The 49295-nt window shown below is 39.9% G+C and carries 46 protein-coding genes and 2 pseudogenes; 35 read left to right on the top strand and 13 right to left on the bottom strand.

The genetic code is table 11. From position 1 onward, the window contains the following. Window positions 1-214 precede the first annotated feature (214 nt). From IM456_RS01225 to IM456_RS01210, 4 genes are all read left to right on the top strand, one after another. Window positions 215-745, top strand: coding sequence for a chemotaxis protein CheW (locus IM456_RS01225; RefSeq protein ID WP_149985994.1), 531 nt, complete (start codon window positions 215-217; stop codon window positions 743-745). A gap of 93 nt (window positions 746-838) precedes the next feature. Beyond that, window positions 839-3517 (top strand): methyl-accepting chemotaxis protein, encoded by a 2679-nt coding sequence (locus IM456_RS01220; protein WP_287691334.1) that lies wholly within the window; start codon window positions 839-841, stop codon window positions 3515-3517. 73 nt (window positions 3518-3590) lie between these two features. Further along, on the top strand, window positions 3591-4802 hold the full coding sequence (locus tag IM456_RS01215) for a glycosyltransferase (RefSeq protein WP_287691333.1): 1212 nt from the start codon (window positions 3591-3593) through the stop codon (window positions 4800-4802). A 429-nt stretch (window positions 4803-5231) separates the two neighbouring features. After that, window positions 5232-6569, top strand: a complete 1338-nt coding sequence (locus IM456_RS01210; RefSeq protein ID WP_287691332.1) for an AAA-like domain-containing protein — start codon at window positions 5232-5234, stop codon at window positions 6567-6569. Window positions 6570-6590: 21 nt separating this feature from the next. On the opposite strand, the gene IM456_RS01205 is transcribed toward IM456_RS01210, so the two are convergent. The 4 genes from IM456_RS01205 to IM456_RS01190 form a co-directional block, all read right to left on the bottom strand. Next, on the bottom strand, window positions 6591-12374 hold the full coding sequence (locus tag IM456_RS01205; protein WP_149985998.1) for an AAA family ATPase: 5784 nt from the start codon (window positions 12372-12374) through the stop codon (window positions 6591-6593). 72 nt (window positions 12375-12446) lie between these two features. After that, a complete protein-coding gene (locus tag IM456_RS01200) occupies window positions 12447-13826 on the bottom strand; it encodes a radical SAM/SPASM domain-containing protein (protein WP_045357891.1) in 1380 nt (459 codons plus the stop codon). Window positions 13827-13910: 84 nt separating this feature from the next. After that, entirely contained in the window at window positions 13911-14567 is a 657-nt protein-coding gene (locus IM456_RS01195; protein ID WP_287691329.1) for a hypothetical protein, read from the bottom strand. A 23-nt stretch (window positions 14568-14590) separates the two neighbouring features. Further along, the gene (locus IM456_RS01190) at window positions 14591-15676 is read right to left on the bottom strand and encodes an amidohydrolase family protein (protein WP_287691327.1); all 1086 of its coding nucleotides are present in this window, start codon (window positions 15674-15676) and stop codon (window positions 14591-14593) included. A 294-nt stretch (window positions 15677-15970) separates the two neighbouring features. On the opposite strand from IM456_RS01190, the gene IM456_RS01185 reads away from it, so the two are divergent. Then, window positions 15971-16243, top strand: a complete 273-nt coding sequence (locus IM456_RS01185; RefSeq protein ID WP_287691338.1) for a BrnT family toxin — start codon at window positions 15971-15973, stop codon at window positions 16241-16243. Beyond that, window positions 16227-16481 (top strand): BrnA antitoxin family protein, encoded by a 255-nt coding sequence (locus IM456_RS01180; protein ID WP_002795030.1) that lies wholly within the window; start codon window positions 16227-16229, stop codon window positions 16479-16481. The genes IM456_RS01185 and IM456_RS01180 overlap by 17 nt, the downstream gene beginning before the upstream one ends. Before the next feature lie 284 nt (window positions 16482-16765). Here the strand turns inward: IM456_RS01180 and IM456_RS01175 are convergent, their stop codons facing one another. Next, window positions 16766-16981, bottom strand: coding sequence for a hypothetical protein (locus IM456_RS01175; RefSeq protein ID WP_002757627.1), 216 nt, complete (start codon window positions 16979-16981; stop codon window positions 16766-16768). Further along, on the bottom strand, window positions 16978-17247 hold the full coding sequence (locus tag IM456_RS01170; protein ID WP_287691337.1) for a DUF4258 domain-containing protein: 270 nt from the start codon (window positions 17245-17247) through the stop codon (window positions 16978-16980). The genes IM456_RS01175 and IM456_RS01170 overlap by 4 nt, the downstream gene beginning before the upstream one ends. 112 nt (window positions 17248-17359) lie before the next feature. Here IM456_RS01170 and IM456_RS01165 point away from each other — a divergent pair, with 112 nt between their 5' ends. The 9 genes from IM456_RS01165 (at window position 17360) to IM456_RS01125 (ending at window position 21613) form a co-directional block, all read left to right on the top strand. Beyond that, on the top strand, window positions 17360-17512 hold the full coding sequence (locus IM456_RS01165) for a hypothetical protein (RefSeq protein ID WP_172970487.1): 153 nt from the start codon (window positions 17360-17362) through the stop codon (window positions 17510-17512). Window positions 17513-17813: 301 nt separating this feature from the next. Then, window positions 17814-18662, top strand: a complete 849-nt coding sequence (locus IM456_RS01160; RefSeq protein ID WP_002778807.1) for a hypothetical protein — start codon at window positions 17814-17816, stop codon at window positions 18660-18662. Between the two features lie 269 nt (window positions 18663-18931). Further along, window positions 18932-19222 carry a BrnT family toxin gene (locus IM456_RS01155; RefSeq protein ID WP_287691336.1) on the top strand — a complete coding sequence of 97 codons (291 nt, stop codon included), beginning with the start codon at window positions 18932-18934 and terminating at the stop codon, window positions 19220-19222. Then, the gene (locus IM456_RS01150) at window positions 19200-19472 is read left to right on the top strand and encodes a hypothetical protein (protein WP_012266237.1); all 273 of its coding nucleotides are present in this window, start codon (window positions 19200-19202) and stop codon (window positions 19470-19472) included. Before IM456_RS01155 ends, IM456_RS01150 begins: the two co-directional genes overlap by 23 nt. A 336-nt stretch (window positions 19473-19808) precedes the next feature. Continuing rightward, window positions 19809-20030 carry a type II toxin-antitoxin system Phd/YefM family antitoxin gene (locus IM456_RS01145; protein WP_002757634.1) on the top strand — a complete coding sequence of 74 codons (222 nt, stop codon included), beginning with the start codon at window positions 19809-19811 and terminating at the stop codon, window positions 20028-20030. A 16-nt stretch (window positions 20031-20046) separates the two neighbouring features. Next, complete coding sequence (locus tag IM456_RS01140; RefSeq protein ID WP_002738737.1) at window positions 20047-20265, top strand: type II toxin-antitoxin system Phd/YefM family antitoxin; 219 nt, start codon at window positions 20047-20049, stop codon at window positions 20263-20265. Continuing rightward, a complete protein-coding gene (locus IM456_RS01135; RefSeq protein ID WP_002757635.1) occupies window positions 20262-20645 on the top strand; it encodes a type II toxin-antitoxin system VapC family toxin in 384 nt (127 codons plus the stop codon). The genes IM456_RS01140 and IM456_RS01135 overlap by 4 nt, the downstream gene beginning before the upstream one ends. Window positions 20646-20966: 321 nt before the next feature. Further along, window positions 20967-21218: a type II toxin-antitoxin system RelE/ParE family toxin gene (locus IM456_RS01130; RefSeq protein WP_228008423.1), complete on the top strand. Its 252-nt coding sequence runs from the start codon at window positions 20967-20969 to the stop codon at window positions 21216-21218. Between the two features lie 95 nt (window positions 21219-21313). Then, window positions 21314-21613 carry a helix-turn-helix domain-containing protein gene (locus IM456_RS01125; protein WP_287691323.1) on the top strand — a complete coding sequence of 100 codons (300 nt, stop codon included), beginning with the start codon at window positions 21314-21316 and terminating at the stop codon, window positions 21611-21613. A 34-nt stretch (window positions 21614-21647) separates the two neighbouring features. On the opposite strand, the gene IM456_RS01120 is transcribed toward IM456_RS01125, so the two are convergent. Next, entirely contained in the window at window positions 21648-23945 is a 2298-nt protein-coding gene (locus IM456_RS01120; protein WP_287691321.1) for a TOMM precursor leader peptide-binding protein, read from the bottom strand. Between the two features lie 596 nt (window positions 23946-24541). Between IM456_RS01120 and IM456_RS01115 the strand changes: the two genes are divergently transcribed. The 6 genes from IM456_RS01115 (at window position 24542) to IM456_RS01090 (ending at window position 26764) form a co-directional block, all read left to right on the top strand. Continuing rightward, window positions 24542-24889, top strand: coding sequence for a rubredoxin (locus IM456_RS01115; RefSeq protein WP_002736293.1), 348 nt, complete (start codon window positions 24542-24544; stop codon window positions 24887-24889). 106 nt (window positions 24890-24995) lie between these two features. Next, window positions 24996-25988, top strand: coding sequence for a photosynthesis system II assembly factor Ycf48 (locus IM456_RS01110; protein WP_287691335.1), 993 nt, complete (start codon window positions 24996-24998; stop codon window positions 25986-25988). Between the two features lie 78 nt (window positions 25989-26066). Continuing rightward, on the top strand, window positions 26067-26312 hold the full coding sequence (gene psbE, locus IM456_RS01105; RefSeq protein ID WP_002749269.1) for a cytochrome b559 subunit alpha: 246 nt from the start codon (window positions 26067-26069) through the stop codon (window positions 26310-26312). 25 nt (window positions 26313-26337) lie between these two features. Next, complete coding sequence (gene psbF, locus IM456_RS01100; RefSeq protein ID WP_002736175.1) at window positions 26338-26472, top strand: cytochrome b559 subunit beta; 135 nt, start codon at window positions 26338-26340, stop codon at window positions 26470-26472. A gap of 10 nt (window positions 26473-26482) precedes the next feature. Then, window positions 26483-26602 (top strand): photosystem II reaction center protein PsbL, encoded by a 120-nt coding sequence (gene psbL, locus IM456_RS01095; RefSeq protein WP_002735805.1) that lies wholly within the window; start codon window positions 26483-26485, stop codon window positions 26600-26602. A gap of 42 nt (window positions 26603-26644) precedes the next feature. Beyond that, window positions 26645-26764 carry a photosystem II reaction center protein J gene (locus IM456_RS01090; protein WP_002736108.1) on the top strand — a complete coding sequence of 40 codons (120 nt, stop codon included), beginning with the start codon at window positions 26645-26647 and terminating at the stop codon, window positions 26762-26764. A 707-nt stretch (window positions 26765-27471) separates the two neighbouring features. Here IM456_RS01090 and psbB read toward each other — a convergent pair. The 3 genes from psbB to tatC all read right to left on the bottom strand — a co-directional run bounded on the left by psbB (window position 27472) and on the right by tatC (window position 30535). Then, window positions 27472-28998, bottom strand: a complete 1527-nt coding sequence (gene psbB / locus IM456_RS01085) for a photosystem II chlorophyll-binding protein CP47 (protein WP_149986009.1) — start codon at window positions 28996-28998, stop codon at window positions 27472-27474. Between the two features lie 385 nt (window positions 28999-29383). Further along, window positions 29384-29695, bottom strand: a complete 312-nt coding sequence (locus tag IM456_RS01080) for a hypothetical protein (RefSeq protein ID WP_002798470.1) — start codon at window positions 29693-29695, stop codon at window positions 29384-29386. 78 nt (window positions 29696-29773) lie between these two features. Then, on the bottom strand, window positions 29774-30535 hold the full coding sequence (tatC, locus tag IM456_RS01075) for a twin-arginine translocase subunit TatC (protein ID WP_002756761.1): 762 nt from the start codon (window positions 30533-30535) through the stop codon (window positions 29774-29776). 225 nt (window positions 30536-30760) lie between these two features. On the opposite strand from tatC, the gene nadA reads away from it, so the two are divergent. Beyond that, window positions 30761-31720 carry a quinolinate synthase NadA gene (gene nadA / locus IM456_RS01070; RefSeq protein ID WP_149986010.1) on the top strand — a complete coding sequence of 320 codons (960 nt, stop codon included), beginning with the start codon at window positions 30761-30763 and terminating at the stop codon, window positions 31718-31720. Between the two features lie 368 nt (window positions 31721-32088). Here the strand turns inward: nadA and IM456_RS01065 are convergent, their stop codons facing one another. Together IM456_RS01065 and IM456_RS01060 are read right to left on the bottom strand one after the other, a co-directional pair. Continuing rightward, window positions 32089-33546, bottom strand: coding sequence for a DASH family cryptochrome (locus IM456_RS01065; protein ID WP_149986011.1), 1458 nt, complete (start codon window positions 33544-33546; stop codon window positions 32089-32091). A 144-nt stretch (window positions 33547-33690) separates the two neighbouring features. After that, window positions 33691-36024, bottom strand: a complete 2334-nt coding sequence (locus tag IM456_RS01060; protein WP_149986012.1) for a GumC family protein — start codon at window positions 36022-36024, stop codon at window positions 33691-33693. 274 nt (window positions 36025-36298) lie between these two features. Here IM456_RS01060 and IM456_RS01055 point away from each other — a divergent pair, with 274 nt between their 5' ends. The 7 genes from IM456_RS01055 to IM456_RS01025 all read left to right on the top strand — a co-directional run bounded on the left by IM456_RS01055 (window position 36299) and on the right by IM456_RS01025 (window position 42810). Continuing rightward, window positions 36299-37048, top strand: coding sequence for a Uma2 family endonuclease (locus tag IM456_RS01055; RefSeq protein WP_149986013.1), 750 nt, complete (start codon window positions 36299-36301; stop codon window positions 37046-37048). 134 nt (window positions 37049-37182) lie between these two features. Then, a complete protein-coding gene (locus tag IM456_RS01050; protein ID WP_149986014.1) occupies window positions 37183-38526 on the top strand; it encodes a flippase in 1344 nt (447 codons plus the stop codon). Between the two features lie 34 nt (window positions 38527-38560). Further along, window positions 38561-39349 (top strand): FkbM family methyltransferase, encoded by a 789-nt coding sequence (locus tag IM456_RS01045; RefSeq protein WP_149986015.1) that lies wholly within the window; start codon window positions 38561-38563, stop codon window positions 39347-39349. Between the two features lie 50 nt (window positions 39350-39399). Further along, window positions 39400-40242 (top strand): DUF268 domain-containing protein, encoded by an 843-nt coding sequence (locus IM456_RS01040; RefSeq protein WP_149986016.1) that lies wholly within the window; start codon window positions 39400-39402, stop codon window positions 40240-40242. A gap of 123 nt (window positions 40243-40365) precedes the next feature. After that, on the top strand, window positions 40366-41157 hold the full coding sequence (locus tag IM456_RS01035) for an FkbM family methyltransferase (protein WP_287691317.1): 792 nt from the start codon (window positions 40366-40368) through the stop codon (window positions 41155-41157). Between the two features lie 16 nt (window positions 41158-41173). Further along, window positions 41174-42193 carry an alpha-1,2-fucosyltransferase gene (locus IM456_RS01030; protein ID WP_287691316.1) on the top strand — a complete coding sequence of 340 codons (1020 nt, stop codon included), beginning with the start codon at window positions 41174-41176 and terminating at the stop codon, window positions 42191-42193. A 149-nt stretch (window positions 42194-42342) separates the two neighbouring features. Continuing rightward, window positions 42343-42810: a hypothetical protein gene (locus tag IM456_RS01025; RefSeq protein ID WP_287705279.1), complete on the top strand. Its 468-nt coding sequence runs from the start codon at window positions 42343-42345 to the stop codon at window positions 42808-42810. 17 nt (window positions 42811-42827) lie between these two features. On the opposite strand, the pseudogene IM456_RS01020 reads toward IM456_RS01025, so the two are convergent. Continuing rightward, window positions 42828-42953: pseudogene (locus tag IM456_RS01020) on the bottom strand (ISKra4 family transposase); the annotation flags it as partial. A gap of 496 nt (window positions 42954-43449) precedes the next feature. Here IM456_RS01020 and IM456_RS01015 point away from each other — a divergent pair. From IM456_RS01015 to IM456_RS00990, 6 genes and pseudogenes are all read left to right on the top strand, one after another. After that, a pseudogene (locus IM456_RS01015) lies at window positions 43450-43812 on the top strand (hypothetical protein). Window positions 43813-43896: 84 nt separating this feature from the next. Beyond that, window positions 43897-44238, top strand: coding sequence for a hypothetical protein (locus tag IM456_RS01010; RefSeq protein ID WP_149986694.1), 342 nt, complete (start codon window positions 43897-43899; stop codon window positions 44236-44238). A 236-nt stretch (window positions 44239-44474) separates the two neighbouring features. Continuing rightward, entirely contained in the window at window positions 44475-45095 is a 621-nt protein-coding gene (locus tag IM456_RS01005) for an FkbM family methyltransferase (RefSeq protein WP_287691314.1), read from the top strand. Window positions 45096-45126: 31 nt separating this feature from the next. Then, window positions 45127-46692 (top strand): oligosaccharide flippase family protein, encoded by a 1566-nt coding sequence (locus IM456_RS01000; RefSeq protein WP_287691313.1) that lies wholly within the window; start codon window positions 45127-45129, stop codon window positions 46690-46692. A gap of 28 nt (window positions 46693-46720) precedes the next feature. Beyond that, window positions 46721-47623 carry an FkbM family methyltransferase gene (locus IM456_RS00995; protein WP_149986696.1) on the top strand — a complete coding sequence of 301 codons (903 nt, stop codon included), beginning with the start codon at window positions 46721-46723 and terminating at the stop codon, window positions 47621-47623. 5 nt (window positions 47624-47628) lie between these two features. Then, window positions 47629-48828: a glycosyltransferase family protein gene (locus IM456_RS00990; protein ID WP_149986697.1), complete on the top strand. Its 1200-nt coding sequence runs from the start codon at window positions 47629-47631 to the stop codon at window positions 48826-48828. Window positions 48829-49295: the final 467 nt, after the last annotated feature.

Genomic DNA, 49295 nt, shown 5'->3' with positions numbered 1-49295 from the left:
TTCCGAAAGTCCTTGACTTGTTTTAGTTTTTCTATTAAGCTCAACATATCTTTCAAAAGTTCGCGTTCACTTCTCATTTTACCTGACAGTGATCGCTTTTACTTTTGATATTCTGATGGGAGAATGAAACAGCCCTAGGGACAGTCTAGCTATGGCATAGGTCAAGACAGCTAAAAACGCCGCCCGAATTATTAGTTGCAAGAGAACTAAACTCATGCTTAACAACGCCGATTTTTTTACTGGTAAAGCTCAAAATATCGCCCCCGACAATCAGGAATTAGAAACTCCCGTCGGTGAACTGTACTTGCGATTTTATCTACCCTCTCAGGACGAGTTTGCCCTTAGTGCCGTGGGCATTTGCGAGGTAATACAGCAACCACTCGATCGCATTACCCCCATTCCCAATGCTTCACCCTTGCTCCTCGGCACGATCAATCTCCGGGGTCAAGTGATCTGGGTGGCGGATCTTGGTGAATTTTTGGGGGATAGCAGCCGCTTAAACACCGAACGAGCCGAAATTCCCATAATTGCGCTCGAAGAAGAGGAAACGATCCTCGGTTTAGCGGTGGAACGTTTGGGAGATATGGAATGGCTCGACCCAGATAAACTAGGTAGTGCCGCCAGGATTCCCGATCAGATCGCCCCCTATGTGGAGGGAGAGTGGATTCTGGGCCAAGAATCAAAAAAAACCTTAAGACTACTCGATCATCTGGCCATACTCCGTTCTGCCCGTTGGGCGGCTTAAAATCTGAAAAAAATAGCAGAATAGGATTTATAGCAATTCTTTCTTGAAACTACTAACTACTTCACCACTTTAACTTTACTAGGGGAGGGGCAAATGCCGTCAGGGACAGAATACGCGAAACTCTATGGAAAGGCTAAGACCGCCTATTGCCAGGGCAACCTTGAGGATGCCGCCGTCATTGTCAAAGAGATGATCGGCAAGTATCCCGAGGATGCCAATGTCATGCTTTTACAGGGCCACATTCATCTAGGACTACAACAATACAGCTTGGCCAAGGAACGTTACGAAAGGGTGATGCAATTGGCTAAAAATTCTCCCAATCGCTCCGATCTAGTCGATTATGCCCAGCGTGGTCTCGATCAGATTCGGCAATTGCGTTTTGAAGCCGAGGAGGGAGATTTTACGATCGCTGCTACGGAAAGCATTGCCTACAGCGAGGCAGCTTTCGATCCAGGTCAAAGTTTTAACCATTCTCGCTCCTGGAAGTCGCAAGGGGCTGACCCCGATGGACAAAATAAAGGGCTGGATTGGAATAGTAGTCTTTTCAATGAGGAGGATCCCAGCGAGCCTACGGTAAGTAAAGTCCATTCCTATGACGATGATTTTGAGGAATCGGAGGAAACCGCCTTTAGTTCCCTTACCCTGCCGGTCCCTGGCTCTCAGGATTCCCAACGGTCTGGCGATTCTCCGGAGGGGGAACCCCCTTTCCCCTTTTTAGAAGCGGCGGAGATTGACTCGCTGCAGGAAGGGTGGGACGATGAGTTAGGGTCAACGGGAGAAGCCACTTTTATGGTTTCCTCTGACCTGGGGGGAAATCCCCTCACCGGTAGAGATCAGGAGTTATCCTATACCGATACCCTAGAAGAAAGCACTTTTGCCATCGACCCGGAATCGACCCACCCACAAGGGGCAAAAACTGGCCTTAATCAGGGCAGAGTCACTCAAAAAAGAGACGAGGAGGAAGACACTGGAGATTTTAGGGAACCAGAACTCAATGATGAGGATTTAGACGGTTTTTCGCCACTGGGTCTGACGGATACGACCCAATTACTGGGGGACTGGGAGCTATTTACCCGTTCGGGGGGGGAAGCTTTAAGTGGTGGTTTTCTCCCCGAACCCAGTGCGCGCCTTAATGCCAGTTCTGGTGTGGGAGAGCCTAGTTTTAATCATTCTCGTCTAAAAATCGCCAATGACAAAAGAGATAGTCATCTTGCCCATGCTTCCGAGCGCTTGCTCAAGCCAGTGGTGGAAGTCAATCCGGGCAAATTAGCCTTTTTTGTCAATGCTTCTTTAGGCAAAAAACAACTAATCCTAGCGGCTTTAGCGGGTATTACCCCTGTAATCATAATTTTTGCCGTTAGTACCACCTCTTGGCTTTCTACGCTCTTGGCTGCCAAACCAGCCCCGAATAGCCAGGCAAAAACCGAAAAAGTTGCCCCCAAACCGGCCCCGAAACCGCCCGTCTCAGCAAGTCTTTCCCCTTTTAGTCAACCGGTACTAACTATGATGTTATTAACCGGACTGGGAACCCTGGCCCTGACTTGGCTAGGTTTACAGTTGCTAATTAGTCAGATTAAGCGCAGTCTCAACGATCTGCAAAGCCAATTCGATCATCTCTCGGAAGGTAATTTTAACGCTAAAGCGACGATCTACTCGGAAGATGAATTCGGTCAACTGGCCAATCGTTTCAATCAGATGGCTCGGGTGGTGGTAACTACCACCACGGAAGCCCAACGCCGCGCCGCCGAAACGGAACGGGAACGGGAAGACTTACAACGGCAAGTGATTCGACTTCTCGATGATGTGGAAGGAGCGGCTCGGGGAGATCTGACCGTGGAAGCGGAGGTAAGCGCCGATGTTTTAGGGGCGGTGGCCGATGCTTTTAATTTGACTATCCAAAACCTGCGCGAAATTGTCCGACAGGTGAAAAAAGCGGCCAAACAGGTGAATCAAGGCAGTACCAATAGTGAATCTTTCGCCCGCAATCAGTCTAGCGATGCCCTGCGGATGGCGGAGGAATTGGCCGTCACCCTTAATTCGGTACAGATGATGACCGACTCAATTCAACGGGTGGCAGAAAACGCCAGAGAAGCCGAAGAAGTCGCTCGCACTTCCTCGATTACCGCCCTGAAGGGGGGCGATTCCGTGGAAAGAACCGTGGCGGGAATTCTACAAATCCGCGAGACCGTATCAGAAACGGCGCGAAAAGTCAAGCGTTTGGCGGAAGCTTCCCAGGAAATCTCGAAAATTGTCGCGGTAGTCTCTCAGATTGCCTCGCGGACCAATTTATTGGCTCTTAATGCCTCGATTCAAGCGGCGCGAGCAGGAGAGGCGGGCCGCGGTTTTGCGGTTGTGGCCGATGAGGTGCGTCAGTTGGCCGATAGAGCCGCTAAATCTCTTAAGGAAATTGAACAGATCGTTTTACAGATTCAATCGGAAACGGGTTCGGTAATGACGGCGATGGAGGAAGGGATTCAACAGGTTATCGATGTCACCGAGCGCTCGGAACAGGCGAAGAAGTCCCTAGAAGATATTATCCAAGTTTCTAACCGCATCGATACGCTGGTGCGATCGATTACCGCCGATACGGTCAAACAACGGGAAAATTCCCTCAATGTCGCCCAAGTTATGCAGTCGGTGGAGTTAACCGCTCAGGAAACTTCCCAAGAATCCCAACGGGTGGCGGGTTCTCTGCAAAAATTGGTGAGTATCTCCCGGGAGCTGCTTTCTTCGGTAGAACGGTTTAAGGTAGACTCAGAGGATGATCGATAATCGGTGAGCGCTAATCAGTGGGTTATTGATTGGCCGCTATCCCTCAAGATTGACCGCTAGAGTGAGTAAAGTTATGCCTAAACTTAGTCTCTGCATGATTGTCAAAAATGAAGCCGAAAATCTCCGGCGCTGTTTGGATAGCGTTAAAGGGGTGGTGGATGAGATGATCGTTATGGATACGGGTTCGACCGATGATACGATTGCTATTGCTCAAAGTTACGGTGCCATAGTTCCTAGCTACGATTGGCGGGGTAATTTTTCCGATGCCAGAAATGAGGCTTTAAAATATGTTACTGGCGATTGGATTTTAGTCCTTGATGCTGATGAGGAATTAAATGCCGCTATCGTACCGAAAATGCGTCGGGCAATGGAAAAAGAGGAAAATTTAGTGATTAATTTAATCCGCCATGAAATCGGAGCCGTACAATCACCTTATTCTCTAATTTCGCGGCTATTTCGCCGACATCCTCAGGTCACTTTTACCCGACCCTATCACTCAATTATTGATGATAATGTGGCTATTTTATTAAAAAAAGAGCCTAGCTGGAAAATAGTTGAACTGCCAGAAATTGCTATCTTTCACTACGGTTACACCGTCGATAAAATAGCCAGCTTAGATAAGTTTGAACGGGCAAGAAAAGCGATGGAGGGTTTTTATCAGCAACATCCCCACGATCCCTATGTGTGTAGTAAATTGGGAGGGTTATATCTGAAGATTGGCAGGGATAAAGAGGGTTTTAAGCTGCTCAAACACGGTTTAAAATGCCATGGCTCTAATCCACATATTTTATACGAGTTGTATTATCATCTCGCTAATTATTATTATTCAGTAGAGGAATTTAAGCAATCAGCCGATAATTTTATTAAAGCGATTAAGCAGCCAATTTTAGATAAATTAAAACTGGGGGCCTATAATAATTTAGGTGGGTTATTATACGAAGCAGAAAAATACGAAACGGCCTTATCTATCTTTGAGAAAACCGTAGAAATTGATCCTAGCTATGCCGATGGTTACTATAATTTAGGACTGGTTCTCAAACAACTGCATCGGCTACCAGAATCGATTAAAGCTTATAAAAAAGCTCTCAAGTTAAACCAGGATAATCCCACTATTTACCAAAATCTAGGGGTTGCTTATATAGTTTTCGGTAGTTATAATGAGGCGATCGAGATTTGGCAAAAAGGCCTACAATTATTGAAAGATCAGGGTAATGTCTCTCGCGCTGAAATGCTGCAAGAAACCCTAGAAGCTCTGGGAGCAAGTGTATTGAGGGATGAACAGTAACTGTTCACCGTTGTTGGCAAGATTGGGAGCAGCCACTGTACTAAAATTCTCAATAGGCAGTTTAAATGCAGTACATCTGATTGCTCAAACCCTGTCTAGTCAACTCCTGTGAGGATTTTTCCGAATTAATTCTTAATAGGATTATCGAGGGGTTAGACGCTGAAGACTTAGGGGTTTTGATAGAAATGATCAAGAGATAATTGCTGCCGTGTAATTGACCTTGACAAGAAATGCTATAATTTCCTAGCAAGGGGGGAAACTAATCCCTCTCAGGGTTGCCATCGCACAATTTTGTCGGTTACTGGTTCTCGTCAGCTTGTTTGTCAAATATACCAATTCTATTTTGAATCGGTGCTGTTATGTCAAGATTCAGGGTTTCTGGCTGCAACGGAACTGAAAAATCAAATAATCTATCCTTAGACAAAAATAATGAAATTCGAGGAAATCCAAGAGATTCTTAATCGGCAACTGCTCAAGCTTGAGAATCGCTGTCTCAATGACACAGAACAATTATTATTGCGAGGACTTTGGCAGAAAAAGAACTATCAAGAAATTGCCCAAGAAAACGGTTATAGTAGCAGCTATCTTGCCAATGTAGTTGCCCCAGGACTCTATGATAGAGTCTCGCAACTGATCGGAGAACCGATCAATAAGAAAAATTTTTTATCTAGACTACAATCTCATTTTACCAACTCCACATCGCTTCAGTATTGCGGTCAGGAATATCTCCAAAATGAGCGTCCAGAATACCCAGATGCTCCTGTTCCCTATAATTCTTATTATTATCTAAAACGAACAAAACTTGAAGCAAAAATTATCGAGGAAATCGGACAATCTGGGGCGTTAGTACGCATTAAAGCTCCCAAAAAATGGGGGAAAACATCTTTATTATTAACAATTTTAGAGGCTTGTCAACAGCAATTCGGTTATCAAATTGTTAGTTTAGATTTACAAAAAGCAGACCAAGACATCATAGCAAATTTTAACAAGTTCTTACGCTGGATCTGCCGTAATTGCGCTCGGCAGTTGAATTTAGAAGCCAAATTAGATGATTATTGGGATGAAAATATAGGAATTAAAATGAGTTGGACAATTTATTTTGAAGAGTATATTTTACGAGAGATAAAACAGCCACTGGTATTGGCTTTAGACGAAGTGCATCGAGTCTTTGAACATCCGAAAGTAGCAGAAGATTTTTTACCTTTAATCAGAGCTTGTTATGAAGAATCTAAGCGATCTCCCCTGTGGCAGAAATTACGTTTAATTATTGTTCAATCCACAGAATCTTATGTTTCTCTGCGATTAGAACAGTCTCCTTTTAATGTGGGATTACCCATAGAGTTACAGGGTTTTGGTCAAGAACAAGTGGCAGAATTGGCAAAAAAATATCAATTAAATGAATTAGCAACCAACGAAATTCAACAGTTGATCGACTTAGTGGGGGGACATCCTGCCTTGATTCATTTAGCGATTTATCATCTTAGCCAAGAGCAAATCACGATGCCAGATTTAATCAAATCAGCAACTACATCAACGGGAATTTATTCCTCTCATTTACAGCTGCACTGGGTCACTTTACAAAAACAACCCGAACTTGCCGCTGTTTTTCAACAGATTTGTCAAGGTAATCAACCAATGATAGTCGATCCAATTATTGCTTATAAACTTAATAGTATGGGTTTAATTAAACTCAGAGAAAATCAAGCAATTGTCAGTTGTCAGTTGTATCAAAAGTACTTTATAAGTCAATATACTGGTTCAGTATAAATAAATTTTTGAACCATGGTATTAAGACAGTGATCGCTCAAGCCAATCATTATTAAATATCGTCTGATAAATCCGATTATGAACGTCCATTTTCCCGTGACGCTTTACCACTAATCCAGATAAAAATAACTCAGGTAAATAGGGATTGTTATCAATCTGTATTGCTTCTTGATGTAGGATTTGTCGATACAAGGTTAATAACTGGGGTCGGTTTGGACTTTGAAGAAGGCGATCTTGAATGGTTTTTAAATGTTCGGGTTGATCCTGCATCTCCCAATCTTGAATAATTTTTTCTGCTACTAAGTTGGCCAACCATTGTTCTTCTTGATTAGAGGGGATTGGTTGCTCACTATCCCGCATCAGTTGACAGAGTTTTTGAGTTAAGAAAGGTTGCCCTCCCGTCCAGCTTAAGACTTGTTTGAGCATGGTCTGAAGATTACTGACTTTTTCTGTTAACCCATATAATAAAGGTTGAGCTTCGTGTTCTTTAAAACTTGCTAATTCAATAGCGTTACCAATATTAAAAGGTGTTTTCTGGGGGTCAGTAATTAAAGCTGAAGGTGTGGTAGCACCAAAAAAGGCAAAAGTTAGCTCTTGAAATTGAGGTTGAATCGCTCTCTGGTTATAAAAAGAACGAATTAAAGCAAAAAAGTCAGAGACATCAAATTTTAACCCTAAAATGCTATCAATTTCATCAATAAATATAACAGTCGATTTTCCAGATTGCCGCTGATCAAAATCGTCATTAACTAGAAGAAAATTTTCTATAAATTGTCCTAATCGTTGTACAGGAGGCAGGTCTAATTGTTCACTCCACCAAGCTTTAAAAGTTTTCAATTCTTTGATTAATCCAAAACTGCGGAGCAGATCAACGGCTAATCCTTTATACCATTGTTCGGGGGTAATATTGTCTGTTCCTAGCCGAGTTAAGTCAATTACTGCACATCTAATTCCCTCCTTTTGTAATTGGCTCATCATCCGCACCATTAAGCTAGATTTTCCCATTTGACGTGCATTTAAAACATAGCAAAATAGACCTTGTTTGAGAGCTTTATAAAGATTGCGATCGGCTTGTCGAACCACATAATTCGGTGCATCCATCGGTAAACTGCCCCCCACTTGATAGACAAATTTGGGAGGTTGTTCAGCACTTTTAAGTAGGTCATTTTCAAAGATAAGTTCTGCTTGGGTTGCTTTCAGTACCTCTAAAGTGTTTGTGAGTTCTTTTGTCCGTTCTTCTACTCTTTGTTCTAAGGTTTGATAGAGTCTTGAGTTATCAATAGAGATAGCAGCTTGAGCTGCTAGAATATTTAATAGTTCAACTCTTTCTGAGGTAAATGCGCCTGTTGTTAAATTATTTTCTAAATAAACAATTCCTTTTAATTGACCTTGATTGAGTAAAGGAGTACAAAGAATGGATTTAGTTTTTTTAGCAATAATGTAAGAATCGTTGGTAAATTGACCTGATGAAGTGGCATCATTTAAAACGATAGTTTCTTTTGTCCGAGCGACATAGTAAATAATACTGGTGGGTAAGATAGGAATTGAGTTATCATGGTCGATAGATTCTATGGGAATCGGCTGTAAGATATTAAGCGTTTCTTGATCAATTGTTCCTTGAGCTTCAATGACCCAATTTCCTTCCTGTTCTAAAATCAGACAACCTTTCTGAGCTCCTGCATTTTCAATGACAATTTTCATTAAATTTGTTAGGAGATTTTCCAGTTTAATTTCTCCAGAAATTGCTTGCGAGGCTTTGAGAATAGTGGTTAAATCAAGAACTGCTCCATCATTACCAGTAGTTGAAATGGTGGTACTCAGTCCTTTAGATTTGTTTTGATTGCTGATGTCTAATAAATATTGAGGGTATTCTTCTTCTAATTGTTTAACTTTGGCCTTTGCACCCCAACGAATGTAACAATGATAAGCATTTCTGAGATATAGTTTACCGATTTCTTCTCTACCTAAAGTAAAATAAAATTCAGAGGCACGTTCATAGGCTAAAGCCTCTTCATGGATAAATTCATATTTTTTTGCTCCTTGAATGGCTTTTTCATAAAATTCTTGAGCTTCCCAGTTTTGACCTAAGACTCTCGCTTTTTCTGCTTCAACTAGATCATATTTATGTTGAAAATTTGCTGGACAATGACTAGACCATATTGCCATCTTCTGCTGATTGTTATCTACTTGTTGTAGTAATTTTCTTTGATCATTTTGCTCTGTGTCATGATAATAAGCTATAAAACTCAACGATGAATAGAAATTATGTTGAGGAGAAATCAAAAATGAGTTTATAGTTGGGTTTGAAATATATTGAAGTCCTCTTTCTCCATAAGTAACTGCCGACTTGTAAATCTTAAGAAGATAAAATAATAATAGTTTAGCAAAGTAAATCAGAAAAAGTAACCATTCATTGTTAGTCTGATTTAATTGGTCTAAAACTGCATTTTCTTCTTCAGTGGATTTACCGACAAATAAAGCAATTTCTTTTTTTAAGCTTTTTTGTAAATTATTGACTATATTATAAGAAATTTCTTGGTAAAAAGAGGAAAAAGTTTGCTTGAGTTTTTTAATAACTCGATTATACTTGATATATTCCTGTTCAACTTCTTCCAAATGATAACCTCCCAACAGTCTATAAATACAATAGTCTATAGCTACATAAGAGGCAAACTGGTTATCCCCTACATCTAAACCGATTTGAAAACTCTTTAGTAACTCGTTATCGATCTCTTTATTTCTCAGATACTCTTTCCAGTGATATATACATCCATAATGTGTCTGTATAATAAGAGCTTGTACTTGACGAATATTATATTTATCGAGCAATTTAAGGGCTAATTTACCAAATTCATATCCTAAATTATAATTATTGATAGAGCCACATAATATCATTCCATAGTAGCTATATGTTGCTGCTGATTCAGGAGAATTTCCATGGTTGATAAATAAATCAATCTGTTTGAGGATTATTTTTATATGTAATAGGGGATCAGTAGTTGCCGTCGAAGACATTATTTGTTGTAAGATTTGAATGGCTTTAAGCTTATAGGGATCAGTCATAACAGGAAGGCTTTCTAAATCGTCAATTTTCCTTTTTTGTAGAATTAAATTTAAGGACTTATTAATGCTTTGATTAATATTACTTTTGCCATTTCTTCTATAAATTAAAATTCCCAGTTCTTTCAAAGTTTTTAAAGCGGTATCAATCGCCTGATCAGGTTGAAAATTTGCATAGTAAAATTCAATCTTTATCTGATATGTTTTGACTTTATCTAAGATCGATTTAGCTTGGTTAATAATGATATTTGAATAAAATAAAATTTGCTGAAATTCTGTATTAAGAAAGAGAGAATGTAATTTTTCTTCATGAAGTTCTAAAGTCAATTGATACTGCTCACTCCAACTATTAGTTGTTAATAAACTGAGACCAGAATCTAAATACTTTAATGCTGTTTCATAAGCAGTTGATGCTTTAGCTTTTTTAGCAGCTTTAAGATTTAATTCTGCCAAGTTATCTTTTTCTTGTTGCTCAGTAATTAGCTCAGAACCTTCATTAAGTTGATTAACAATTTCAAAAATATTGTTTAATAATTCATCGTCTGTAATGTTTTTTAGCAGTAGGCGACCAATTTGTAGATGAGTCCTTTTCTTTTCTTCCTCTGGAATTAAAGAATAAACTGCTTGCTGCACTCTGTCGTGTAAAAATTTATAGGAAACACAGTTAGAATACCCACCCAAAGTTTCAGTTTCTAAGAGTTGCCTCGATAATTCTTTTGAATCCCAGAGTAGAGCTAGTTTATAGTTATTATCTAATGGTATTACTAACCCTTTATCAAGGGCTAATTGTAGTTGTTGAGCCGTAATATGTTGAGATGTATTATTTACAATAGAAAGAGCTTCTAGACTAAATTGATTACCAATACAAGCGGCTAATTTTAGAATATTTTGAGTTTTTTGAGCTATTTTTTTTATTTTATGGGTCATTAAATCAACGACATTATCGGTAATTGATAGACTTTTAATTTCGGTAAGATCCCATTGCCAATAACTTTGCTTATTATTTTCCAATTTAGTAGAGGAAGGATTAAATATTATGAAACCATCTTGGTATAAAGAATAGAGAAACTGAGCGATAAAAAAGGGGTTTCCACCTGTTTTCTGTGTCACCAAATCTGCCAAAGGCATAGTAACTTCTATCGAACAACTTAAGGTATCAGCAATTAATTGATTAATGTGCTTCATCTGCAAAGGAGCAAGAGTAATTTTCGATACAGAAACTTGTGATTGCTGAATTTTCTCTAAAGTATTCATTAAAGGATGAATCGAACTAACTTCATTATCTCGATAGGCTCCAATTATCAGAAAATATTTAATGTCAGAATCTGATATTAATTGTTCAATTAAGTTTAAAGAGGGTAAATCTGCCCATTGTAAATCATCGATAAATATCACTAATGGATTTTCTTTTTGAGAAAAAACATTGACAAATCGTTTAAAAAATAAATGAAATCTATTTTGACTTTCACTTCCTCCTAATAGTTCAACAGGTTGCTGTTTGCCAATAATTTTTTCAACTTCGGGAATAACATCGATAATAATTTGACTGTTCTTACCCAATGCTTCCAAAATTTTCTCTTTCCAAGCTTGCAGGATATTTTCTGGCTCACCTAGAAGTTGACGGATTAAGATTTGAAAGGCTTGAGAAATAGCTGAATAAGGAGTATCTCTTTGTAATTGATCAAATTTTCCTCTAATTAATCGCCCTTGTTTATATGTAACTTGTTGGTAAATTTCATGAACTAAAGCTGATTTCCCAATCCCTGAATAGCCAGAAATGAGGATCATTTCAGTGGTTCCTTGGCTAACCCGATCAAAAGCCTTCAAAAGTTGAGTAACTTCCCGTTTTCGACCATATATTTTTTGAGAAATCTGAAATTTCTCAGTCAGATCCTGACCACCTAAAGAAAACTGAGCAATCTGTCCTAACGTCCTTAATTGGTGAAGACAGATTTCTAAGTCAGCTTTAATACCCAAGGCAGTTTGATATCTTTTTTCTGGGGTTTTTGCGAGCAGTTTGTTAATGATATTAGAGAGAGTTAAGGGAATCTCTGGAATGAGTTGATGAACAGGTAAAGGTTGTTGGGCAATATGACAATGAACTAACTCCATAGGATCGGTGGTTTCAAAGGGCAATTGATTGGTTAAAAGTTCATATAAAGTAACTCCAAGGGAATAAAAATCACTACGGTAATCTAGACCTCGGTTCATTCTCCCTGTTTGTTCTGGGGCAATATAAGCTAAAGTCCCTTCTAATTGGTTAGGAGGACAAGCTGTGAAAAATTCTTGGGATAAACGGGTGGAAATACCAAAATCAATGATTTTCAGTTGTTCGCTTTCAGGGTTATAGACAATATTAGATGGGTTAATGTCTTTGTGAATAATATTAGCCTGATGAATAGCAGCTAACCCCTCAGTTATTTTAATAGCAATCAAGAGAAAGTTTTCCAAATTTAACTTATCTTGAGATAGTAATAACTCTAAAGATCGACCTCCAAAATCTTCTAAAAACATTATCAAACTATTATAGTGTCGCTGTAAATCATAAGCTTTAACAACACTGTCTATGTTCAAAGAACGGATAATTTCATATTCCTGTCGATAACGGGTAATCTCTGAAGGAGTTGGATAATTTTCTTTAAGAATTTTAAGAATAATCGGTTGAGCATTTGCCTTAAAAATGCCTCGATAGACTAGAGAACTAGAACTTTCATAAATTTTTGTGATTAGTTGATAATCTTTCATAACTCACTTTTTAATAACGTTTTTACTTATTTTCTAGCATTTGAGCAGAAAAATGTCCATTAAACTCTTAGATCAGACTTGAGAATAAATTTCTGTCACCGTTGTGGTTAGCACTGAGTATCCATCTTTTAGTTCTTGATCAATTATTTGCGATTTCCACATCTCACAGTCTTGACAAGCTCTTCTTTTTTCTAATTGATTAAGAATTAAATCTTGTCGTAGTTGCTGGAATAACTCTCCCGACCAAATATCTTGTAAAGTTTGTTGATTATAATCCCCTAAACTTTCAATCTCTTGATCAAAACCTAGTCTAAATAAGGTTTCTATACAGTAGTAGATTTTGCCATTGGGTAAAACTGCCATTTCCAGAAAAGGGAATAAACAAGTCCAGCGCCCTTGCGCTTTTTGTTGATAATATTGGAGAGATTTTTCTACCCCTTGATTGTGTTTTTTTAGTCGCATATTATTTTCTTGATATTCAGCAATATTAAGGATAAAAACACTATTAACTTTTGATAACCAACGATTTAAAAATGCTTCTTCTTCCTCAAGATTAACATTGTAATTTCTGACAAAAGAGGTTCTAATTTCGCAGTCAATACCCAACTGATCTCTAATTCTTAACAGATCAATTGTATTGGATTCGACCTGACTTAAATCTCCACCTCGAATTCTTAAATAAGTCTCTGGAGTCGCCGCGTCAAGACTAATATCAATACTGGTTAAACCCGATTTTAACAGAGCTTTAATATAAGTTTTATTCAGAAGTTGACCATTAGTAGTTAGATGAACTTTTGGAACACCTTGCTGTCGGCAAAGTTGAATAAAGTCTATAAGTTTAGGATGAAGTAATGGTTCTTCAACACTACCTATTACAATGGTAGTTGCTGCTTTTCCACAGTCTGCTGCTAGTTTTTCCATCATCTCCCAAGACATGACTTTTTTCTTTTGAAAAAAATCTGTAGTATGATTAGACTTTATCGAAGAACTATGATAGGGACACATAACACACTTAAGATTACAAGTGTTACCAACAACAACTCTGACATAAGAAGGTGCGATCGCTTTTCCATAATGACAACTAAAATAATGTAACTGCTCATCTCTATCTATTGCCGATAGTAAAACTAATGGAATAGGCTGAGGTTGAATAGTTTGGCTTGTTAGGAATGTCTCTATGTGGGGTTGTAATTGATGCCAAATATCACTTAATTCTTGGGGATATAAATACGCTAGTATAGGATAACTAGGCAAACCCAAATCTGAAAGAATGGGTAAAGTTGGCTGAAAAACAACAACCGCATATTTATCCTTAGCCGTCATTAGCAATTTTTTGATACTATGAGGATGCAAAGGAATATTATGGGAGGGAATCTCAAGAATTCTATCTGAAAAGATAGAAGTATTTATTGTCAGATCGGATAAAAGGTTCTGAGGATCTTTAATAATCATTTTTTGACCAATTTAACGATAAAATCCCCACCCTTTAGGTGAGGCGAGCAATTCTTATTTTTGTTCAATTAGTTTGCAAGGCTTCTAGGAACAAGTTGTCGGAATATAAGGATTGTCGGCAAAATATTTCCCTGGTTTTCGGTTTGATATCCAGTCGGACAAATCATCTGCATTTAAAGTGGCATTTCCCCATGACGGCTCAGGTGGATAGGGAATAATCATTTTAAACAACTCTGGTGCATTGTTATCTGCATCCAATATTTGACCAATAAAGCTACTATACGTCACTTCAAATAAGTAACCCAAGCTTGGGTTTTTCTCTCCCAGTTCACATTTATCAAAGATTGGAAAAATATATTCATCGGGTGGATTACCTTGTGGAAAGAAGACTTGTTTCAGTAAATAAGCTGGATCAGATTCATCAACGGTTTCTAGTGGTTGGTTGGGATTAGCTCCAAACAATTTTTTGAGGTGATCAGCATTCTTTCCTTCTTTCAATCCCTGGTCTGAGGTCGGATGTTCAAAATAAGTCCTTAAGAGATTGGCCACTCTCTTTTGCTCGGCGTATTTCTCGTTATTTTCATCAGCCCATCGCCAAATATAAGCAATAATTTGAGAAACTTGTTTTGACTGTTGATAAAGACGCTGTAAAAAACCAATGTGTGGGCATTCCCCTTCCATTTTATTAGCGGCTTCATTAACTTTTTCTGCCTTGTAGAATAAGCTACGAGTTTCAAACATAAGTGTGCTTCCTTTTTGAGAAATTAAATTGAACAATAAAATCGCTGAGGATTTTCCCAAACGATTTTTTTAACTATCTCCTGAGATAAGTTGTCTTCAAGTCCTATAACTTTTTTTACCGCATCAGCCTGATGATCCATGTGAGGATAATCAGACCCGAAGATTAAGTTATCAGAACCGATAAAATCAATGACCTGAGCCAAACAAGGTTCAGAGGGTTCCCCTGCAATGTAACACTGACGGCGGAAATACTCCGATGGTAATAATTTTACTCTATCTTGGACTTCCCAATGTAAATTTTTATACTCTTCGTCAAGCTTCCATAACCAATAGGGAAGCCAACCACACCCTGACTCTAGAAACGCCACCCTCAGCCTCCGATGACGTTCTAAAACCCCCCCTTCAATTAAGGCTAACAGTGCCATCATTTGTTCCATCGGGTGAGAACAAGCATGAAGCGCAAACCGACTATTAAACCGCTCTGCACCAGTGGTGGGTAAGCGGCTATGAGTGCCTTCATGAATTCCTACAGCCATGTCCAAATCCTCGCAGGCCGTCCAAAAGGGTTCATAGGCTGGATCGCTCAAAATTCTGCCTTTAACGGGGTTAGGGCGCAAAAAAACCGCCTTCCAGCCCAAGTTTGCGCTGCGGTGTAGCTCTTTGACCATATCTTCGGGATCATGTTGATTGACTGCAGCGACTCCTTTCAGTCTAGCCGGGTCATAGCTACAATATTCTTCTAATAACCATCTATTATAGGCACGGACAAAAGCCCCCATCACTTCGGCGGGTAGGCTATCAATGGCAAATAACCACAGTCCATAGGTAGGATAAATAAAAGCCCTATCTACCCCCATTTGTACCATTGCTTGAACATGGGACTCTGGGTTATAGCGATTGAGATAAGCGTGGGGATGAGCTTGCATCATCTGCTTATTCCCTTCTGCTTGGACTTGTGGGGAGATTTTTTGACTAATCGGTTCTCCTTTGATTTTCATGTCAGCAGAAGGAGCAAATTCCCTAAATTTAGGTTCTAGGTATTGGCCCCACATTGCGGGGGGTTCAATGACATGGGAATCAGCATCAATAATTTTGTACCCGTTGAGCATAGCGATTTTTCGGCAATTTTCTACCTAAATTATATTTGATTGGGAAAAAGCGGTCCCTTTTTTGCTGCTTTTTTTTCATCCCCTAAAACTCCATGGATTGATTGGGTTAAACTTGATACAACACTTTATTAAACTTAACGAATGGAAGCGATTGAATTTAAGACGATTCTCCATCATGGTACAGTTGTCATTCCCCCTGAATATTCCTCTAAGTGGGAAGGTAAGGCGATCCGTGTGATACCCTGAAGGGGTTTTGAGCTTGACTCAACCTTCTAAAATACATATAATGTATGTATAACATTTGAATATGATCCCAGAAAAGCAAAAACCAACTGGCAAAAGCACGGTGTTTCCTTTGCAGAAGCTGAAATGGTGTTTTTTGATCCCCTCGCTATTCATGATCTTGATCCCGGTTGTGTAACAGAAGAACGTTTTATTGCAGTGGGGATGGGAAACATGGGATCACTATTAGTGGTTATTTATACTTTGCGGGGTGAAGTCATTCGCTTGATTTCTGCTCGTCGTGCTACAAAACAAGAGAGAAAAACTTATGAGAAAGGAATATGATTTTTCTAAAGGAAAACGAGGGGCGCTCATTTCCTCTCAGGGAAAAACACACATTACCATTTATCTAGATGATGAGATTCTAGCTTATTTTCGAGAACAGGCTGAAACCGCAGGAATGGGTTATCAAACCCTAATTAATGAGGCTTTAAAACAATATATCCAATCTCCTTCTGAGCGATCGCTCACTCAGTCCGATTTACGCCGTATTCTTCGAGAAGAATTATCAGCCCTCCAATAATGTTGCTTGTGATAGTTAAAAGTTAGGCGATCGCTGTGTTGTTCTGAGGAATAGCGATCGCTTTTTAATTTTTGGCTCTTCGGTTTGTGTTATGCAATGGACGGGGGATATAAGGGATGTAACCCTTATGTAGAAAAGCATTTGGCGATTTTTGTCAATTGTTTTTGATCTAGAGCGAACTAATCAATTAAATCTCTTACCAGATAAGGATTTAGTCGATTTATGCCCCCATATCGAATCATACCAAGTAACGAAGAACCTAATTTTTTCTTGTCAAAGTTTAGTTAAACGGTAAGAGGGGTAATTTTGTAAAGATGTGCTAAATTGGAAGCTTTTTGCAGATCACCTTGACGAAGGGCTTCCCGGACATCATCTAATTTTTGAGCGTCTTCTAATGATAAATAGGGCGACCATCCTTCGGGAGTCTCAATCAGTTCGACTTCCACTTCAGCCATGTACTCTCCAATGTGGATGAGTTTAATGTGAGGCTTTTTTGTCATGGTTTTCTCCTTGTAAAATCACTTGACCAACGTGCTGGATCAGGTCTATAGGCAGTGACTAGAACAGCAGGCGATTCGGTATTCTTGGCTATACCCCAAACCACATGAACGGGTTTACCCTGACTATCTTTCTGTAAGACTAGCACACAACGCCCTTGAGGATATTCCGGGTAATCTTCGAGAATGACAGCTTCTCTAATACCTGTTATCACATCCCTTACCAGAATACCGTCATTTGCTAGTTCATCGTAGCCATGGGCTGATATTTTGACTTGCCCACGGGAAAGTAAAGCCAGAACTAATTGGAAGGTTATAAGCTAAACGGCTTTTACTTCGGATCACCGATATAGACTCCAAAAGGGTTATAGCTGTTGGATCATGCAGGTTAAGCGCCGTTTAGCTTACTCATCATCTAATCATAGCATCTCTTTATTCAAGGAAGAAGGCGATCGCTGTCTGTTTTCAAGGATTGCGATCGCTTTTTTGCTGCCTTCTTTTCATCCCCTAAAACCGCTACAAGTCAGAGCTTAAAAGGGTTTTGATGATTTTAGTCGCCCGATTAATTCATTAGTTCTACTTAAGGAATTAGGGAGTCATACCATAAAGTGACCCTTTAAATCTAATACAAATCTAATATAAATCTAATATGAAAGTTAATATTCTACTCAAAAAAACCTATTAGAAAAGTATTAACTTTAGAGATTGCCATTACTCAAAATAAAACTTATTCTGGTATCAAAGGTGATTAAACAAATCACTTTTGAGCCAAAAGACAAGGCATTTTGCTTAAGGCACTATGGCTAACTCGAAAAATTCAGAAGGAGAATCAACAATGGCTGCTGATCAATATACTATCTATATCGTCAACGAATCCTCAAGTACACAAATTTTTTGGTGTTTTTTAGAGCGTCCACAAGAACTTGCCAGCGATCCTAAAGTTTTTGCTAACTCCAACACCAACCTGCAAATTGCTTCTCGGCAACCTGGGATAAATTCATTTACTATACCCGTGCAGTATATAGTAGCAGCAGGAGCAAGTAATAATGCTGTTGCTCCGAACATTCTGGTCCAATCCAGTGTCACGAATAATGCTAATTTAGGAGATCAGTGGGAAACTTTCTACGCTAGTGTGCCTCCTAATGCGGGACCAACAATGACGAGATATGGCACGTCAGGTCCCTCACAGTCAATTCAGATGGCGTCCAGTCCATTTGAAAAAGAAAAGAACGAAGCCCTCGCATGGTATTCTAACATGACCTTTGGGATTCGAACATCACAAGGTTTTATGGGTATGACTTGGTCTCCTGATCCTAACCAACAAAGAACCTTAACCCCAAAATTATCATTCTATGTGACCATTGGAAACTACGACTCAAATTCTTTGGCCGACTTTACTACTGTATCTAGAAGTGCTGCGGAAATCTCAGTTCCATCTTCGTTTGATATACTCAATCAGACCACTGTAACATATACCTCCTCTGGAACATGGATTGTAACTCCAGGAAAACCCAAATCCTCAACCGCAATGTTAGCTGCCAGTAATTCCATCGATAGCTTGATTCAGATTGAGCATTACCTATCAAAGGCTCATGCTGATTTGATTGATTCAGTCAAACTCAGCCTTAGCAATCCCGTTTTGTCATCTAGCTCATCGCAAGAGGACTGTGAGGCGAAAATTTAAACATTACCCTCAATAGCTAAAATTTAGTGCGATCGTCTTTTTTCTCACTGCGATCGCCCCTTCTTCTAGATTAGGTTGAAACAACAAAACCCAACACTAATAAAGGTGTGTTACTGCGGTGACACACCTTTTACTATCAGCGGCGATCGCTTATAGATCTCTCTATTGGTCAAACTTTGGCAAGACGCGATCGCAGAGGAAAAATTGTTATTCCGCCATCAGGATATGCTATAAATGGGGGATATTTCAGTTGGCAAAGTGGCAATGATTTGGAACTAGCATTTGAATGGGATAAACAGAAAGCAAAAATAAATCAAAGAAAACGTAACATTTCTTTTGAAGAAGCATCCACCGTATTTGATGATCCCTTAGCTGTAAATTTCGATGATCCTGACCATTCTACAGGGGAGAATCGCTATTATCTTATAATAGGTTTATCAGATCAAAGTAAATTTCTATTTGTTTCTTATACGGATCGTGATCATAAAATTCGTTTAATTAGTGCAAGATTAGTTACACCCAAAGAAAGGAGATATTATGAACGAGAAAATCCAAGATGAATTAGAAGATGACTTGCGAGAAGAATATGATTTAAGTCAACTTAAAAATCCTGTTTGCGGAAAATATTACCAACAGTATCGGGAAGGTCATAGCGTTACTATTCATCATGAAGATGGAACAAAAACGGTTGAACATTTTCCAGCGCAAAATGATGTAATTATTCTTGATCCTGATGTTAAAAAATATTTTCCTAATTCGGAATCCGTTAATGCGACCTTAAGAAGTTTAATTAAATTAATTCCTCAATAATAGTGCGATGCCTACGGCACTGCATAGCAGCACGCCGCTCTTGTAGGTTGGGTTGAGGCAACGAAACCCAACAATATTTTATTTAAGGTGTGTTACTTCGGTGACATACCTTTTATCTATCAGTCATCAGGAGAGCTTATTTATTTTCTGCTTAGATCAGTTAAAATTGAGGAATGATCGGCCTAGAAATTGGGTTTATCTTCGTACTTAACCTTAACATGAGAGTGTAGGCTGGGTTTCACTATCGTTCAACCCAACCGTATTTTATCTATTCCTTGCTGAGATTCAGTTAAAATTGTAGCGTTATCACCATGAGTTAGATAGAACCCAACATCCATGATCATCTCTCTCAAAGAAGCCCAGGCTAAACTCCCCGAACTGATTGACAATCTCAAACTGGGGGAAGAATTGTTAATCACCGACAATAATCGTCCAATTGCCCAATTAATCGGGCCAATACCCATACCGCCCCAACGCCTAGTCCCCGGACTATGTCAAGGAATGATTACCATCGTAGCTGATGACGAAGAACATTGGCAAGATTTTTTGAAAACTTAAATAGAGATTTAACACTATGACTAAATTAGATATAGCTCAAGCTAAATCCGATCTCTCAAAACTTCTCGATTTGGCAATTAACGGAGAAGAAATTGTTATTATGCAAGGCGACGAGCCAGTAGCCAAAATTTCCCCCATCAAACGACCCTTAAAACGAGGAAGTGCTAAGGGAAAAGTATGGATGAGCGATGACTTTGATGAACCTCTTGAAGACTTTCAAAATTACAGGGAATGACTTTTTTATTGGACACACATATTTTTCTTTGGTTTGTTAATGACGATCCTAGATTAAGCAATGCTCTCAAAGATTTAATTGAAGATGAGAACAATTTTAGTTATCTTAGTATCGCCAGTCTTTGGGAAATGTCTATTAAATATAATTTAGGAAAGTTAAGGTTAGTTCCTTCCTATGAAGAGTTTATTGAGAAAGAAGTGAACGAAAGTAGGATTGTTTTACTAAATCTTGAACTAGAGCATCTAAAAATTAATGCTTCTCTACCTTTTCACCACAGAGATCCTTTTGATCGCATTATTATTGCTCAATCTATGGCTGAAAATCTCCCTATCATTACAAGTGATTCAATTTTCAGTCAATATTCGATTGCGCTTATTTAGTGTAACTCAACAAATGAAAATATTATTGATCTTAGATCAAGATGAAGGAATAGCTCCCAATGATCCAGCCGCTCTTCTAGATTAGATTGAAGCAACGAAAACCAACACTAATAAAGGTGTGTTACTTCGCTGACATACCTTTTACCTATCAGGAATCAGTTTGCTTATGGCCTCATGAACGAGATATTTGCCCTGATACACTTTACTTAGATTCAGTTAAACTAAAATGATCATCATCTTGCTTGTTAACTAACGAACAATTGACAAACTGATGATCCTGTTATACTAAATTAGGTATCAACCTTAATCATTATCCCCAACATGGGAGATAAACCCATTTACTGGATTGGGACGTCAAGGGAAGATATTAGAGATTTTCCTGAAGACGCAAAGCGTAAAGCAGGTTTTCAACTGAGAGCTATTCAACAAGGAGAGAAACCCAATGATTTTAAACCCATTCCCATTATTGGTCAAGGAACAGAAGAAATTAGAATTTGGACAGGAGAAACCTACAGAATCTTTTATGTGGCAAGGTTTAAAGAAGCGATTTATGTCCTTCATGCTTTCGGTTAAAAAACACAGAAAACCTCGAAAAAAGAAATTGAATTGGGACAACAATGTTATCAACAAATGATTCAATTTAGACAACAATTACAGGAGGGATAACCATGACACAATCTAACACTATTGAGATCACTTTTGGTAGCGATAACATCTTTGAAGATTTAGGATTTAACAGTGAAGAAGCAACTAACTTAAAAATTAGAGCCGATTTGATGTTAACCTTGCGGTCTTTTATCCTCGAAAAAAGATGGACACAGCAAGAAGCCGCCACTTTTTTCGAGGAAACACAACCGAAAATTAGTGATTTAATGAATGGAGAAATTAGCCGTTTTACTGTTGATAAATTACTCAGTCTTTTAGATAAAACGGGAATGAAAGTTAAACTCGAAATCTTCACCAAGTAACTTAAAATCATCAACAATTGACCATGAACAAGGGTTACATCCACATGGGAAAAGGATTTAATTCATCTTCCGTCAAAGTCTCTTTTAACCATCCCATGCTAACAGGAACATCATACAATCTTCCTGCCCCTAAACGCTTCCACATATGACGCATTCCGGGGATAATGACTTTAGCTACCCTTAAACCAATATCAGGACGAGTCTGATCTAATACTAACATTTCCATCCCCTTTGACTCAACAATTCGCTGACACAATTTAACATCCGCTAATAAGTCATCACTAGCTAATTGTAAATAATCATAACTTTTTTTCGGTATTATTTTACTATCGGGAACTAAATAAGATTGATTGCTTAACCTTGCAGTTTGCCACCATTTAACCGCCAAAGGATCAGCAGAAGAATTATAAATCGTTGTCCCATCTTCCTTAAAAGATAACACATTCGGCAAGATTTGATTAACCTCAGTTAACGCCCGACTAATAGCAATTTTCGGGTCAAAATGCGCCCCATACCCTAACAAAATGTCCTCCACTTCCCGCTCCTTTCTCGGACTAATAGCGGCAAAACAAGGGATATTCAAATCACTGGTAATATCTAACACCCATAGCTCCCGATTTAACCCCTCATAATATTGCTTTAATTGCTCAAAATATGGCTCATTAAAGCTCTCTAAATTAACGGAAGGTTTAACTAATTGATTATACCACCATAAAGCCACACAATCTCGTTCCACTAACTCCATAAACCCTTGTAAAATCGCTTCCTCTATCGTATTTCCTGCGGCGCAGCCATTAGAATCAGCCCAACAATCTAAGGGTTCAGATTGAGAATAACCATAATAACAATATCCCGTCGGTAAATACTTAAAATCTTGAGCAGTTAAAGACCATACAGGAGTCCAATCAATGATTCTAGTTTCATCAAAAGGTTCAGGTACTTTTTGAAACCATCCTTGATTCTTCCCATTCCATTCTTCTCGATGTTGATATTGTTTTTGACTAAAATTCATACATTTGTTAGGATGAATAGCTTTATCTCCTAACTCTTGATAACTCGCTTTTTCTCTGATTTCATTCCCTTGAAAAACTCCCGAATAGCGCTCAATAGCTTCACAAAATCCACTTGCTTTTGCTTGACTATCTGTGCGGCCTTTTCCCGCACTTCTACCTCCAATATTTTGCCGTAAACTGTCTAAATCATCAAACAGGCCGCGAAAATGATGTTTCGCCACATAAGTATGAACTAAAGCATTCCCTTGTATCTTATTTAATTCTCGCACAATTCCCGTAATAAAACCGATATGATGTTGATAGGTTTTTAAGGTTTCTTCAGGAGAACAAAAACGATGTCCCCCATCACTGGTAAAAGCCTTTTTACGATGTCCCAAAACCACGGGTAAAGGTGTTTTATTTAGAGAATATCCACAACTAGGACAGTTCGGACGTTTAACTAAAATATGCTCTTGAAATTGTAAATTTAAAGTATCATAAGTCATTAGAATTCCTTCTAAACGTTGATTTTTACCTTGAATAATCCACTTAAAAACCTCCATAGCTGTCATATTTAAAACCGTCTGTATTGTCGCCGAAGAAAACCCTAAAGGAGAAATTAAAGAAATCTTATTTTCTCTCTGTCTAATGATAAATTCCTCCACGGGACGATTATCTCGTAATCGTTGAGCCAAACAATGCCAACAACCAGTTTTATCGGGATCAAATAAGGGACCAATCCAGGCTAGATTTCCCAGGGGATTAACTAATAACCACGGTTTTTGTGAGGCTAAAGCTTGTTGATTAATACTCTCTAAATCAGGATGAAGATAATTATCGGTTAAAATAATGGTTAAGTCTCCTTCATCTGCGACTTGAACTTGCAAGGAATTCAAAATATTGATCAAATCTTGCTGGGGAATTGCGCCTAGGCTTTTAACTGTAACCTTCAGAGATTGTAATCGTTCAAAAGCTTGGGATTGAGAAACCTGAAGATGATGGCATAAAATTGCTAAATTAGACGGTAATAATTCTTTTTTTTCTAACAAAAACCCTTGTTTATATAACTGAAAAATCGCTTTTTGAATTGCCAGACTATAGTTAATAATAACTGCAAACGAATTAGGATTATTGGGATTAATTTCTTGATTTTGTAAAAATTCTAACTGAAGAATATCAATAATTTCATCAAGATTACGTTGACCATCGATTAATCTGACTAAACGATAATAAAGCGGCTCTTGAAAACAGATTGATTCTCGCTCAGATAGAAAAAATACCGTATTTGGTTCTAGGGTTTCAATTGAATAGGCAGGATTCCAATCAAGCTGGTTGAACACAATTTTTACTCTCTTTTTAAGGTATAGTTAAGGTTGATTATATACCTATAATATAAGGTTGATAGCAGTTATCTTAATAGTGAGGTGCGAAGTTTTCGTTTTGGGGAACAGGGAGGGAGCAGCCCATTTATGCCAAAATATAAAAGCGATCGCTAAAAGTGATTAAATTTATGCAATATGATACCAAATCCGCTTTTAATAGCATGATTAACTCCCAATCCAACTTTAAAAACCCAGTTATGGATTGTTTCCCCCTGCTCCCTGCTCCCTGCTCTGGCGCTCCCCAATCTCCTCCACCTTTTAAACAGGATTTGGTATCAGACCCCTAATTTCTTCCCTGCCTGAAATTTCTCAATTTCTCGGAATAAATTTGACTACCAAAATCAGGGTAAATAGCCCAAATATCAACTTAATAAAGTTTTAATAGACATTTAAGCCCTAATATATTAATCTTACTTTTTTTAAAGCCGATATGCTGCCTCGCTAATCCTTTTAAGACTTGAAAACTTGGTATTCTGTCAGGGGTTGGCCGTGAGAGGGGTCAATTTTCAAGGATAATTTGTAACAGAGTGTTGAAAATTCCTTTAATCTTAGTTATGAGCGATCGCCCACCAGAACTAACCCTAGCCGACCAGGCCCCTGCCAACCACGAATGTCGCTCCTGCGGCTACGTTTACGACCCCAGCAAGGGAGATAGTAAAACCAACACTCCCGCTGGAACCCCCTTCGAGGAATTGCCAGAAACGTGGCGCTGTCCCGTGTGTGGTGTGCGTCGTTCCCAATTTATCAACATCGGAGCTAAAGATGCTCCTTCGGGATTCCAAGAAAATCTTAGCTATGGTTTTGGAGTCAACCGTCTGACTCCGGCACAAAAAAATATTTTGATTTTCGGGGCTTTAGCGCTAGGATTTGTTTTCTTTATTAGTTTATATGGTTTAAACTAACTCAAGCACTCATTATCTTTAATCCAACGGCTCTTATGAGCCTGTAACCCATCGGGGACAAACCCTAATCCGTCCCGATTCCTTGACCAATACCTCTGAACCATTGATGAGAAAACTGAAACAATTCGTAATAGTTCTAGCTGTAGCCTTTTTCTGCTTTAGCTGTAGTAGTGTGCCATCCCTGAGCAGTAGTCCTTGGCAAATCCTCACCCTCGACACTGACTCCACTTTTGCCGATATCGCCTTTACCGACGACCTGCAGCACGGTTGGTTAGTGGGAACCAAATCTACCCTCTTTGAAACCAGCGATGGGGGGGACAGCTGGCAGCAAAAAGTCCTCAACCTTGGCGAAGAAAAAGTTAGCTTTAGCGCCGTCAGTTTCCACGACCAAGAGGGTTGGATTGTCGGTAAACCCTCAATTCTTCTCCATAGCGAAGACGGGGGCAGCAGCTGGTCCCGTATCCCCTTAAGTGAAAAATTACCCGGTTCCCCCTACGGAATTATCGCTCTGAACGACAAAACCGCCGAAATGGTCACGGATTTAGGTGCTATCTACCGCACCAAAGACGGGGGCAAAACTTGGCAAGCTTTAGTGGAAGGTGCTGTGGGTGTGGCCCGGACAATTGTTCGTTCCCATGATGGTAAATATGTGGCCGTTTCCGCACGCGGGAACTTTTATTCCACTTGGGAACCGGGGTCAACAGAATGGCAACCCCACAATCGTCTTTCTTCCCGCCGTTTACAAAAAGTCGGTTATGGTGAAAAAGGGGAACTGTGGGCCCTGGCCCGGGGTGGTCAACTACAATTTACTAGCCCCAATGATCTCGATACATGGGAAGATAAGGTATTCCCCGAGTTTTCCACCAGTTGGGGACTTTTGGACCTCAACTACCGCAGCCCCGAAGAAATTTGGGTCGCTGGTGGTAGCGGCAATCTCTTGGTCAGTCATGACAGCGGCCAATCTTGGCAAAAAGATCGCGCGGTGGAAAGTGTCCCCTCCAATCTCTATCGAATTGTTTTTATCAATTCCGACAAGGGTTTTGTCTTGGGACAAAATGGGGTTTTACTGAAATATAATCCCCCTAGCGAATCGGCCTAAAACTTGTCTCAGGGTCAACAAAGTCTCTATTATAGAGATTGAATTTTTCAAGTCCTATCATTCCGAGGAGAACCGTCCATGTCAGGTAGTACCGGCGAACGTCCTTTTGGCGATATCGTTACCAGTATTCGTTACTGGATTATCCATAGCATCACCATCCCCATGCTGTTTATCGCAGGTTGGTTATTCGTGAGTACTGGTTTGGCTTACGATGTTTTTGGCACTCCCCGTCCCGATGAGTATTACACTCAAGAGCGTCAAGAATTACCGATCATTAATGATCGCTTTGAGGCCAAAAATCAAATCGAGCAGTTTAATCAGTAGTTTACTTTAATTAAGGATAAAAACAATGGCTAGTGGTAATCCCAATCAACCCATTTCTTACCCCATTTTCACCGTTCGCTGGTTGGCAGTTCATACCTTAGCGGTCCCCACTGTCTTCTTTATCGGTGCAATTGCGGCAATGCAGTTTATTCAACGCTAGGAGAACAATTATGGAAAGAACACCTAATCCGAATCGGCAAGCTGTCGAGTTAAATCGTACTTCTCTTTACCTAGGTTTACTCCTAGTTGCTGTCTTGGGAATTTTATTTTCCAGCTATTTCTTTAACTAATTAGTCCCGATTCATTGTCATCGCAATTAGGAGGTGTTATTCATGTTCGCAGAAGGTCGTATTCCTTTGTGGTTAGTCGCCACCATCGCCGGTCTAGGCGTTATCGCTGTGCTTGGTCTTTTCTTCTACGGAGCTTACGCTGGTTTAGGTTCCTCTATGTAATTCCATTACGGGTAATTTCCCCCAGCAAGGCCTAGTTATTTCTATAACTAGGCCTTGCTGAAAAAGTAGGGGCGAAGCATTCGCATAGGAAATCTACGGTTTCAGCGATAGGTTATGCCCGAATGCTTCGCCCCTACAGGACGCGGGCCGATGAAGATGTAAGGTTTTGAAACATGATTCTCTCAAAATCTTGCACCTGTGGGAGCGAAAAAAGACCCTAAGACCCTTACCTAGTCTATATTTCACATTTATTCAGCAAACCCTAACTAGCGGTTTTTTCAGTATTCGGTTAAAAGTAAAGCTCGATCGAACTTTATACTAATACTAAATCCGTTGAGTAACGCACAGAAAACGGGTTTCTCGGAGAAACCCGTTTTCTACTCATGCACTCATGCAAAAAGGGGAATAAATAGGGTTTGCGGCAAAAAGTTTGTTGGTGGGGTTAGGAGTCGGTCGTCGGTCGTCGGTCGTCAGTAGCCGGTCGTTTCAGGCTTTCTTGCCCTCTCTTTTCGTACCAGTTTATGTACTACAAGAAGGATAATGCCAGGTTTTTGAAGGTCTTAATCCTATATTCGCAGCATGAACATCGGATTTTAACAGGTCAAAAGCCTTATTTTAAAAGGGTTTTACCATTATTCAGCCAGCCCTAATTAAAAAAAGGAGTCAAAGACTTGACTCCTTTAGTTATATGGATGATTTAGCTAAAACTAAACTTCTTGTTTACGAGTGCTAAGATCACCCAATTTTTGGAATAAACCGAATTCCACTTGTTCTTCCAGATCGGGATCGACCCCGGCGAATACGTCGCGGTAGATGGTACGAGAACCGTGCCAGATGTGACCGAAGAAGAATAGTAAAGCAAAGACAGCATGACCGAAAGTAAACCAACCTCTCGGAGAAGTGCGGAATACCCCGTCAGACTTCAGGGTTTCGGTGTCAAACTCGAAAGCTTCACCGAGTTGCGCTTTACGGGCAAATTTCTTCACATCAGCAGGATCGCTGAAGACCTGACCATCGAGAGCGCCACCGTAGAAAGAAACGGTAACACCACTTTGTTCGATACTCAGTTTCGATTCCGCACGACGGAAAGGAATATCGGCGCGAACGATACCTTCCGAGTCGGTCAGGACAACGGGGAAGGTTTCAAAGAAGTTAGGCATCCGACGCACGCTAAGGACGCGACCTTCGCCATCTTTGAACACGGGGTGTCCTAACCAAGATTTAGCGATACCGTCACCGCTATCCATGGCACCAGTACGGAATAAACCACCTTTAGCGGGGCTATTACCGACATAATCATAGAAAGCCAGTTTTTCAGGGATTGCTTGGTAAGCTTCGGCGATGGTGGCTCCGTTGGCGATGCTGGCCTCGACGCGACGCTCAATTTCTTCTTGGAAATAGCCCTTATCCCATTGGTAACGGGTCGGGCCAAAGAGTTCGATCGGGGTGGTAGCATTACCGTACCACATGGTTCCGGCCACGACGAAAGCGGCAAAGAAAACGGCGGCGATACTGCTAGAAAGCACCGTTTCGATATTACCCATTCTCAGCGCTTTATAGAGTCTTTCGGGGGGACGAACGGTTAAATGGAATAAACCGGCGATAATCCCGACGATACCCGCAGCAATGTGGTGAGCTACCACACCCCCGGGGTTAAAGGGGTTAAAACCAGCCGGTCCCCATTCGGGAGCTACGGGCTGCACATGACCGGTTAAACCGTAGGCATCGGAAACCCACATCCCGGGACCCCAAAGGCCTGTTTGATGGAAAGCACCGAAACCGAAGCAGAGTAAACCGGATAAGAACAGGTGAATACCGAACATTTTCGGCAAATCGAGCGCAGATTCGCCCGTGCGGGGATCGATAAATAATTCTAAATCCCAGAAAACCCAGTGCCAAACCGCCGCTAGGAATAGCAGACCGGATAAGACGATATGAGCGGCGGCAACGCCTTCAAAAGACCAGAAACCGGGGTCAACACCAGTTTCGCCGGTGACGCTCCAGCCACCCCATGAACCAGTGACACCTAAACGGGCCATGAAGGGCAGCACGAACATTCCTTGCCGCCACATCGGGTTTAATACGGGGTCACTGGGGTCGAAAATAGCAAGCTCATAGAGGGCCATGGAGCCAGCCCAACCCGCTACCAGTGCGGTGTGCATCAGGTGAACGGAAATTAAACGGCCCGGGTCGTTGAGAACGACTGTGTGTACTCGATACCAAGGTAGTCCCATTGACTACGCTCCTCCTATTGACAATTTAGTGTCCACTTAGACGCTTTTTATATTCAGGGTGAAAATATAAGCCCAACAATCTCGACTGTTAAGTGCAAGAGTTAGCCGACCTACATTATCCCTTGAAAAGTGTATCTATTCTAAAGAAGTGTAACTATTGTTAGAACAGATTTCAAGTCTTTGCGATCGGTCTTCCGCCAGAATATTCCAGATCAGGGAGTGGGGTGTGGGCTGTAGGGTGTAGGGTGTGGGGTGTGGGGTGCGGGGTGTGGGCTGTAGGGTGTGGGGTGTAGGGTGTGGGGTGTGGGGTGTGGGGTGTGGGCTGTGGGCTGTGGGGAGATGGGGAATTATGACTGATAACTGATAACTGATAACTGATAACTGATTACTTCCTCAGCACTTCTTCGGCATTTTGCAGGATTTCGAGGACTTGTTCGGCACTAATCAAGCGTTTTAGCACCACTTGCCCGATGGTGGGGACAGTATCGGCAATTTCGGCACTCTTGGGGGCAACTTCTACCATAATCACGGCTTCTTCCACCTTATAAAGCCATAAAACCTGTTCTCCCTCTAAAATACCGATATTTAATCGCTCTATCTGCGGTGGTCGTCGCCAACTACTCGCGTGATCCCACAAACCGCCAAATTCCCACACCCGTCCTATTGTCCAACCTGCCGTTAAGAAAAAATATTTCACTTTGTTACTCAATCTAGAATCAATCTCTAGCTTTCTGGCTTAATTAGTTTTCAGCCGTCAAATTTTATCAAAAAACTGCTAACGTCCCGTTAATTTCACCACCCCAATGCCCCCAAAGTATAGACCCAAGACCGCCCCTGCTAACAGGGATTGGGTGAGAGGATCTGTGGAAGGGGTTAAAATCGCGCCTAAAATCACCGCCCCCAAAACCACGAAACGCCAACCCGATAACATCGTTTGCGAGGAAATAATGCCTAAAAAGCTCAAAATCAATTGAATAACGGGAATTTGAAAGGCGATGCCGGTACTAAAAAGTAAAAGTAAGACAAATTCAAAATAGCGCTCGATCGACCAAGCTTGTTCGACCACTTCCGCCCCATAATTGACAAAAAAGTTTAAAGCGGCGGGAATCAGGGCAATATAGGCAAAAAATAAACCGGCAAAAAATAAGACACTCGATCCTAACACTACCGGGACAATTAAACGCCGTTCGCGACGGGTTAACCCCGGCAGCACAAAGAGGATAATTTGCAAGAGAATGACGGGACTAGCCACCAGTATGCCGCTATATCCAGCTACTTTTAGGGAGACGAAAAAAAATTCTCCCGGGGCCAACTGCAAAAATTTTACCCCTTGGGCAGGGACTTCCAGCACTTGTACTAGGGGTTTAACGAAGATAAAACATCCCACCGCACCCACAGCCACGGCAATTAAACTATAAAAAATCCGGCGCCGCAATTCCTCCAAGTGGTCAAATAAGGACATTTCCACTTCTCCGGGCAATTCGTCGAGAAATTCGGTACTGTCTGGGGGCGGGGTTTTTACTTCTGTCGATGACATGGCTTTCGCTCGATCGTTCTCTACTCAAGCCTTTATCCTAGCATTGATAACCCTTGGCTATCAGGAGACAGGAGACAGGAGACAGGAGACAGGAGTCGGGGTCAGTATTCAGCTTTTATTTATTCTCCCTGCTCCCCATCTCCCCACTTCCTAATCACTTTAAAAAAATTTGCTATGATATAAGCACTTGTTTAGTATTTGGTAAAAATTACCATAAACCCCACCGTGTTCACAACTGTTCAACCCGCAAATCGTTCGAGCTTACCTGATGACCTATTTACGGCAATTAAAGAGCTTAAACGGCAATTAAACGCCGTTATTCTGGCTCACTACTATCAAAATTCTGACATACAGGATATAGCTGATTATATTGGTGATTCTCTAGGTTTATCCCAACAGGCTGCCCGAACGCCAGCAGATGTGATCGTATTTGCGGGGGTTCACTTCATGGCAGAAACAGCTAAAATCTTAAACCCAGATAAGTTGGTATTGCTGCCGGATTTAGATGCAGGATGTTCTTTAGCTGATAGTTGTCATCCTGAAGATTTTGCTCGTTTTAAAGCCCAATATCCCGATCATATCGTGATTTCCTATATCAATTGCAGTGCAGAAATTAAAGCTATGAGTGATATTATCTGCACCAGTTCTAACGCAGTCAAAATAGTTAATCAAATCCCTGCCCATCAACCGATTATCTTCGCTCCCGATCGCAATTTAGGTCGTTACGTCAGTCAGCAAACTGGTAGAGATTTAGTTCTCTGGCAGGGTAGTTGTATTGTCCATGAAACTTTTTCCGAACGCAAGATAATAGAATTAAAAGTCGCCCATCCAGAAGCAAAAATTATCGCCCATCCTGAGTGTGAAGCATCGGTTTTACGCCATGCAGATTATATTGGTTCCACGACGGCACTATTAAATTATTCCCTGAAAAGTTCCGAAAAAACCTTTATTGTCGCCACAGAACCGGGGATTATTCACCAGATGCAAAAATCCGCCCCAGAGAAACTATTTATCCCCGCACCAGCTTTAAATAACTGTGCTTGTAATGAGTGTCCCTACATGAGACTGAACACTCTCGAAAAATTGTATCTCTGTATGCGAGATAAAACTCCAGAAATTACTATTTCTGAAGATTTAAGAGTTAAGGCACTGTTGCCGATTCAAAGAATGTTAGAAATGTCTTAATCAGTAATCAGTTATCAGTTATCAGTTATCAGATGGCGCAATAATATTATTGTAGGGGCGAATTGCATTCGCCCTCTTTTAATAACTTCTGCTGCTCACCATAAGTGAGAGAAAGTCACAAATATGAGATGCACCCTGTGAGTTTTCAGTTCATTAGACATATCCAAAAATTATAACCCAATCACAGCTTGCTTTTATCTCATGTACTAATAAATAGTTCGATAACTGAAATGTATATCTATCGTTGCTAATTCAATTTAACCGAAAAAATATGGGGACATTAAAATCATTTTTATTTGGGTAAGTTTCTGATCTAGAAATAATTTTAGTCTTGAGACAATATTAGGTAGAAGTCCACTGATTACTGATTACTGTTTAGTGAAATGCTGAAGATAAATTTTTTCGTTGTGTTTGATGGATTGAAAAAAATCGACAATGGGACGAGGATAACTAACCCCTAAAATCACACCATAAAGCTTTTGTTCCTCTGGAGATAATTTATAAGGTTCGTGAATTTTATCGCCTTTTATTAGGGCTAATTCGGGCAACCAGTGACGTAAATAATCACCTTTGGGATCATAATCTCTCGACTGTTTAGGGGTATTAAAATAACGAAATCCTCGCGCATCATTGCCGACACCAGCAGTGTAATTCCAATTGCCCCAATTACTACAGACATCGTAATCAATTAATAACGACTCGAACCATTCTGCTCCCATGCGCCAATCAATACCGAGATTTTTGGTCAGAAAACTAGCGACATTTTGCCGGCCACGATTTGACATAAATCCTGTAGCGGCTAATTCTCTCATATTAGCATCTACAAGGGGATAACCGGTTTTTCCATCACACCAGAGATTAAATCTTTCCCAATCTTCTAGCCAAGGTAAATTAAGTTCTTGCAAACCAGATTTATAGAAGATTGTATTACCGTGTTTACTGCAAATAAATCGGAAAAAATCTCGCCATAATAATTCAAAAATCAGCCAATAGGTAGAGTCATTTTTTACTCTCGTTTGCTCATACTTTTGTACTTCCTCGTAGATATAACGGGGGGAAAGACAGCCAAAACTTAACCAAGCTGAGAATTTTGAGGAATAATTAGTCCCTAACATTTCATTCCTGGTTTCCTTATAGGTTTTCAAGGAATCACTATCCCAAATATATTCTTTAACCCGTAATTTTCCTGCCATTTCACCCCCTTGAAACGACAAAACCCCTCCCCGGTCTAGAATTGGTTCTGTTAAGCCTAAATCGTTTAAACCCGGAAGGTTTCCCAAATCTATTTTAGGTAATTTTGTCAACTTTTTCGGCGTGGGATAAGTTGTTCTTATTTGCCAATGACGTTCTACTTGTTTACGAAAATTAGTAAATAATTCTGGTAATTGATTAAGGGTAAAAGGCAAGTCATCAGGATGATATAAAGTGGCTGTCCAAAAAGTTTTTATCTGCACGGGAACCCCGGATAAAGCCTTATTTACCGCTTTTTCTACCGCTAATTCCTCTGCTGTTACCTCTTGATGATAATAAACCTTGGCTATCTGCAATTCTTGAACTAATTGCGGGATAAGTTCTTCTGGGGTTCCCCGTCGGATAATTAAATTACCGCCTAAACTTTCCAGAGATTGTCGCAAATCTGCTACGCTTTCTAATAAAAATTTAGCCCGGAACTTGCCAGTTTTTGGAAACCCGTAGGAAGTAAACCCAAATTGACGCTCATCAAAACAATAGAAGGGAATTATCTCTAATTGTTCTTGAATGGCTCGATAAATTGCCTCGTGATCGTGAACCCGCAGATCATTGCGATACCAGATTAAAACCCGCATTTAACATCAATTAAAAGTTGATAACTGATCAATAAGTAGTTAGCTGTTAAAAACCATCAGACACCCCCCTTAATAAGGGGGGCAGGGGGGATCGGCACCTCCCTTATTAAGGGGGGATTAAGGGGGGATCTATCTTCAATTTAATTATCTTTTGCCGTAGTAATGGCCATAGTAACGATAATTGTGGTCTTTCCGACTAACATTATTAGCCACTAAACCTAACACGGAAATGTGGGATAATTTCAGATCTTCGAGCAGATTTTTCAGCGCAAAGCGATCGGTTTTGCCCAGTTTGGTGACGAGAATCAGTCCGGTGGCCATGGCGGCGAGAATTTTTGCATCGGCAAAAGCGGCGATCGGTGGTAGATCGTAGATAATTAGATCGAAGGCGTGGTCTTGCTGTAATTGCGAGATCATCTCCTGCATTCTCTGGGAAGAAAGCAAGCGGGTTGGATCCGGGGGAATTGAACCGGCGGTAAGAATCGATAAATTCTCGTGGCGGGGTAGGGATTGAACGGCCTCGTTCCAATCGAGACCCTCGGCGAGGACATTACTAAGGCCGTGGTCGTTATCGAGATTAAGTCGCAGGTGAATCTGAGGTCGTCGCAGGTCGGCATCCACCAATAAGACTTTTTGTCCCATACGAGCGGCAGCCTTAGCGATATTTATTGCCATGGTGGTTTTACCATCTCCCGGTGAGACAGAACTAATCACGAGGGACTTGAGAGGGGAATCGGAACCGAGGAGGCGAATATTGGTGTTAAGAGTGTGGAAAGCCTCCGAGAAGGGGGAGAAATTATAGTAGTAGGGGTTTTCGTTGGCTGATTTTGGGGTACTATTAGGGATAGTGATTTTGCGATCGCCGACTGTTAACTGGGGTAGGGCGGTGTTCACTTTTTCGATCTTATCGATGTCTTTGTTCCAGGGAATTGCGCCTAAAAGGGGTAGCTTGGCATCTTCTTTTAGTTCATCTGCACTGTGATGAACGGGGTCTAATCTTTCAGCTAAAAAGGCCGCCCCTATACCTAGTAACAGTCCACCAATAACCCCTAAAGCCAGATTTCGCACGGGTTTAGGAGAAACGAATTCTTCCTCTACCTCTGGTGGGGAAATTAGTTGCCAAGGCACCACTTGTTGTGCCACCTTGAGTTGGAGTTTTTGTTGTTCCTCCAGAAAACGGCCGAGACTGGTGGTGGCAATTTCCAATTCTCGCTGCAAATCCGTATAACGACGGGCTAAAACCGCCAGATTTTTGACCGAGGCTTTCTGTTGTTCCAGGGACCGGGCAAGGGATTCTACCTTAATTTCTAGGGTTTGGCGACTGTTAGCGGCTTCTACCAATTGCTGGGTTAATTCTACCCGCAAAGCGCTTCGTGATACCAAAGCCGGGGAATTACCCACTGTCTGGGGCAGTTTTTCCCCTAGGGTTCTCTGGGCTTCGTTTTGCAGTAGGGGCAGTAAATTAGCGCGTTTTTCCTCTAGGGTGGCGATTATCGGGCTATCCTTGGCAAAAACTGCCGATTGTTTCGCCAATTCCACTTCCACTTCCTGCAGCTGCTTGAGCAAATCTTGATAACCGGGAGATTCACTGAGATAAGTGGCGATAATTGCTTGATTAGGGGCCAATCCCACCTGTTGCTGTAAAGCTTGATAGCGAGAGTTAATTTCGTTAAGGGCAACTTGGGCTGCCCGATAATCTTGTTCAGTAGTGGTTAACTGTTGTGATAAACGAGTCGCCTCTTTATCGGGATCCAGGAAATTGTATTGCTGCCGGAATTGCTGCATTTGTTTTTGTAGAGTATTGACTCGTTCCCGCAGTAAGGGTAATTGAGCGTTAACAAAATCCAAACCTTGATTAATTTCGGTCTTCCGTTCCTGAGAACTATAGTTTAGGTAATGACGGGCTAAATTATCTAAAACCAGCTTAATTTTTTCCGGTTCCGCATCTTGATAGGAAATTTCTAAAACTTTCGTCTCTTTTAATTGACTAATTTCGAGATCAGATTGGCCAGTTTTACTGATTAAATCACTGTAGGTAAAATCGGGATACTTAGGGGTTATTTTACTAAGGATGGGGTTAAGAAGTTGAGGACTGGTTAAAACAGCGATTTGGGTATCATAATCGATGTCTTCACCACCTAACTGAGGTAGGATATCTTGGGCTGCCAACCTGAGAGAATTTTTATTTTCCTCAATCGGTTGACCGATGAGCAGCAGGAATCTACCTTGATAGATAGGGGTTTTTAAGAAAGTCCAAGTAGCGATCGCACCTGTTACTCCTAGGGTGATGCCAGCGATTAACCACCGGCGATGCTTGAAGACAGAAAAAACTTGGCGTAGGTTGAGTTCCTCTTCTTCCTGTGTCAGGGAGGGGATAAAAGCCGGTTGAGCAAAAATTGGCAGATTTGCCTGGTTGTGGGTTTTCAAAGCCCCGTTTTGTTGGTTGTTCAACGCCCCGTTTTGTTGGTTGTTCATCATTAATCAAATATTCAAGGGATAACTCTATTAAAAGATTTTGCGGTAGCAATCTGGCTCGATTAATCACCGATTAATCATAACACCGCACTACAATGATAACCCTTGTTTTTGCAGTAATTACCAAATAAGGTGCGTTTAACCTAGTCAATGCCACTGGCTGCTTGACATACCCCCCCTGAACGGTTACAAATTATGTGCTATCCTGCCAATGGCAATACTCATTTGCTCTTATAACAAGCTAAACCGCCATAACCACCATCACACGAGAGCCTAAATGACAATCCCATTAGCACCTCGCATCTCTGATACTTTACCCCCCATTACCTGGGAGAAATTGCCAGCGGATTTTGTCCTGCCTGATGAACCAGTGGAAAGCACCCTACAACCCCTCCTCGCGGCGGCTTTGCGAGAATCTTTAGAATTAGCCAGTTTAATTGTGGAAGCGAGTCTTATTGCTTCTAATTTTGGCATTTGCGCCACCGTTGGCGGTAAGACAGTAGTAAAAGCTCCCGATTGGGTTTATGTACCCGCAGTAGCACCTATCCCAGAAGGAGAAATTCGCCGCAGCTACACGCCTCATGCAGAAGGGGAAGTACCAGCAATTGTCATGGAATTCATCTCAGAAACGGAGGGAGGGGAGTATTCTATCAATCCCCACTATCCCTATGGCAAGTGGTATTTCTACGAGCGAATCTTACAAGTACCTGTCTATATTATTTTTCAACCACAAACCGGAGAATTAGAAGTTTATCGCTTAGTAGCAGGGAAGTATGAGTTACAGAAAGCTGATGAAAATTATCGTTACTGGCTGGCAGAAATTGGTTTATTTCTAGGAGTATGGCGGGGGAAAAAAGCGGAGATGACAGCTTATTGGTTGCGCTGGTGGGATCAATCGGGTAATTTACTATTGTGGGGGAGTGAAGGGATTGAACAGGAGCGGGAAAGAGCCGAACAAGCTGAACGGAAGGTAGAGCGCATGGCAGCGCAACTAAAGGCAATGGGAATTGACCTAGAGGCTGAATGAAGAATCGATACAACTGTAAAATTTAGTCGATCGTGTGCTATGGTAGCAACTGTTATGCGTCGAGAGGAAATATGTTGGGAAATTGCTGGCGATTGCATCTCTACTATATAGTGATTAGGTATTAATTAAAAGCCGTGTTAAAAACCTTAAAAGTAAATTATAATAAACTCGGCACGAACTTCAAAAAACAAATCAGCAATATGTCTTGGTTGTTTTTTGAGCAATTCTTCAGTTTAGGAATTGGTTTATTTGTAGGAGTTTGGGTGGCGCGGTATTTGGGACCAGATCGATATGGACAATACAACTATGCACTATCTCTTGTCGCTTTATTCATGCCATTAGTTCAATTAGGATTAAATGGAATTGTTGTCAGAGAAATAGTATTTCAAAAAGATGCGAATTCCAGGGATGAAATCTTAGGAACAACGTTTGTGATCAGATTAGTAACTGGGACGATTGCAGTCTTTTTGAGTGTAGGGACAGTAATCTATTTACGACCAGGAGATACTTTGTCGCACTGGCTAGTAGGGATTATAGCAGCAGGCAATATCTTACTCGCCTTTGATACGATTGATTTATGGTTTCAGTCGCAGGTGAAATCTAAATACGCGGCAATTAGCCGTACTACAGATTCTCTTGTTTTCAGCATCGTCAATGTCCTCCTGATACAGTTACGGGCTTCCCTGATAGCTTTTGCCGTCGCCACGGCCGCTAAAGGAACAATTAAGACAATCGGCTTGTCTATGTCTTATGGAATAGACGGCTTGTCCCTGAGGAATTGGTCTGTAAGTCTCTCTCGGGCTAAATTTTTGCTCTGGGAAAGCTGGCCACTATTTTTTTCAGGATTGGCTATAATGATACAAGCTTATATCGATCAGGTAATGCTGGGTCAGATGATCGGTGATGCCGAAGTCGGTCAATACTCAGCAGCCATGAAATTGATTGCAGTATTCGGTTTTGTCCCTATGGTTATATGTCAATCCCTTGCTCCAGCCGTGTCGGAAGCAAAGTTGGCTAATAACAGCCTATATTTTAATCGCTTGGAGAATATCTACCGATTAATGTTTATCTTATTTTTGTTAGTTTCTATCCCTATTTTCCTCTGGTCTAGTAAAATTGTCATAATTCTGTTTGGTCAAGAATACAAGGAGGCAGGAATCTTGTTATCCTTATTTGCCATTCGATTATTTTTTACTAATTTTGGAGTAGCAAAATCTTTGTTTATTACCAATGAGAGCTTATTTAAATATTCAATGCTTACAGCTATCATCGGTTCTTTAGTTAATGTTATACTGAATTATATACTGATTCCTCACTATGGAGCCGTTGGAGCTTTATGGGCGACAATAGCATCCTTTGGAACAACTACCTTTTTAATTGACTTACTTTATCCAAGAATGTACGGCAATCTCCTCCTCATGGGTAAAGCGGTATTATATCCTTGGCGACTAAATTTTATTTTGAAGAATTTAATCTAAAATAAATATTATAAATACATCTGAATTATCGGTCATGAAATCACAATTACTAAAGAAACTCAAGCAAATGGTATCTCCTTATAAACAGCCTCTTGTTTATCTGAAACATAAGCTTTATCCGAGACAGACTTATTCTCAACACGGGGAGGATATTGTCATTCAACATCTTCTCGGAAAAATCGAAAGTTTTATTGATATCGGTGCTAATGATGGAATAAGTTGCTCCAATACTTTTTTATTTGCGCTGGCAGGAGCAAAAGGGCTATGTTTTGAGCCTGTCTCTTATACTTTTTCCAGATTGTCATCATTGTATCTTTTCAACAGACAAATCAAGTGTATCAAATCAGGAATTTCTAATAAAAATAGAGAACTAACAATCCGAAGTGAAGGATTACTATCTTATATTACGGAAACACAAGATCCTTGGGGCAGGAAAAATTTATCTCAATTCATGTCAAATAGGGAAGATTTTGAGGAAATCAAAGTTACAACTTTAATGAACTGGTTAAATTGCTATCCTGAATTCTATCAATGTGATTTGGTAAGCTTAGATATCGAAGGTCATGAACTTCAAGCCTTGCAAGGTATTGATTTTGACAAGTTTCATACAAAATGCTTTATCATAGAGACTATGGAAGATAAACATCACCAATTTCAAGCCATCAATTCTCTATTAAAGGACAAAGGTTATCAAATATTAATTCAAAATTGTTTAAATACATTCTGGTTTTACAAAGATGTGTTTGATGTAATGGGTCATGAAAAACTAAGAGAGACTTGCAAAACGTTTAAAGGTTATCAAATCTTCATTTCAGATAATTAATTTTGTTATGTAACCCTTCTTCATGCCGGACCACGTTACGCAAATTCAAAATGGCTAGTATCAAAACAATGAAGCAATACCTCTCCAAATTCACCTTACTTAAGGTTCTTTATATCATTTATAGCACTTTGAAACAACAGTATGGCTTAAGTCTTAACTGGTTAAGGGGATTATTTGATATAATTTTATTCTCAAATGAATATAGAGTTTTTCAAGCTAATAATGATAACAATAACTTTGAATTAAACATGGGAAGCTGGCTCCCTTGCCTGACTGATAATACGGATTTCACACCAGTAGAGCCTGTATATTTTTTACAAGATACTTGGGCGGCAGGTAAAATTTTTCAACTTAAACCCGAACATCACTATGATGTAGGTTCATGTGTTAAAACAATTGGCATAATATCCCAATTTGTTCCAGTTACTATGATTGATATCAGACCGATTGATATTGAGCTAAAAAACTTGTATTTTAAAGAAGGATCTGTACTGGATTTGCCCTTTGAAGATAACAGTATTGAAAGTCTATCTTCTCTTTGTGTCATTGAACACATCGGTTTGGGAAGATATGGCGATCCTCTCGATCCCTGGGGTAGTGAGAAAGCTGTAAAGGAACTCAAGCGAGTTGTTAAATTAGGCGGTATAATTCTGTTCTCTGTACCAGTAGATGAGAAAAATAAAATTTATTTTAATGGCTGCCGTGCTTTTACACGCAACTACGTCCTACAACTCTTTGATGGCTTTGAACTTGTGGAGGAAAAGTATCAATATGGTAGGCAACTTTACGATTCATACGATCCGAGTAAAAAGTTTGGCACCGGTCTCTATATGTTTAAAAAGGAGGAATATATTGAAGACGATAGAAAATACGATAAAACATCAACAACATAAACCCAAGCAGACTAATGCTAGAGTATTGACTAATAATTTGTCATTTGTCCTTATGCACAAAAGTTTACCTGAATCTACCAGATCAAGCCGTATTTTTGCCACAAATCTTGCAGAGAAATTATCATGCTCAAAATCAAAAATGAACATCAGTTGCTACGAAAAACAAAGTCTTTATGCCTGAGGATATTTAATGCTCTAGAAAATAATGGAAATTGTGAGTTTGATAGCAATGGAGAAGCAAAATTTATTAGCGATTTTTTAGCCACTTTGAAAAACAAAGAACCAGTTATCTTTGATGTCGGTTCTAATGTGGGGCTATACATCCAGACAATCTTAGAATATGCAGCAATAATAAATCTTAATCCTCAGATACACGCTTTTGAACCAACTAATAGTTGTTATAATATATTACAGCAGAAATTTCTTAACCATCAGAATATCAAACTAAACCAATTTGGCGTATCCGATAGTCAAACAGAAGCAACAATTTACTATGACAGTAAATCAAGTGGGTTGGCTTCTTTATACCAAAGAAACTTAAAGCATTATCAAATTGATTTCTCTAACAAAGAGACGATTAAGTTGCGCCGTCTAGACAGTTATATAAAAGAGTGTAATATTAGTCATATTGACTTACTAAAAGTTGATATTGAAGGTCATGAATTAGCTGCTTTTAGGGGATTAGGTGACTATTTGAACACAACTTTCATTGATGCTATTCAGTTCGAGTATGGAGGCTGTAATCTAGATTCTCATACCAGTCTAATGGAAATTTTTGACATTTTGATAAATTCTGGGTTTAAAATGTATAAAGTGATGCCAACCTATCTTGAAAGACGAGAGTATCAGTCTCGAATGGAAAATTTCCAATACGCAAACTACGTCGCACTAAGTCCATCTTTAGATAAAATATGACTTGACACTACACTATATGAAACAAGATAAAAATCTGATTATTTTCACTCACGGAGGCGGTCGATTTGCCAACCAGTTGTTTTCTTACGCTCATCTCATAGCGTTTTTAGCAGAGAATGATTACAAGTACGACTTGATTAATTTGTCCTTCTGGCCCTATGCTCATCTACTAGAAAACACTTCAAAAAATCTTGCCTGTACTTTTCCCACTAAGCACAAACAGTGGCAAGCTTTGCAGAAACTAAAAGATATTTTACAGTTTCTTCCTGATAAAATATCTAACAGTGGCAGAATTCGTAATAATATTGCTCGATTTCTTTATAATTATGCTTCTTTTGCTCCCGATATACAATCAATTATTGCCCAAGATGTTAGTGGCTTAAAAGACATTCCAGGGAAGCAAAAAGATAAATTTGACCTAAACAATCCAGATGATGTTGACTTATTAAATCAAGCAAAATTCACACTTTTAGCTGGATGGAAGGTGAGAAGTTGGCTGCTAGTCGAAAAACATCAGCACACTGTTAGGGAGTGCCTAGCACTTAAAGAAAGTCATGCAGCCACAGCCACAAAATTTATTCAAGAATTAAGACAAAAGTACGACTATCTAATTGGCGTTCTCATCAGGCACTATGACTACCGGTTTATGCTAGAAGGTAAATATTTCTTTGAAACCCAGCAATATATTGACTGGATTCAACAAGCTCAAGATTTGTTTGGAACTTCTTCTAAAGTTGGCTTTGTTGTCGCCTCAGATGAACCACAAGATTTTGAGCTATTTAAATATCTTAACGTAAATTTTGCGACAGGAATAGCTGTAGGTAAAGGGCATTACCTAGAAAGTATGGCAGAACTGTCACAGTGCGATATGATTATGACACCGCCTAGTACCTTTGGAGTTTGGGCTGCATTTTTAGGCGATATACCTATCTTGCCACTTTGCGATCCTTCTCAGGTTGTCAGCAAGCAAAATTTGTTGTATAATAATATATTCGATGCTGTATTCCATCCTGAGATGAGTGTTTTGGTCAAATAGCCTAAGAAAATGGAATAAATGTTTTTCAAGGAGAAATTTATAAAATTTTGTATAAAAAACACAAGCTCTCAAATATCAAATCTATACCGCTCTTATTGATTTGCCTTTTGATTTTCATCAGGGGATTGCAAATACCAACGATTTCTACTTTGACTAATATTTTATTGCCCTTATTAGTAATAGTTGATAAGTTGTTTGGTTGGCAAATATTTTCTGTTAACAAAAGTCTCTTGAGAAAAACTAGGTTTGTTCAATCTCTAGGGATTTTGACTCTGTTTTGCATTATTTATTGGAATACAATGATTGATTATAACTTCTTGGGTTTAGGTGAAGAACAAGAGCCATTGCTATACATAGTCGGACAAACTATGAGAATAACATTTTTTTATATTATAGGATTTTTGATTAACTATACTCGGCTTCTGGGATATCCTTACAACACCATTGTTGTAATGAGTTCTCTAGTTGGTTCAACTATTTTTTATTCTTTTCTATCAATACAAAAAACTTTGCTGATTAGTCCAAATTTGGTGGAAATTAAATCGTATTTAGACTATTGGACTGAACAAGAAATGCCTGGGGAGCATCTCACCTTTGCATTAAGCATTTATGCTTAATGAGGTAAATAAAAAAGTTAAAAAAGAGAACCATTCAGATAGGCACAGCGATGACGAAGGACTTGCGGTACATTGCCAGAATTCCAACTTGCGCCGGCAATTTTAACACGAAAACCAATTTGTTTCACCTGAGATTCCAGGTTCTTCGTTACTTGGTATGGTTCGATAGGGAGGCATAAATCGACTAAATCCTTATCTGGCAAGAGATTTAATTGATTAGTTCCATCTAGAGCGAAAACAATTGACAAAAATCGTCAAATGTCTTTCTCTATAAGAGTTTCATCCCTAATAACCCCGTCCATTGCATAGCACAAACCGAAGAACCTTTACTATTCTGGGGTAGTGAACGGATTGAACAGGAGCGGGAAAGAGCCGAACAGGAGCGGGAAAGAGCCGAACAAGCTGAACGGCGGGCTGAGGGAGAAAAGGCTAGGGCAGACAGATTGGCGGCGCAACTTAAGGCAATGGGAATTGACCTGGAGGCTGAATGAAGAATCGATACAACTGTAAAATTTAGTCGAACGTGTGCTATGGTAGCAACTGTTATGCGTCGAGAGGAAATATGTTGGGAAATTGCTGGCGATTGCGTCGATAATAAATGAATTGTAAGCAGTTATTAAAAAAGGAGAAAAGCCAGCCATGACCAGAAGCTCGGCCGGATACTCCAGATGGACAGATGAGATGCTAGATGAATTGGCAGACTCAGTTTCGGGAGTCAAAGACTCAGTTTTGGAATTGCGAGAATCAGTTTCGGAAGTTAAAGACTCAGTTTCGGAATTGCGGGAATCGGTTTCAGAGGTTAAAGATTCAGTAGAAGGGTTACAATTGACAGCACAAGCTCTGCTACAAATAGCTGCTCAACAACAGCGAGAAAATGAAGCTCGGCAAGCAGAAATTGCTGAAATCAGGCAAAGATAGGAAGAGTCAGACAAGAGTTTTGAGGTATTGCTCTCAGAGATACGGTATCTGATTCGGCAAATTAAACCAGAAAATCAATCATAAGCTTGAGGAAAATGGCGGCGATTGCATCTATAATTACCCACAATTTAAGCAGCTATTGAAACTGAGAAGGGAGAAAAACAAGCCATGACAAAACGGGATGGGGAACGGACGAGATGGACAGATGAGATGCTAGATGAATTGGCAGACTCAGTTTCGGAATTGCGAGAATCGGTATCGGAAATCAAAGACTCGGTATCGGAAGTCAAAGACTCGGTTTCGGAATTGCGAGACTCAGTAGATGGGGTAAGAATAACTGCACAAGCACTGTTACAAATAGCTGCTCAACAACAGCGAGAAAATGAAGCTTGGCAAGCAGAAATTGCCGAAATCAGGAAAAGACAGGAAGAGTCAGACAAGCGTTTTGAGGTTTTGCTGTCAGAAGTTCGCTATTTGATTCGGCAAATTAAACCAGAAAATCAATCATAAGCTTGAGGAAAATGGCGGCGATTGCGTCTCGACAATTTAACCTAACCTTTTGTGAAACTAATTTACAAAATAATTGATAGACTATCATGGAGCAAAAATTATTGTTGGCTAAATTGTTAAAAGGTCTCTCGAGTAGGATGTTTCGGCTATCGAAAAGAATCGAATATTTTGGATGTGATCCTAGTATATTTCGGTATGTTGATTGTTTTGATACCATAGATGTATTGCTTAAATTCGTGCAACCCAAGTATCTCTGCGATATAGGGGCAAATGCCGGTCACTGGACCTATGTTTTAAGTCAAATGAGTCCCACTTTAGAACACGTAGTTTTTTTTGAACCCCAATCTCAGTATCAAGAAAAATTGCAATCTTTATCTTTACCCGGAGTTAGCAAAGTTATTTACCATTGTGGTTTAGGTGAAAGGGAAGATAAGTTATTAATTAAAGGAGGAACTGCTTCAGCATCTTTTCTTGATTCTGAACAACAAAATAAATATTTTCCTAATAGTATTTCACAAAACCAGCAGGATCAGGAGGAAGTAGAAATTAGAATTTTAGATGCAATATATGCCAGTGATGATCTACCAATCCCTGATGTAATTAAACTAGATGTTCAAGGTTTTGAGCTTAAGGTTTTAAAGGGGAGTATAAATTTACTAAAAAAATCTAAATACTTAGTGATTGAATTATCATTTCGTCAGTTTTATCGAGAGCAACCCTATTTATGGGAAGTCATCAAACTACTAGAAGAGAATAAATATATTATGGTTGGCAAGGGATTTGAATGGCGATACTATGAAAATCCTTCAGAAATACTGCAAATGGATGCTATATTTAAGAACACTGATGTTATGTAATTAGAGCGGTATCAAAAAGGAGTTTACTTAGTTGAGCGATCTACTTGCCAAAGCTGTTAATAATTCTAAGTGGACTGCCATTGGTTCTCTCATAACAGCTATTCTAGGATTCCTTTTTGCCGGGTTAACGATTCGCTGGTTGGGTGAAGCGGAAGCTGGATTTGCCATTGCCATTGCTACTATTGTTGGCATTAATAACACCTTTAGCGGTTTGGGACTGGGGGCTGCTGCAACCCGGTTGATTAGTCGCGCTCATGAAGAAAAGAATTATCAAGAAATTCAGAAAATAGCTGGTGTCTGTTTTACAACTTCTCTGGCTTTTGGATTGTTTGGGTTTGGTATTTTTGCTTTCGGTTCTGCTTGGATTGTTCAGTGGAGCAAATATGAAGGAAATGCTGATATAGGGCACTGGTATTGTATATTATTAGGATTGGCATTTTTGTTACAACAAATCACTGGTTATTTTAATATATTTCTCACTTCTCTTCAAAGATTTGATTGGCAGACTAAAATTAATACTACTTTCCTGTTAGCCAATGGTATTTTTGGAATCACCTTGTTGAAAGCCTTTCCTAATATTTTAACCCTGGGAATAATTAGTTTAACTCTATCTTTATTAAATTGTTTATCTACAGGTTTTATAGTCACTAAAATCCTGGGATTTCTGACACAGCCTTCCTGGCATCAAGCTATGTTTATTGAGCTTTGGTCTTTTGGAAAATGGGTTTACATGACTCAAATAAAAGTTATATTTTTTGATGGTGTTGATAAAATATTTTTAACTTCTGTATTTGGCAGTTCTTCTTTACCTTTTTACACTTTTGCTCAAAGAATTTATATAACAGTTCACCAAATGTTAGTTGGGCAGTCTTCTTATCTATTTCCCATGCTCTCGGCTCAAGGAGATAAATTAGAAGTGGTAGCAGAACAAATAGAAGACCGCTTGCGCTGGTTTATTGGGTTAATTGCAGGTTTTGTCTATTCAGGACTGATTATTGCTGGTCCAGCTTTATTGACTATCATGGTCAATGCCGGATTTTCTAGCAAAGCTAGTTTTCAGTTGTTTATTTTTTGCTGGGTAGGCTATATTCATGGCAATGCGATAGTACCATTTTTTTTCGGACTAAGTAAAGGAGATGCAAAAGGTAACTGGATTTTTCACATGATTATCGGGCTTGGTTATCTACCGTTTTTTGTTATATTTGCTTTAGTGTTTGGTTTTCAATATGCGGTGCTAGGACAGCTAATGACGTTCTTTGGAACAATTTATTTGTCTCGCCGTCTTAAGCCTAAGATGGACTGGATTACTTTTTGTCGTTGGTTAATTAAACCTCTATACTCGTCTTTGTTGTTGATGGTTGTAGCTTGTTGTTTTCATGTTATACTAAGTTTTATAAAAGCAAATACTGGAATACAAATTGCTACAATGATTGTTTTTTATCTAGTTGCAATCTTATTAATTACTCGCATTGAAGCCTCTTATTTTGGCGGTATATATCGCCTGAAAACTCTAGCCAGAGCCCTGTCATTAGTTTTGGCAAAATTGGGCATTTCAGAAAAATTAGTTTTTCGTTTGATGGGTATTAAATCATTCTGATTTTTTTGTATATAAGGAGTACAAAATTGTGAAAAGCTTAAAATTCTTTTCAAGAAGGTTAACAAGAGCAATAGCCCGACGATTGCAATTAGAGCAAAATCTTTTTCATCAAAATCAGCTTAAATTAGAAGCGGCAAAAGCCAAAAGTCAAGAGTTGGTGGATGTAATGCCAGGAATTAATCTGCCAATGGTCATCCACCCAGATATGTACTTTACAATTGGCTATACTAAATATATATTTGAACCTGAATCACTTGATTTCATCCGCGATCATCTCAAGCCTGGACAAACTTTTCTGGATATTGGTGCTAACGTTGGTTACTTCTCGCTGTTTTGCTCTAAAATAGTAACTCCAAGCGGTCGCGTTATAGCTGTTGAACCGGGAGAATTTGCCTTCAATCTCCTGAAAAAAAATAAGGAGTTGAACAAATTTAATAACCTTGAAATACATCAGGCAGGTTTTGGAGAAAAAGATGAGATTGTAGAATTCAATTCAGGCGCACCAGGAATGGAAGTTTATAACTCATTGGGCAACATTATTCATCCTTCAGCAGCTCCCGATAAATTTAAGACAATACCAGTTCAACTTTTTCGTGGCTCTACCTGGTTACAAAAGAATAATGTACAGCATATAGATTTAATGAAACTTGATGTTGAAGGTGGAGAATACCTTGTACTTAAGGGAATGCTGGAAATGTTTCAATCCCAAAAAATCTCTCGACTTTTAATAGAAATTACGGATGAAATGTCAAAAGCCTTTGGTTATCACCCTTCAGACATTATCTTAATGCTTAGAGATTGTGGCTATAATTGGTTTAAACTGGGTTCCTACGGCTGGCTTGAGCCATTGCTTGAAAATGACATAAGTAAGGTTAGTATAGGCAATCATATGTTCGTGGCCGTATCACAGAAATCTAAGAACCAGAGTTAAAAGCCTTGAAAACCATCGCCCTAGTTGATACCCTGTGGGGAGGCCATCACCCTACCTACCTGAAGTTTTTCGCCAAGACGCTACTAGACCTGGGAAATGAAGTAATCTCTCTGTGTCCCGAACCGGAAGAGATGAACCTGTGGATTGCCAGCCACTGTCCAGAGTTGGCAAGTAACTTTCACTCCTTTGAGTTGCATGAACCCTCGCCAAGTCAGTTTTCCGGTCGCCGATTGCAGGCGAGGGCAATGGCTGTAGCCCGCTGGCAACGAGTCGCCCAGAGTATCCAAGAAATTTCCTCAAAGCTAGGCAAAGCCCCCGATATCACCTTTTTTGCCTGGCTTGATACATCCTTGGGGTTAATTCCTGCTATCACCGATACCATCTTTCCCTATCCTTGGTCAGGGCTTTATTTTCAACCTCTCTACCTACGGATACCACCAAAACTCCGGTGGATGCGCCACGGCATCTTAAATCCCTTATCAGTGCTAAAATCTTCCCACTGTCCAGTGGTTGCCGTGCTAGACGAAGGTATTGCTGACAAGTTACAACAGAAGCTTAATAAGCCTGTAGTCGTCTTAACTGATATCACCGATGAATCACCGCCCGATATGAACTTCGAGATTATCAAAGAAATCTATGCCAAGGCTGCTGGCAGGAAGATAGTTGGTTTGTTGGGATCTCTAGATAAGCGGAAAGGAACACTTACGCTTCTGGAAGTTTCTCGGCAAGCAAGCGATCGCTGGTTTTTTGTGTTTGCAGGTAGGCTGGCTGAGCCAGCATTTACAGCCGCAGAACTGGCGAGAATTGAGGAGATTGTCAAAGCCAACCCAGACAACTGTTTCTTTTACTTGCATTCGATTCCTGACGGGTCAAGATTTAATGCCGTTGTTCAGGTATGCGATGTCCTGTATGCTGCCTATGAAAATTTTCCTTACAGTAGCAACATCCTGACTAAAGGAGCAATCTTTCAGAAACCTGTAATCGCCAGTAAAAATTACTGTATGGGCGAACGGGTTGAGAAGTTCAATCTAGGATACGCGATCGAAGGAGGAAATGTGGCTCGGTGTGTTAGTATATTAGAAAGATTGCATGAGGAACTATCCACAGGCAATCTTTCTATCCAGCCAGAGTTTGAAGGGTATAAAAACCTGCATTCAATCGAGCAATTGAGAGCAGTTTTTCAGAAAATTTTAGAGTTTGTGTAAAATCTGTATTTTATTAGTAGTGAGCATCTTTCAACCTCTGCCAAATCTCACTATTTCCAAGAAAAAAAATACCTTCAAGCTTCCTTTATCAAGCTTGCCGCAACCTCGATTTTTTATGTCAGTCTATTTTTGCTGACCTTTTCTGATTTTTTGAATGCCCAATTTGATATAAAACAACGCAGTATAGTTAGGGTTTGCTGAATAAATCTAAAAACCTTGTTGGGTAAGACTTTTAGACTTTTTGTCAATCAAAAAGTACCAGTTCTGGGAGTGAGCGGGGGAAAATTCAGGTACTTTTTCTCTGAAAATTAGGTAATTGACCAGATGAGAATCGGTAAAAACCTACACCCCACACCCCACACCCCACACCCTGTCCCCACGAAAAACTTTTTGCCGCAAACCCTAGTTAGGGTTTGCGGCAAAAAGTTTGTTGGTGGGGTTAGGAGCCGGTCGTTTCAGGCTTTGTT

The sequence above is a fragment of the Microcystis sp. M079S1 genome, assembly GCF_020246425.1.
GTDB lineage: Bacteria > Cyanobacteriota > Cyanobacteriia > Cyanobacteriales > Microcystaceae > Microcystis > Microcystis aeruginosa.
This window is presented reverse-complemented; position numbering and strand designations above follow the sequence as displayed.

Coding starts and splice junctions, on each gene's coding strand:
- IM456_RS01220 (WP_287691334.1), top strand. CDS start 839: ATGCCGTCAGGGACAGAATACGCGAAACTCTATGGAAAGGCTAAGACC.
- IM456_RS01030 (WP_287691316.1), top strand. CDS start 41,174: ATGAAACAAGATAAAAATCTGATTATTTTCACTCACGGAGGCGGTCGA.
- psbL (WP_002735805.1), top strand. CDS start 26,483: ATGGAAAGAACACCTAATCCGAATCGGCAAGCTGTCGAGTTAAATCGT.
- IM456_RS01145 (WP_002757634.1), top strand. CDS start 19,809: ATGATCATCTCTCTCAAAGAAGCCCAGGCTAAACTCCCCGAACTGATT.
- IM456_RS01190 (WP_287691327.1), bottom strand. CDS start 15,676: ATGCTCAACGGGTACAAAATTATTGATGCTGATTCCCATGTCATTGAA.
- IM456_RS01090 (WP_002736108.1), top strand. CDS start 26,645: ATGTTCGCAGAAGGTCGTATTCCTTTGTGGTTAGTCGCCACCATCGCC.
- IM456_RS01060 (WP_149986012.1), bottom strand. CDS start 36,024: ATGATGAACAACCAACAAAACGGGGCGTTGAACAACCAACAAAACGGG.
- psbB (WP_149986009.1), bottom strand. CDS start 28,998: ATGGGACTACCTTGGTATCGAGTACACACAGTCGTTCTCAACGACCCG.
- IM456_RS01110 (WP_287691335.1), top strand. CDS start 24,996: ATGAGAAAACTGAAACAATTCGTAATAGTTCTAGCTGTAGCCTTTTTC.
- IM456_RS01205 (WP_149985998.1), bottom strand. CDS start 12,374: ATGAAAGATTATCAACTAATCACAAAAATTTATGAAAGTTCTAGTTCT.
- IM456_RS01160 (WP_002778807.1), top strand. CDS start 17,814: ATGGCTGCTGATCAATATACTATCTATATCGTCAACGAATCCTCAAGT.
- IM456_RS01210 (WP_287691332.1), top strand. CDS start 5,232: ATGAAATTCGAGGAAATCCAAGAGATTCTTAATCGGCAACTGCTCAAG.
- psbF (WP_002736175.1), top strand. CDS start 26,338: ATGGCTAGTGGTAATCCCAATCAACCCATTTCTTACCCCATTTTCACC.
- IM456_RS01175 (WP_002757627.1), bottom strand. CDS start 16,981: ATGACAAAAAAGCCTCACATTAAACTCATCCACATTGGAGAGTACATG.
- IM456_RS01200 (WP_045357891.1), bottom strand. CDS start 13,826: ATGATTATTAAAGATCCTCAGAACCTTTTATCCGATCTGACAATAAAT.
- IM456_RS01065 (WP_149986011.1), bottom strand. CDS start 33,546: ATGCGGGTTTTAATCTGGTATCGCAATGATCTGCGGGTTCACGATCAC.
- tatC (WP_002756761.1), bottom strand. CDS start 30,535: ATGTCATCGACAGAAGTAAAAACCCCGCCCCCAGACAGTACCGAATTT.
- IM456_RS01040 (WP_149986016.1), top strand. CDS start 39,400: ATGGCTAGTATCAAAACAATGAAGCAATACCTCTCCAAATTCACCTTA.
- IM456_RS01165 (WP_172970487.1), top strand. CDS start 17,360: ATGCAGGTTAAGCGCCGTTTAGCTTACTCATCATCTAATCATAGCATC.
- IM456_RS01055 (WP_149986013.1), top strand. CDS start 36,299: ATGACAATCCCATTAGCACCTCGCATCTCTGATACTTTACCCCCCATT.
- IM456_RS01035 (WP_287691317.1), top strand. CDS start 40,366: ATGCTCAAAATCAAAAATGAACATCAGTTGCTACGAAAAACAAAGTCT.
- IM456_RS01125 (WP_287691323.1), top strand. CDS start 21,314: ATGACACAATCTAACACTATTGAGATCACTTTTGGTAGCGATAACATC.
- IM456_RS01010 (WP_149986694.1), top strand. CDS start 43,897: ATGACAAAACGGGATGGGGAACGGACGAGATGGACAGATGAGATGCTA.
- IM456_RS01130 (WP_228008423.1), top strand. CDS start 20,967: ATGGGAGATAAACCCATTTACTGGATTGGGACGTCAAGGGAAGATATT.
- IM456_RS01225 (WP_149985994.1), top strand. CDS start 215: ATGCTTAACAACGCCGATTTTTTTACTGGTAAAGCTCAAAATATCGCC.
- psbE (WP_002749269.1), top strand. CDS start 26,067: ATGTCAGGTAGTACCGGCGAACGTCCTTTTGGCGATATCGTTACCAGT.
- IM456_RS01115 (WP_002736293.1), top strand. CDS start 24,542: ATGAGCGATCGCCCACCAGAACTAACCCTAGCCGACCAGGCCCCTGCC.
- IM456_RS01195 (WP_287691329.1), bottom strand. CDS start 14,567: ATGTTTGAAACTCGTAGCTTATTCTACAAGGCAGAAAAAGTTAATGAA.
- IM456_RS01135 (WP_002757635.1), top strand. CDS start 20,262: ATGACTTTTTTATTGGACACACATATTTTTCTTTGGTTTGTTAATGAC.
- IM456_RS01140 (WP_002738737.1), top strand. CDS start 20,047: ATGACTAAATTAGATATAGCTCAAGCTAAATCCGATCTCTCAAAACTT.
- IM456_RS01180 (WP_002795030.1), top strand. CDS start 16,227: ATGAGAAAGGAATATGATTTTTCTAAAGGAAAACGAGGGGCGCTCATT.
- IM456_RS01045 (WP_149986015.1), top strand. CDS start 38,561: ATGAAATCACAATTACTAAAGAAACTCAAGCAAATGGTATCTCCTTAT.
- IM456_RS01150 (WP_012266237.1), top strand. CDS start 19,200: ATGAACGAGAAAATCCAAGATGAATTAGAAGATGACTTGCGAGAAGAA.
- IM456_RS01215 (WP_287691333.1), top strand. CDS start 3,591: ATGCCTAAACTTAGTCTCTGCATGATTGTCAAAAATGAAGCCGAAAAT.